This window comes from Cupriavidus sp. YAF13 (genome assembly GCF_052113425.1).
Taxonomy (GTDB): domain Bacteria; phylum Pseudomonadota; class Gammaproteobacteria; order Burkholderiales; family Burkholderiaceae; genus Cupriavidus.
This window is the reverse complement of the sequence record NZ_JBFRDD010000034.1, coordinates 57,672-115,342: the sequence shown is the minus strand read 5'-3', so window position 1 is coordinate 115,342 and position 57,671 is coordinate 57,672. Positions and strand designations below refer to the sequence as shown.

Sequence of the window (57,671 nt, the reverse complement as noted above, 5' to 3'; positions counted from 1 at the left end):
CGCAGCATCATCGGCGCGCAGACGCTGCGCAACCTTGGCCTGCCCAATCCCGTGCTGGCGCTGGAAAACGGCACGCAGGGCTGGTACCTGGCCGGCCACGTGCTTGAGCACGGCAGCCAGCGCCGCTACCCGGCGGCCCCGCCGGCCAGCGAGCTGGCCGAGGCGCGCGCTCGCTCGGCCCGGCTGCTGCAGCGTGCCGGCTTGCCCGCGCTGTCGGCCACGCAGGCGCAGCAGTGGCTGGACGACAACAGCCGCACCACCTACCTGCTGGACATCCGCACCGCCGAGGAATTCGCGCAAGGCTCGATCGACGGCGCGCGGCACGCGCCCGGCGGCCAGCTGGTGCAGGCCACCGACCAATACATCGGCGTGCGCGGCAGCCGCGTGATCGTGTTCGACGACGACGGCGTGCGCGCACCTGTGGTGGCCAGCTGGCTTTACCAGCTGGGCTATGAGAGCGCCGTGCTCGCGCACGGCGTCAACGCCGCCATCAAGGCGAGCGCGCCGCCGCGCACCCTGCCCGCCCACGCCCTGCCGGTGCTCGACGCCAACCTGCTGCGCGCGCTGCACGCGGAGGCGCCCGACGCGCTGCGCATCGACCTGCGAGACAGCGCTGAATATGCCCGCGGCCATGCCGAAGGCGCGGCCTGGTCGATCCGCCCGCGCCTGCCCGCCACGCTGGACCGCCTCGGCGCCACCCATGACCAGCCGGTCATCCTGATCGCAAGCGAGCCGCACGTCGCCAACCTAGCCGGGCGGGATCTGCTGGCCGCCGGCTACCGCCATGTGTACCGGCTGGCGGAGGGCTACCGCACCTGGCAGGCCGCGGGGCTGCCCGAAGCGGCCGAGCCGGTGGGGCTGCCGCCCGAAGCACGTATCGATTACCTGTTTTTCGTGCACGACCGGCACGAGGGCAACAAGGACGCCGCGCGCGCCTACCTCGCCTGGGAAACCGGGTTGATTGCCCAGTGCGCGCCGGATGAGCTGGGGCGCTTCCGCATTCTGGCGTCCGCAGGGCAAGCGGCAGACCAGAGCAAGGCGGCCTGATCGCACAAGCTCATGTTATGACATATTAATTTGATATATTTTATGCAATAACATAAAAAACACCGTCATGTGCTATGCTATTTCATATCTTTTGATATGAAAATATGCCATGGCATCATTCTACGATCAGCTCCAGGCACGCCGAGCCACACGCAAATCCTCGCTGGGGGAAGTGGCCCGGCTGATCGGCATGGCGCCGTCCAACCTGACCACGGCGCTGAGCGGCCGCAGCGATGTGCGCGCCTCCACACTCGAAGCCGTGGGTGCCGCGCTCGATGCGGAATGGGTCCTGGTGCCACGCGAGCACCTGCTCGCCGTGAAGCGCCTGGTCGAGGGCAAGGACAGCGGGCCGGACCGCGAGGCCAAGACCTCGGTGGAAATGTTCCTGGAGCAGGAATCATGAGCCCCGGGCTGCGCCCCCGCTATCTGGAAGTGCACCTGCACGGCGTGCTGTGCGGCCATCTGTGCGAGGTCGAGCGCACCTGCCGCTTCGTGCCGGCAGAGGCCTTCCGTGGCGACCCGCTGCGGCCCACGCTCAGCCTTTCGCTGACCTTCCCCGGCAACGACACGCTGACCGCCTCGGTGCTGGCCAACCCCTTCCATCGCGCGCTGTACAACACCAACGCGGCGCTGCCGCCCTACTTCGCCGGGCTGTTGCCCGAGAGCGAGCTGCGCAAGCGCCTGGAGGCCACGCGCCACCATCCCGAAGACCGTGACGATTTCGGCATCCTGGCCGCCGCCGGCGACGACCTGCCGGGCGCGGTAGTGGTGCGCCCCGCGCCCATCGACGCCCTGCCCGAGCACGTGCGCACCGTCGGCGTGACGGGTGGCGCGGACAACCTGGAAATTGCCGTGATCGAAGGCGCCACCGAAGGCGCGGCATCGGTCTCGGGCGTGCAGAACAAGCTAGCACTGTCCACCGCGCATGCCGGCAAGCGCTACTCCATGCCCACCCATGGGCACCTCTCCGACCTGATCGCCAAGCTGCCCGCGCGCAATGACGACAGCCAGGTCTTCAACGAATACGTGTCGATGCAACTGGCGCAGGCTGCCGGCGTGGCGGTGGCACCGTGCCGGCCCGTGCCGCTTGCCGCCATCGAGGTCGAGGGGCTGGCCGAGGCCCTTGGCACCGGCCTGCACTTCCTCGCCGTGGACCGCTTCGACCGCGAGCCCGGCGGGCGCGTGCATGCCGAAGACGGCTGCCAGTTGCTGACCCGCATGCCCAACCGCAAGTATGGCGGCCATGACGCCTACGCCGCCCTGGTGCAACTGCTGGAGCGCCTCAGCGTGCGCGGCATCGAAGACGTGCGGCAGTTCTTTATCCGCCAGGCCGTCGATACGCTGCTGGGCAACAGCGACGCCCACCTGAAGAACTTCTCGTTCCTGTACCGCAACGGCGTCGCGCCCGAACTCTCGCCCGCTTATGACATCGTCAGTGTGGCTGCCCTGCCGGGCTTTGCCGGCTTCGGCCAGAACGTAGCCATCGACCGGCAGCAGCGCGAGCAAACCCTGCAGACCTACCGCGAATTCGCGCGCAAGGCCCGGATCGCCGAGCGCATCGCCACCGCCGCCGTGAAAGACGCGGTGGCGATGGCGCACGAGCGCTGGCCGGCATTGCTGGAGCAGCTGCCGGCGCCGGCGGGCATGCGTGCCATCGTGCTGGAGCGGCTGGCGACATTACCCCTGGCACGGCGCAAGGCTTAGTTCAGCGCCCCCCTCAGCTCAGCCCATCCAGCACCACGTGCTGCCCATGGATCGCCTGCGCCGCGTCCGAGGCCAGGAAGGCAATGGCGCGCGCCGCCGCCGCGGTCGAGACCCAGTTGGTGGGATCGGCGGTGGGCATGGCCTGGCGGTTGGCATGGGTGTCGAGCGTGCCCGGCGCGACGCTATTGACGTTGACGCCAGCTCGGCGCACCTCATGCGACAAGCTCTCCACCAGACGCTGCAACGCGCTCTTTGACGCGCAGTAGGCGCCCATCGCGGCGGCGCCGCTAGCGGCGCCGCGCGCGGTCACAGCCACGACCTTGCCGGCACCCTGCGCAAGCATGGCGGGCACCAGGTGCTGCGTGACGGCCACCAGCGACCAGGCGTTCAGATCCATCATCCGCATCCAGGATTCGCGGCTGAGCGCATGCACGGGCTCGCCCATCTCGAAGCCGCCTGCCACGTGCACCAGCACATCCACGCCACCGAACGCGTCGAGGATGCTGCGCGCCGCCATGGCCATGCTGTCCGTCGAGGTCACGTCCGCCGCTAGCAACAGGTGCCAGTCCGCGGCCTCGGGCACCGGCGCGTGCGCACGCAGCACCTCCACGTCGCGGTCGATCAGGGCCAGCCGCGCCCCCTCGTCCGCGAACGCCTGGGTAACGGCGCGGCCAAGCGCGCCACCGGCGCCAGTAATCACGATGCGGCGGGGGGATGCTGACGATGCCATGGTGTTCTCCTGTTCGGGCTTCGGTCTCCTAGTCACCATAGTCTGCCGCGCTTGAGGTGGAAAGCGCGTTGGAGGGCGAGGGGCAAAGCCGGCGAGTGCATTCGGCCTCGCCGGGGCCGGCAAAGCACAGCCCGATGCCATTGCAGAATCTTACAAACGATAATCATTATCATTTACAATCTGGCGCTTTCCGCACTCTCGCAGCACATGCTCACTCGCCAACTGATTGCCCCGGCCGCCCTGGGTTGCCTGCTCTCCCCCGCCATGGCCCTGGCCGCCCCGGACGCCGAGACCACCTTGCCGGCCGTCACGGTTAGCGCCGCCGAAGATCCCCGCGCCGACACCGGCTTTGCCACGCGCCGGGCAGCGGGCGTGACCAAGTCCGGCACGTCCGCGGCGGACAACGCGCAGTCCATCACCGTGATCACGCGCGATCTGATGGACAGCCAGCAAGCGCAAACCCTGGGTGACGCGCTGGCCAATTCGGCCGGCGTGGTCACCAATGTCTACGGCCGGCGCGGCTGGGACGACTTCATCATCCGCGGCCAGCGCGCATCCGAATCCGTCTTTGTCGATGGCCTGCTGGTCGAGTCGAACAACCGCGTGGCGCAGGAGCTGTTCGGCGCGCAGCGCGTGGAAGTGCTCAAAGGCCCGGCCTCGGTATTGTTCGGCAAGGTGCAGCCGGGCGGCATGGTCAATATCGTCAGCAAGCGCCCCATGCCCGACCTGTTTGGCGAACTAGGGCTGACGGTAGGCAACTACGGCTTGCGGCAGGCCACGGCGGACGTGGGCACGCCATTGTCGGAAAACGGCAAGGCCGCGCTGCGCGTGAACGCCCTGGCGATGAACAGCAACGACGCGACCGACTACGTCTATTACCGCAACCGCTACATCGCGCCGTCGCTGTCGCTGGACCTGGGCGCGCGCACCGACCTGACCCTGCTAGCGAGCCACAACGAGCGGCAATATGTGCGCCAGCAAGGCCTGCCCGTGAATGGCACGCTCATCGCCAACCGCAACGGCACCCTGCCCAACAGCCGCTTTACCGGCGAGCCGGGCCTGGCGCCATACGACGGCGAGCAGAACCGGCTGGGCTATGCGCTGACCCACCGCTTTGATTCCGGCTGGACGTTGAACCAGAATTTCCGCTGGCAAACGCTGTCGCTGGCCGGCACGCTGATCGCGGGCGGCACCATGGCCGTCAACAGCCAACTGCTCAACCGCAGCGGCACGCAGCAGGATTTCTCCGGCACCACCCTCGGCGTGGATACCAACTTGCAGCGGCGCTTCGAGATTGCCGGGCAGCAGCATGAGATCACGCTCGGCGTGGACTACAACCGCAGCAACGAGAGCCGCCTGCAGCGTACCTGCCGCGTCGCGGCGCTGAACGTCTACAAGCCGGTGTATGGCGCGGCCGTGAACTGCCCCAGCGCCTACAGCCTGAACCAGGAAGACAACGTCAGCACGCTGGGCTTCTACGCGCGCGACCAGGTGCGCTTTGCCGAGCGCTGGCTGCTCACCGCCGGCCTGCGCCACGACACCGCCCGCACCAGCACCACGGACCGCCTGGCCGCCACGCGCCTGGACGACACCGCGCGGGCCGTCACCGGCAGCGCCGGGCTGATGCTCGACCTGACCAGCTGGGCACGGCCCTATGTCAGCTACGCGACCTCGTTCCTGCCCAATAGCGGCACGGACGTCAACGGCGGCACCTTCAAGCCCGAGACGGGACGCCAGGCCGAGGTGGGCATCAAGTTTGATTTGCCCGGCAAGCGCGGCCTGCTGACCCTGTCTGCCTTCGACCTGACCCGGCGCAACGTGCTGAGCTCGGACCCGGTCAATACCGGCTTCAGCATTGCCACGGGCGAGCAGCGCACGCGCGGGCTGGAGGCAGAGCTGACGGCGGATCTTGGCGGCGGCTGGAGCCTGGCCGGCGCCTATGCCTACATCGCCAGCGAGGTCACGGAAGACACCGTTGCCGCCAATGTGGGCAAGCCGCTCAACAACGTGCCCCGGCACAGCGTCTCGCTATGGGGCACCAAGCATTTCCGCGGGCCGCTGGCAGGCTGGTACGCCGGCGCCGGCATGCGCGCGGAGAGCGCCAAGCGCGGCTACACCTTCAACTACACCGTGCCCGGCTACGCGGTGGCGGACCTTGGCGTGGGCTATGTGGCATCGCACTGGAAGGCCGCGCTCAACGTCAAGAACGTGTTCGACAAGGCGTACTATGCCGGCGGCCTGAGCAACAACATCGTGCCGGTGGGCAATCCCCGTACGGTCATGCTCAACGTGGCGCTCAACTACTAAAACCAAACTACGCTACGCCGCCAGCAGGCCTTCGATCAGGCCCGCCACATGCCGCACGGCCACGTCGTCGTCGCGGCGCACATGCCAGGCCAGGTGGAGGGAAAAACCCTCCACCGCCACCGGCGGCGCGAACGTCGCCAGGGCCTGTGCCGGGTCCTCCGGCAGGCAGCGGCTGGGCAGCATGGCGATCAGGTCGGAATCGGCCAGCAGCGGCGGCACCATCATGAAGCTCGGCACCACCATGCCGATGCGCCGCGCCAGGCCCAGCCCGGCCAGTGCATCGTCCAGCGGCCCATGGATGTCGCCACGGCCGGATACCAGCACATGCGGGTAGTCCAGCCAGCGCTCCAGGCCAAAGCCGGTGGCGGCCGGATGGCCCTGCCGCATGGCCACCACGTAGTGCTCGCGCAATAACGGCCGACGGCGAAAATCCGCGCCCACGGCGGGAAACACGGATACGGCGAGATCGCTATCCCCGCGCGCCAGGGACTCGAGCGCAGCATCGGCGCCCTGCCACGGCTGCAGCACGAGATTGACACACGGCGCGCTGCACGCCAGTTGCCGATGCAGTTGCCGCGCCACCAGCACGGCGGGATGGTCCGCCATGCGCATGCGCACCGTTTGCGACAAGCTCGCCAGATCCACCTCGGGCTCGCCGATCACCGCCGCCACCGAGGCCAGCGCCTGCTTCAGCGGCCCGCGCAGAGCCTGCGCCTTTGGCGTGAGCTGCATGCCGCCAAGCGCACGCTCCAGCAGGCGATCCTTGAACAGATGGCGGCACCGCTCCAGCGCGCTGGAGGCCGCTGGCTGGGACAGCCCGACACGCTGCGCGGCACGCGACACATGGGCTTCGTCGAGCAAGGCGTCCAGCACGGTCAGCAGATTGAGGTCGATCGCACGTAAATTCATGAAACAGATAATAGAACATACAAACCATCCATTGGAATGATTTAGTGTGAAGCGGCATCCTTGAGACATCGCCACGGCACGCACCACGGCACACACCGCGGTACTACCAACCGGAGCCCCTCATGTCCAAGACCCTGATCCTGCTGTTCCACCCCCGGTTCGGCCAATCCAAGGCCAATCGCGCCCTGTGCAATGCGGCCAGCACGCTGCCCGGCGTGGAGATCGCCGACCTCTACGCCCTCTACCCGGACGGCGCCATCGATGTGGATGCCGAAGTCCGCCGGCTGCTTGGCGCGGACCACATCGTGTTTCAGTTCCCGCTCCAGTGGTATGCCACGCCCGCCCTGCTCAAGGCCTGGCTGGACGCCGTGCTGACACGCATGTTCTATATCGCCTATGAGACGGAGGGCCGCGCGCTGGCAGGCAAGCCCATGCTGGTAGCCGCCACTGCGGGCAACGTGCGGCAGGCCTACGGGCCAGGCGGCGTCAATCTGTTTCCGCTTGCCGAGTTGCTGCGCCCCTTGCAAGCCACCGCCAACCGCTGCGGCCTGCCGTGGTCCGAGCCGTTCGTGCTTTATGAGGCTGGCAAGCTGGATGACCACGCGCTGGCTGCCGCGGGCGAACGCTACGCTGTGCGCTTGCAGCACATCGCGGCCTAGCCAGCCACGCCAGGATCGTTCAAGATTCGGGCTCGCAGAAACGCCTGAGAGTCGCAATTGCCGCTGAATCGCCTGAAACAAAGCGCCACCCTGATCGCCGTGCTGGCATTGATCGGATCGATGGCCTCGCTCTGCGTCGGAACATCGTTTGCCAAGAGCCTGTTTGCCGAGGTTGGCGCCCAAGGCACCACGGCGCTGCGGGTGAGCTTCTCGGCGTTGATCCTGCTATGCGTGTGGCGGCCCTGGCGGATGCCGCTCAGCCTGGCCAACGCCCGCGTGATCGCGCTGTACGGCGCGGCGCTGGGTGCCACCAACCTGCTGTTCTATATGTCGCTGCGCACCGTCCCGCTCGGGCTGGCGATTGCCATCGAGTTCACCGGGCCGCTGGCAGTAGCCGTGTCGTCGTCGCGGCGGGCCATCGACTTTCTCTGGATTGCCTTTGCGGTGGCAGGCTTGCTGTTGCTGTTGCCGCTTGGGGAGAACGTTGCCACGCTCGATCCCGTGGGCATCGGCTACGCGCTGGCGGCTGGCGTGGGCTGGGCGCTATACATCATCTTCGGGCAGATGGCAGGCAACGCGCACGGCGGGCAAGCCACCTCGCTCGGGCTGACCATGGCATCGCTGGTCGTGCTGCCTTTCGGGCTGGCGCATGCCGGCGCGGCCATGTTCAGCCCGTCGCTGCTGGTAGCAGGGCTGGCGGTTGGCCTGCTCTCCAGCGCCATTCCCTATTCGCTGGAAATGGTGGCGCTCAAGCGGCTGCCGCGCCGCACCTTCGGCATCCTGCTCAGCATGGAACCCGCCATGGGCGCGCTGGCAGGGCTCGCCTTCCTGCACGAGACGCTGAATACACAGCAATGGCTGGCGATTGCCAGCATCATCACGGCGTCGGTGGGATGCACCGTGACGGCCGGATCGCGCAAGCGCGCAAGCGCAGAGGCTTAGGCCGCCGGGAGCCGCGCGACGCCCTGCGGCGCGCTGTTGCCGGCCAACTCGCCCAGCACCAGTTTCACCTCATACAGCAGGCTGTCTTCCGGATTGCGCCGGGTGGAGAAACCGAACTCCCGCATCAGCGCCAGCATGCGGCGGTTCTCGCTCAGCACATCCCCGCGCAGCAGATGCAGGCCGGCGCCCAGCGCCGCGTCGCGCAGGCGCTGGATCAGCCGGCGGCCGATACCCTTGCCTTGCCAGTCGTCGGCCACCGCCACGGCGAACTCCCCAACGTCGCCCTCTTCGCCACGCGTCACCACGTAGTTGCCGTTGGCGACGATCATCGGCAGTCCCTGCACTTCCGCCGTGACCACCAGCGCCAGGCCGGCGTTGCTCTCGATGAACAGGTCGATCACCTCGTCGGACACGCGTCCGCCGGTCAGGAAGCGGTAATAGCGGCTCTCGCGCGACAGGGCCTGGACGAAAGCCCGCTCTCTCTCGGCATCGGCGGCACGAACAGCGCGCACCACCACGCGCTCGCCACCGCTCAACTTCCAGGTCTCGGCACATTCCGGGCAGCCGGCATGCCAGCCGCCGCCGGTCAGGCGGGATTGGCCCGAGAGACTTGGGGGATTCGAGGGTTGCATGTCCGGCTCCTGACTTCATATTTCATAGTCAGGAGTATAGGCAATACCCTGACTTTTGCAAATGAAGTTAGCCTGCTATGCTCAATGGATGGATCTCACCGCCCAAGAACTCCGCAACTGCTCGATTGCCGCGACCCTCTCGCTGATCGGAGAGAAGTGGACAATCCTGATCCTGCGCGACGTTTTCCACGGCATCAGGCGCTTCGACGAGTTCCTGGAGCGCCTGCAGTGCTCCCCCGCCGTGCTGTCGGCCAGGCTCAAGACACTGACCGAGGCAGGCATCCTGCGCAAGGTGAGCTATCGGGAGCCGGGCGAGCGGGAACGGTTCGAGTACCGGCCGACGCGCGCCGCGGTGGAGTTGCTGCCGGTGATCATCGGCCTGATGCAATGGGGTGATCGCCACCTGGCCGCCAGCGGCCAAGGGCCGGTGACGCTGCTTACCGCACCGGAGGGGCGCCGCGTGCGCGCGGCGCTGGTGGATGATGCGGATCAGTTAGTGCGGCCCAACGATATCGAGATTTACCACGCGAGCCAGCGGCCAGCGCCGGCGGCCGAAGGCGAATCCCCGCAAGCGCCTGCCACGCAGGCGTGAGCCTGGGTGGCAGGCGACCCAAAGCAGCTTGGTCATGCATCCCGGCGATCAGTCGTCAATCCTTCAGCCACCAGTCCAGCAGTGTTTCGTCATCGGGATCGTCCAGATTCCGGTAGATGTTCGCGTAGTACCACTGAATCCCGGTCTGCTCGCGAAACCTATCAAAGACCTCGCGGATCCGGTCCATCCCGTTGTTGGATGGGATGGTCAACGACAGGTTTCCGCCGTTGATCCCATCCAGGGAACCGCCCAGTTCGGCTTGCACTTGCTTCTCCAGCCGTGCCAGGCATGCCTGTGGGATATCTTCATCCTCGTAGATCTGAATGCAGAAATTGCCACCCCTCGACAGGACTTCGGCATGCGCGTTTCTGTTCTTGATAGAGACGATGTCGCCTCTTGCCAGATTCAGGGCGAGACCGGGCGAGGCGAGTAGCTCATAGGTGTCTTCATCGATCTTGCGGGCGGGCAGTTCCTCGAACATTGGCTCCGCGTCGTCTTCTCCGGCGTAGACGTGGATCAGGACGTTTGGGGGGATGTTTTCCATGGGGTAATTCGTCGCTCTTGAATTTGATGCTGATGCGCAATCGCCTAGTTTACATAGCAAGCGTGTTGTGAGACATCTTCAACGTTCGACGTTCGACGCTTTAACCCATGCCCCGCGCAAGAACAACAGCCCAGGAACCAGCTAGAGCCAAACCCAATGCGACTTCTCGATCATGTTTCAATCGGCGTGCCCAACCTCGACGCAGCGCGCCCCTTCTATGACGCGATCATGCAGACCTTGGGCGCAACGAAGGTCTATGACCGCCCCGATGCGCTTGGCTATGGCGAGCGCTGCACGTCCAGCGATACGATGTCCACGTGCCTGGCGGTCTATCTCGACCCGAGCAGGATCGAAGCAAACAAGCGGCATTGGTGCTTCAAGGCGTCGTCCCGCAAACAGGTGGACGCGTTCTTCGCCGCGGGCCTCGACGCCGGGGGATCGTCGGATGGGGATCCCGGCCTGCGGCCTGCCTACCATGCCGGATACTACGCAGCGTTCCTCGTCGATCCGGCGGGCAATCGCGTGGAGGCGGTGTGTCATTCGGATTCGGCCTCGATCTGACTCGGTCCGCCTAAAACCAGCCGCTGCCTGCACCACCACGCGCACCGCCCCGATCCATTGCACTGCACCATGACCGTGCCACCCCGCCCCACCTCGGCGCATCGCCTCCCGGCCTGACGCGCCTGCGCAGCGCAAAAACCCCGCCATCCATCACAAACAGCCCTGGCACACCGCTTGCGTAATAAGACGCGAGCGGACCAACGGCGGCCCGCTCACCTCACACAGGGTGGTAGCGGTCTTCACCGCTGCCACCAGGACAACGGCGTCCCCTGATCTGGTCTTCACGACCGGATTGCGGGACGCCATTTGTTTTTATGGAGCCATGATGACCGGCAAAGCCACCCGCATCGAACTGCTAAGCCTGCGCACCCCGCAGATGCGCGCCTTCCACCTGACGTGGATGGCCTTCTTCGTGTGCTTCTTCGCGTGGTTCGCTTGCGCGCCGTTGATGCCGGTGCTCAAGGGTGAATTCGGCCTGACTCCCGACCAGATCGCCAATATCAATATCGCGGCAGTGGCGGTGACCATTCTCGTGCGGCTGGCCATCGGCCCGCTGTGCGACCGCTTTGGTCCGCGCCGCGCCTACACCGGCTTGCTCGCGCTGGGTGCGATCCCCGTGCTGGGCGTGGCGATGGCGCAGAGCTACGAAGCCTTCCTGTTCTTCCGCCTGTTGATTGGCGCGGTTGGCGCGAGCTTCGTGATCACGCAATACCACACCTCGGTGATGTTCGCGCCCAACGTGGTGGGCACCGCCAACGCGGCAGCCGCCGGCTGGGGCAATGCCGGCGGTGGCGCGGCGCAAGCGCTGATGCCGCTGCTGCTGGGTGGCGTGCTGATGCTGGGCGTGAGTCACACCATGGGCTGGCGCCTGGCGCTGCTGGTGCCGGGCGTGCTGATGCTGATCATGGCAGTGCTGTACTGGCGCTATACGCAGGACTGCCCGCAAGGCGACTTCAAGGATCTGCGCGCGCGCGGCATCGCCATCGACAGCGGCAAGAAAGGCGGCTGGGCCAGCTTTGTCGCCGCTGCCGGCAACTACCGCGTGTGGATGCTGTTTATCACCTACGGCGCCTGCTTCGGCGTGGAGATCTTCATCCACAACGTGGCTGCTACCTATTACGTGGATCGCTTCGGCCTGTCGCTGGGCAGCGCCGGCCTGGCCGCCGCCAGCTTTGGCCTGCTCGCCCTGTTCGCCCGTGCCCTGGGCGGCTGGCTGTCGGACAAGGCTGCGCTGCGCCGTGGCCTGGATGCGCGTTCCATGCTGCTGTTCGTGCTGATCCTGGGTGAAGGCCTGGGCCTGTTGTGGTTCGCCCAGGCGCATAGCGTCGTGGCTGCGGTGGCCGCCATGCTGGGCTTCGGCCTGTTCACCCATATGGCCTGCGGCGCCACCTATGCGCTGGTGCCCTTTATCGACCGCAAGGCGCTGGGCGGCGTGGCCGGCATCATCGGCGCCGGCGGCAATGTGGGCGCCGTGGCGGCGGGCTTCCTGATGAAGGGCCTGGGCGGCAACCTGCAGCAAACGCTGACCGTGCTGGGCGCGGCGGCCATCGTCTCCGCCTTGTGCGCCATCGCCGTGCGTTTCTCGGCCGAGCATAAGGCCAGCGAGCAGGCGCTGTTCGACAACGCGCTGGCCGGCTCGGGCTCCTGAGCCCGCCCGACGCAACGACGCCACCAAAGCACACGCACCAGCGGCCCCACAGAACAAGGAAACCATCATGAAACTGATCATCATCGGCCACGGCATGGTCGGCCACAAATTCCTGGAATGCCTGGCCGAGGCCGGTTCGCAAGATCTCGAAGTCACGGTGCTGTGCGAGGAGCCGCGTCCGGCCTACGATCGCGTGCACCTGTCCGAGTTCTTCGCTGGCAAGTCCGCCGAGGATCTCTCGCTGGTCGAAACCGGCTTCTTCGAGCGCAGCAACATGCTGCTGCGCCTGAACGCGCGCGCCACCGGCATCGACCGCGCGGCCAAGACGGTGACGGTTTCCACCGGCGAGACGCTGTCCTACGACAAGCTGATCATGGCCACCGGCTCCTACCCCTTCGTGCCGCCGCTGCCCGGCAAGGACCGCAAGGATTGCTTTGTCTACCGTACCATCGAAGACCTGGAAGCCATGCAGGAATGCGGCGCCCGCTCCAAGACCGGCGTGGTGATCGGCGGCGGCCTGCTGGGCCTGGAATGTGCCAAGGCGCTGCGCGACATGGGCCTGCAAACCCATGTGGTGGAATTTGCCCCCCGCCTGATGGCGGTGCAGGTGGACGACGGCGGCGGCGCCATGCTGCGCCGGAAGATCGAAGCGCTTGGCGTCACCGCGCATACCCGCAAGAACACCGTTGAGATCGTCGACGGCGAAGACGGCACCCATCGCATGAACTTTGCCGATGGCAGCCATCTGGACACCGACATGATCGTGTTCTCGGCCGGCATCCGCCCGCGCGACGAACTGGCCCGCGCCAGCGGCCTGGCCATTGGCGAGCGCGGCGGCATCACGGTGGACAACCAGTGCCTGAGCTCCGACCCCGACGTGTACGCCATCGGCGAATGCGCGCTGTGGGACGGCAAGATCTACGGCCTGGTCGCTCCGGGCTATGAAATGGCCCGCGTGGCCGCCAAGCACCTGCTCGGCCACCAGGCCGAGTTCGCCGGCGCCGACATGAGCACCAAGCTCAAGCTGATGGGCGTGGACGTGGCCAGCCTGGGCGACCCGCACGGCAATGCGCCCGGCAGCCGCTCGTTCCAGTTCACCGACGAGCGCAAGCAGGTCTACAAGAAGCTGGTGGTGTCCGAGTGCGGCAAGTACCTGCTGGGCGGCGTGCTGGTAGGCGATGCCGAGGAATACGGCACCCTGCTGCAGATGATGCTCAACAAGATCGAGCTGCCCGAGTCGCCGGAATTCCTGATCTTGCCGTCCTCCGACGGCCAGGCCAAGCCGGGGCTGGGCGCCGACGCGTTGCCCGATGCCGCGCAGATCTGCTCCTGCAACAACGTGACCAAGGGCGATATCTGCGCCGCCGTCTGCAACGGCACCACCACCATCGGTGCGATGAAGAGCTGCACCAAGGCCGGCAGCACCTGCGGCGGCTGCGTGCCGCTGGTCACGCAGGTCATGAAGGCCGAGATGAAGAAGCAAGGCCTGGCGGTGAACAACCACCTGTGCGAGCACTTTGCCTACTCCCGCCAGGAGCTTTACCACCTGGTGCGCGTGGGCGGCTTCAAGACCTTCGACGCACTGCTGGCAGCGCACGGCAAGGGCCTGGGCTGCGACGTCTGCAAGCCCACCGTGGCGAGCATCCTGGCCTCGTGCTGGAATGAGTTCGTGCTCAAGAAAGAGCACGCCAGCCTGCAGGACTCGAACGACTACTTCCTGGGCAACATCCAGAAGGACGGCACCTACTCGGTCGTGCCCCGCATGCCGGGCGGCGAAGTCACCCCCGACGGCCTGATCGCCGTGGGCCAGGTGGCCAAGAAGTATGGCCTGTACACCAAGATCACCGGCGGGGCGCGGGTCGACATGTTCGGCGCGCGCGTGGAAGAGTTGCCGATGATCTGGGAAGAACTGATCGCGGCCGGTTTCGAATCGGGCCATGCCTATGGCAAGTCCCTGCGCACCGTGAAGTCCTGCGTAGGTTCCACGTGGTGCCGCTACGGCGTGGACGACTCGGTTGGCCTGGCCATCGAGATCGAAAACCGCTACAAGGGCCTGCGCGCGCCGCACAAGATCAAGTTTGGCGTCTCCGGCTGCACCCGCGAATGCGCGGAAGCACAGGGCAAGGACGTGGGCATCATCGCCACCGAACGCGGCTGGAACCTGTACGTGTGCGGCAACGGCGGCATGAAGCCCCGCCACGCCGAACTGCTGGCCAGCGACCTGGACCGCGAAACGCTGCTGCGCTACGTGGACCGCTTCCTGATGTTCTATGTGCGCACCGCGGACCGCCTGCAACGCACCAGCGTCTGGCGCGACAACATGGAAGGCGGGCTGGACTACCTCAAGGCCGTGGTGCTGGAAGACAGCCTGGGCGTCGGCGCCGAACTGGAAGCGCAGATGCAGCACGTGGTGGACACCTACGAAGACGAATGGAAGGCCGCCGTGACCAACCCGGAAACCCGCAAGCGCTTCCGCCACTTCGTCAACAGCGACCTGCGCGACGACAACCTGGTCTTCATGGAGGAGCGCGGCCAGATCCGCCCGGCCACGCCGGAGGAACGGAACTTGCATAAATCCCGGCTTGAGCAGATCCCCGTGATCGTCAAGGCAGCCTGAACCGCCCCGACCCATCATCCCGCGCCAACGCCCAAGGAGAACATCATGAGCCCCACCCACCAAACCGAAGCCTGGACCGCCGTTTGCAGCCTGCGCGACATCGTGCCCAATACCGGTGTGTGCGCACTGGTGGACAAGGCACAGATCGCCGTGTTCCGGGTGGGCGCCGGCTACAGCGACGATCAGGGCGGCAATGGCGACCAGGTGTTCGCCATCTCCAACTACGATCCCAACTCCAACGCCGCCGTGCTGTCGCGCGGCCTGGTCGGCAGCCTGGGCGAACGCATCGTGGTGGCGTCGCCGATCTACAAGCATCACTTCGATCTGCAGACCGGCGAATGCCTGGAAGCGCCCGAGCACTCGATCGCGGCGTATCCGGCCCGCGTCTATGACGGCAAAGTCTGGGTGGCCGCATGACCACGCCCCCCAAACCCCGCCTGGTAGTGGTCGGCAACGGCATGGCCGGCATGCGCACGGTCGAGGAACTGCTGAAGCTCGCGCCCGACCTCTATGACATCACCGTGTTCGGCGCCGAGCCGCACGGCAACTACAACCGCATCCTGCTCTCGCCGGTGCTGGCGGGCGAGAAGACGGTTGCGGACATCATGCTCAACACCCGCGACTGGTACGATCAGAACGGCATCGAACTGCTGGCCGGCGATCCGGTGGTGGCGATCGACCGCCGCCGCCGGCTGGTGCGCTCGCAATCCGGGCGCGAGGTGGGCTATGACCGCCTGCTGCTGGCGACCGGCTCCAAGCCGTTCATCATCCCCGTGCCGGGCCACCAGCTCGATGGCGTCATCGCCTTTCGCGACATCCAGGACGTGGAAACCATGCTGGCGGCGGCCCGCAACCATCGCCACGCCGTGGTGATCGGCGGCGGCCTGCTCGGCCTGGAAGCCGCCAACGGCCTGATGCGCCAGGGCATGGAGGTCAGCGTCGTGCACGTGGCCGACAGCCTGATGGAGCGCCAGCTCGACAAGCCCGCCGCCGCGCTGCTCAAGCAGGCGCTGGAGCGCAAGGGACTGCGTTTTTTGCTGAACGCCAATACCAGCGGCATCCTTGGGGAAGACCGCGTCACCGGCGTATGCTTTAAAGACGGTACCCAGATCCGCGCCGACCTCGTGGTAATGACCGCCGGCGTGCGCCCCAATATCGAACTGGCCCAGCAGGCCGGGCTGCGCTGCGAGCGCGCCATCGTGGTGGACGACACCTTGCAGAGCTACGATCCGCGCGTGTATGCCGTAGGCGAATGCGTGCAGCACCGCCAAGCCACCTTCGGGCTGGTCGCGCCGATCTGGGAACAGGCGCGCGTGGCCGCCGCGCACCTGGCCGGCGCCGGGCATCGTCGCTATGTGCAGCAGGCCACCGCCACCAAGCTCAAAGTGACTGGCGTGGATCTTTACTCCGCCGGCGACTTCATCGGCGGCGAAGGCAGCGAGGATCTCGTCATGCGCGATCCGCGCCGCGGCATGTACAAGCGGCTGGTGCTGCAAGGCGGTCGGCTGGTCGGGGCGGTGCTGTACGGCGACGTGCAGGACGGCCCCTGGTACTTCGACCTGATCCAGAGCGGCGCCCCGGTAGGCGCCATGCGCCAGCGGCTGCTGTTCGGCAAGGCACAGTGCGAGGCCATGGCAGCCTGAACGCGTGAACGCCTGAACGCTTGAACGACCTAATCCCCGATTGACCGCCAGCAGCGAGCGCAAACGTGAACCTGTCCGATATCCCCGTCATCCTCTCCACCGGTTCGCCCACCCTGCTGTCCGCCGACGCCTCAGTCACCGTCACCGATACCACCTGCCCGTATTGCGGCGTGGGCTGCGGCGTGCGCGCCACCCGCCATGCCAACGGCAGCGTGGAGGTGGCCGGCGACGCCAGCCACGGCTCCAACCAGGGCCGCCTGTGCGTGAAAGGCTCGGCGCTGGCGGAAACCGTCGGCCTGGAAGGCCGCCTGCTGCACCCGCAGGTACGCGGTGCCGACGGCGCCTTGCAGCCAGTGTCCTGGGACCACGCGCTGGACAAGGTCGCCCAGGGCTTCAAGGACATCATCGCGGAGCACGGCCCCGATGCCGTGGCGCTCTACGTCTCCGGCCAGTTGTTGACCGAGGACTACTACGTTGCCAACAAGCTGATGAAGGGCTTTATCGGCAGCGCCAATATCGACACCAACTCGCGGCTGTGCATGTCGTCGGCGGTGGCCGGGCACAAGCGCGCCTTTGGCGAGGACCTGGTGCCCGGCAACTACGAAGACCTGGAACTGGCGGACCTGGTGGTGCTGGTCGGCTCCAACACCGCGTGGTGCCACCCGATCCTGTTCCAGCGGCTGTTGAAAGCCAAGGAAGCCCGGCCGGAAATGAAGCTGGTGGTGATCGACCCGCGCCGCACCGCCACCTGCGAGCTGGCCGACCTGCACCTGCCGGTCAAGCCCGGCACCGATGTGTGGCTCTTCAACGGCTTGCTGCACTACCTGGCACAGCACGGTGCGGTGGACCAGTCATTCGTCGACGCCCACACCAGCGGCCTGGACGCCGCGCTGGCGGCAGCCGGCCCGGACTGCGCCGACATCGCCAAGGTAGCCAAGGCATGCAAGCTCGACCCTGAAGCCCTGCGCGGCTTCTATGCATTGTTCGCCGCCACGCGCAAGGTGGTGACCGGCTTCTCGCAAGGCGTGAACCAGTCGTCGGCTGGCACCGACAAGGTCAACAGCATCATCAACTGCCACCTGGCCACCGGCCGCGTGGGCCAGCCCGGCATGGGCCCCTTCTCGCTGACCGGCCAGCCCAACGCCATGGGCGGGCGCGAGGTCGGTGGGCTGGCCAATATGCTGGCGGCCCATATGGAGCTGGCCGATCCGCTGCACCGGGAAATCGTGCAATCGTTCTGGGGCTCGCCCGCCATCGCGGACAAGCCGGGCCTGAAGGCGGTGGAACTGTTCGAGGCCATCGAGCAAGGCCGGGTCAAGGCGGTGTGGGTGATCGCCACCAACCCGGTGGTCAGCCTGCCGGATGCCGACCAGGCCCGCCGCGCGCTGGCCAAGTGCGAGCTGGTGGTCAGTTCCGACATCATGCTGCGCACCGACACCAACGACGCCGCGCACGTCCTGCTGCCCGCGCTTGGCTGGGGCGAGAAGGACGGCACCGTCACCAGTTCCGAGCGCCGCATCTCGCGCCAGCGCGCCTTCCTGCCCGCGCCCGGCGAGGCCCGCGCCGACTGGCGGATCCTGTGCGACGTCGCCACGCGCATGGGCTTTGATGGATTCCGCTTTGCCGGACCGCACGAGATCTTCGACGAGCACGCGCGGCTGAGCACGTACCGCAACGCGGGCAGCAGCGATCAGGCCCACGCGCCACGCATGTTCGACCTCGCCGGGCTGGCAGGCATGAGCCAGAAGCAATTCGACGCGCTCTCACCGGTGCAATGGCCGGTGATGGCCATGCTCCCCGGGGGCTTCGCCAACGCGTCCGGCGGCACTGCCCGCCTGTTTGCCGACGGCCGTTTCGCCCACCCCGATGGCCGCGCCCGCTTTATCGCCACCGCGCCGCGCGCGCCGTTCCACGCCCCCGACGACGAGTTCCCGCTGGTGCTCAACACCGGGCGCGTACGCGACCAGTGGCACACCATGACCCGCACCGGCAAATCGCCCAAGCTGGCCGACCACATCGCCGAGCCCTTCGTCGACATGCACCCGCAGGACGCCCTGCTATCCGGTGTCAGCGAAGGCAAGCTGGCTCGCGTGACCACGCGCTGGGGCGCCATGGTGGCACGGGTGCAGCACAGCGGTGGCATCCCGCGCGGCAGCGTATTCGTGCCGATCCACTGGAACAGCCAGTTCAGCTCCGATGCGCGCGTGGGTGCGCTGGTCAACCCGGTGGTGGACCCGGTCTCCGGCGAGCCCGAGTTCAAGCACACGCCGGTGCGCGTGGAGGAGTTCCGCGTGTCGTGGCATGGCTTCGTGTTGAGCCGCGAGGACCTCCAGGCGGACGAGCTGACCTACTGGACGCGCGTCCAGGGCCGCCAGTTCCAGCGCTACGAGTTCGCCGGCCGCGAGAATATCGCCGAGCGCGCCGCGTGGGCCCGCCAGTTGCTCGGCATCGACGACCCCAATGCGGACTGGATCGAGTATGAAGACCGCACCGCCGGCATCTACCACGCCGGCCACGTGGTCGACGACCGCCTCCAGGCCTGCATCTATGTGTGCACGCGCCCCGAACTGCCCTCGCGCGCGTGGCTGTCCACGCTGTTCGCCAAGGACCGCCTGGAAGACGCCGATCGCGTCGGCCTGCTGCTAGGCCAGCCGATGGAAAAGGGCGCCGACGCCGGCCCCACCGTGTGCTCCTGCTTTGGCGTGGGGCGCAACACCATCTGCGACGCGGTGCGCAAGCATGATCTGAAGACGCCGGCCGAAGTCACCGCCTGCGTGAAGGCGGGCGGCAACTGCGGCTCTTGCGTGCCGGAGTTGAAGAAGCTGCTGGCGGAGATACGGGTGGCGGAAGCGGCTTGATCCCTGGCAGGACCGGGTGGCTACTGCGGTGGGCGATTACTCAGCGACATCACGGCCTCGACGCCCCGGCGCTGCCAGCAGGCATCGTCGCAGTCAGTCGACGCGGCATCCACCGCCAGCCGGACATCCGTCGTGGCAGCCGATGCGCGTTCGTTCGCGCCGTCCTCCCTGGCGGGTGGCGACGCCGTGATCAGACCGGCGGCAAAACCTACCGCCAGCACTGCGCCGGCGCCCAACAAGCATGTGATGCGATTTCCGGCTTTCACGACAGTCTCCTCCTGGCTTGTATCTTTTCCCTCTGCCATGCTCCTGCATCGCTGCGCCGGCACGGTCTAATGACTCAAAGGTAGCCAATGGAATGAAAAACGTCCTCGTCCAAGCAGACTAGGGGCGATCCCGTATGCCCGTGCACGCGCCGGGAAGCCGGTGAAGCGCCAAGGCAGGCGCCAGCTAGTCACCATAGAGTCGCAGCAGCGGCCCGACGCACCCGACCAGGTCCACCGGCGCCAGCCGCAGCGAACAGGCGCTCAGCAGGCCCCATAGATGCGCCGCCAGCAGCGCGCCCTTGCCCTGCTCGCCCAGCACCCTGCCAAGGCCATCGCACAACGTCCTGCCGCGGGCACGGATGCGGACCGTGAGGTGGCAAAGCTCGCACTCGGGCGTGCAAGCGTGGTGCAGCAAGCCGAGGACGATACCCGCATAGCGCAGCACAGCCTCATCCTGCAACATCGTCGCCAGCGCGCGCTCCAGATCCGGGCGGGCCAGGCCCCCGCCGCTACCGGCGAAGGCTGCGAGCCGGCTGGCCAGATGCGCCTCCGCCCGCGCCATGACGGCGGCCAGCAACTCGGCGCGGCTACGGAAGTGTCCGTAGATCGCGCCGCGTGTCATGGCGATGGCGCTCGCTACCTGCTCCAGCGTGACGCATTGCACGCCCTGGCGCTCGAACAGCAGCTCCGCGCTCGCAAGGATGCGCTCGCGCGTAGCGGCCGCATCACGCGGGCAACGTCTTACCATGCCCGCACGGCACGCGCCTTACTGCGGATGCACGTCATCCGGCCCCCAGAAGGCGCGCATGCCGGTAATGCGCCCGTCGGCATCGAAGGTCATCACATCGGTCACGTCGATGCGTACCGGCTGCCCCTGCATCCGCACATACACGGCGAAACACAAGGCTGCGGCATTGCCGTGCGAACCCCGGGGCGCCGCCACCACTTCCAGGCGCGCGCCGAGCGACGTCACGTGCCGGTAGAAGGCGACGATACGCTCCCGCCCGGCTATCACCGGGCCGCCAACGGGGTCCTCGACGGTCGCGTCGTCGGCAAACAGCGCCGCCACGCGCCCGGCGTCCGCCGCATTGAAAGCGGACACGTAATCGAGCAAGGTAGCCTTCATGCCGGCGCTCTTGTTCGCGGCCATGGTCATGTCGATGGTCATTCCATTCCTCGCTGGAACAGGTTGAACGGGTCTTCCATGCTATCTCCTGCGTTTATCTACCTTGCGCTGCCGGCACGCCGGCCGGACGGCCAGGCTAAACGGCGGCCTCGGCCGTATCCGCGAGGAAGCCTAGGCATTCGCGGTTGAAGTAATCGCTGTGCTCGACCATCACCCAGTGGCCGCAGCGATTGATCAGCACGAAGCGCGCATCGCGGCAACCCTGCAGGAACTTGAGGGCGCCGCCGGCCGGGTTGAAGCGGTCTTCCGTGCCCCAGAAGCCGAGCACCGGGCACGCGATCTCGCCCAGGCGTTCGGTCAGGTTGGGCACCTTCATGGTGGCCAGCACCTCGCGCGGCTGCTCCTTGCACACGGCCATGCGCTCGTCCACCAGCGCATCGGTGACCAGCGTGGCGTCATGCACCAGCAGCTTCAGCAGTTCGCGCATGGTGTCATGGTTCATCTGCCCGCCGGTGAACAGCGACACCATCTTCTCGATGCCTTCCATGCGGAAATAGGTTTCCCGGTCCTCTACGCCACCTGGCGCCATCATCACCAGGCGGCTGACATGCTCCGGGTAGTCCAGCGCGTATTTCAGCGCAATGGCGCCGCCCAGCGAGTTGCCCACGAGCACGCAGCGCGGCAGTTCCAGTGCCAGCAATTGCGCGCGCAGCGCGGCGACGAAGAAGTCCAGCGTGTACTCCACATCCGCCGGCTTCGATGACTGGCCGTATCCCGGCAGGTCGACCACCACGGTGCGAAAGCCCGCCGCGGCAAAAGCCGGTGCGTTGTGCTTGAAGTTGCTGTGCCCGCTGGCGCCTGGGCCACTGCCATGGATGAACACCACGGGTTCGCCGGCGCCGGCATCGAGGTAGTGCAGGCGCAGGCCGTCTGGCGTGGCGATGGTTTGGCCGGCTGGAAATGCGGCAGGCGACGTACTGGACATGTCGGTGTCTCCCCTGTAGTCATGACGAACCCGGTCAATCATGCGCATGCGCAACGTGGCAGGCATCGTCCTTTCAGACTACGAAGCGGCCCGTGGATTTCCCTAAGATCGCACTGACCAGCAAGGCAACGGGACCAAGGGAAAACAGAGATGACGGGATTCGACTTCAGCGGCAAGACGGTGTTGGTGACAGGTGGCGCGCGCGGCATTGGCCGCGCCATTGCCGAGCGCTTCCTGGCAGCAGGTGCCCACGTGTTCACCTGCGGGCGCACGCCACCGGAGACTGACGAGAAGCAGCCGCGTGAGGCGGAGTTCATCACGGCCGACATCCGCGACGCCGAGCAGGTGGAGGCCATGCTGTCCCGGATCGTAGACAGTGCCGGCTCGCTCGATATCGTGATCCACAATGCCGGCGGCGCGCCCTTCGCGCTCGCTGCGGATGCCTCGCCGCGCCTGCTGGAGTCGATCATCCGCCTGAACCTGGTGGCGCCGCTGCAGCTGGCGCAGCGCGCCAACGCGCGCATGCAAACCCAGGCCAGTGGCGGCACGCAGATCTTCATCGGCAGCGTCAGCGCGCTGCGGCCCTCCCCCGGCACCGCCGCCTACGGCGCAGCCAAAGCGGGTATCCTGAACGCAGTCCGCTCGCTAGCGGTGGAATGGGCCCCGCGCGTGCGGGTCACGGCCGTGAGTCCAGGCCTGGTGCTGACCGAAGCCGCGCAGCAGCAACACTACGGCGATGCGGCCACGCTCCAGCGGGTGGCCGATACCGTGCCGCTCGGCCGCCTTGCCGCCCCGCGCGACATCGCTGACGCCTGCCTGTTCCTGGCCTCGCCGCATGCTGCATACGTCTCGGGCGCCAACCTGGTCATCGACGGCGGCGGCGAGCGTCCGGCCTTCCTCGACGCGGCAGTCCACCAGGCCGGCTGACCCGCCCAGCGCACGCCTGCCCGACCCTACTCGACCTTGGCGGGATGCGCCTGCACCGGCCCGCCCAGCACCGAGCGGTAGGACACGGGCGCCTTGCCGTCGATATCGCGTATGCCGTACTCCTGCGCGACCTCGGCGCTGATCAGCACCTGGCCGGATTTCTCCATGACGGCGGCGTCGCCATGCAAGGCGAGTATGACCTTGCCGGTGAACTCGGGGCTCTCCGCGCTCGGCGCAAAAGCGGCGTATTTGTCGGGCTCGCGCTCCCAGACCCGCATGGTGCGCTCGGTGCGCAGCGGGCCCATCCAGACCGATACCGCGGCCACGCCGTACGGCCGCAGGTCCACCGCCATGTCCTTGGCGAACTTGTCCACGCCGGACTTCTGCGCGCCGTAGGCCGGGCCGTGCATATAGCAGCTTGCGCCGAAGGACGACGTAAACGCCATCAATCCGCGCGCGCCAGCCACCATCAAGGGCGCCGCATGCCAGCTCGCCACATAGGCCGAGCGCAGGCCCACGTCGAGGATGTCCACCAGGGCCAGCGGCTTCTCCCAGAAGCTGCCCGGCTCGATCAGTTCGTCGTGCAGGAAGGTAGCGTTGTTTACCAGGATGTCCAGCCGGCCCGCTTCGTCGCCCACCTGCTCGAACAGCCTGCGTACCTGCGCATCGTCGCGATGGTCACAGGCCACCGCGGTGCCTTTGCCGCCGCGCGCATCGATCTCGCGCGCGGTCTCGTGGATGGTGCCGGGCAACGGCGCCTCGCCGCTGCGCTCGGTGCGCCCGGTGACGTACACCGTCGCGCCGGCTTGCGCCAACGCCAGCGCGATGCCCTTGCCCGCGCCACGCGAGCCGCCCGTCACTACCGCAACGATGGATTCCTTTGCACTGCGCATCGCATTCCTCCCCAGTGATTCCCGCGCCGCGATCTCACCGCGCAGGGCGATGCCCGACGCTATCGCGCATGCCGCCGCGCCTCATCCTCCGTTCGGACTAGCTGATCGTGCACGCGCTGGACCGCGCGGCCCTAGGGGAAACCGTCTAGTCCGTTCTGACGATTCCGCGCCCTCCCTCGCTCATTACGCTTCCCATCAAAGAAGAAGCCACGGGACATGCCAGTCGACGCATCACCGCGCATCACCAAAACCATAGGAGGAGACAAATGCAGACTTCAAGAACCGGTTCACCGCATCGCACACGCAGGCTACGGCCAGCCGCCATCGTTTCGGCCATCGCCGCGGCGATCACGCCGTCCGCCTGGGCCGGCAACACCATCGATCTCGGCAACGAGACGTCGCTGAACTACTCCGTTACCGCCACCTACGGCGCCGCGTTCCGCACTGGCGGGCAAAGCGGCGCGCTGCTGTCGCCGGCCAACATCAATGGCGACGACGGCGACCGCAACTTCAAGCGCGGCGACATGATCGCCAACCGCGCCACCGTGCTTGGCGAGGCCAATCTCCAGCGCGGCGACTTTGGTGCGTTCTTTCGCGGCAGTGTGTTCTACGACCAGGCCTATCGCACCTCCAATTCCAACAACGCACCCGCCACCGTCAACCATTCCGGCCCTTTCAACGAGTTTACGGATTCCGCACGCTACTACAACGGCCAGCGGGCTCAGTTGCTGGATGCCTACGCCTATGGCGCCTTCAACATCGACACCACGCGTTTGAACGTCAAGCTGGGCAACCAGGTAGTGGCATGGGGCGAGAGCCTGTTCTTCCCCAACATCGCTGGCGCGCAGGGGCCGGCAGACGCCACCAAGTCGTTTGTGCCGGGGGCCGAGGTCAAGGACATCCTGCTGCCGGTGCCGCAAGCCTCATTGCAATGGGAGGTGAATCCGAACTTCAGCCTGCTTGGCTATTACCAGTTCACCTACAAGCCCAACCAACTCAACCCCGCTGGCGCGTACTTCAGCACCACCGATGTGGTTGGACCGGGTGCCCAGTTCATCATCGGCCCGGGTGGCAGACAGATCCCGCGCGGTTCGGATATCAACCCTCCAGACTCCGGCCAATGGGGCGTAGGTACTCGCTTTCGCGTGTTCGATGCCGAGTTTGGTTTGTACCAATTGCACTACCACGACAAGAATCCGAATGTCGTGACAACCCTGTTTCCGACCCTGCAGTACCAGCAGAAGTTTTTCAGTGGCATCAATCTGACCGGGGCAAGCTTCTCGACGCAATTTCTCGGCGCCAACGTGGCGGGCGAAGTCAGCTACAAGGACGGCGTGCCAATCCTGGTGAATGTCAACGGCGCTGCCACCGCAACGCGCGGCCAGGCAGTCCAGGGCCAGATGTCGGCCATTTACGCCATCGGACCGACCTTCCTCGCCAGCTCCCAGAGCCTGGTGGGCGAAATCGCCTACCTGCATGTGCTTGGCGTCACGCCGGTCAATGGCTTCAGCACACTCACCAACACCAGGAACTCGGCAGCCCTGCAGCTCGGGTGGTCGCTCTCCTATCTCAATATCTTTAACGGCTGGGACATGACAGTGCCGCTGACGTATGCGCATGAATTCAGCGGAAAGTCGGCCGTGGCCGGCGCCTTCGGTTCGCTGACCGGATATGGTGACCGCCGCGCGAGCGTCGGCGTGACCTTCAAGTATTTGAACAACCTCGAACTGAACCTGACATACGCGATGTTCCTGAGCACGGCGAACATTGTTAATCGACCGTTGGCCGACCGCAGCTATGCGGCATTCAATGCGAAATATTCGTTTTGACCTGGCGGCGATAACGCACACAACGCCAGATTTCTCTAAAGGAGTGAGACCGTGATACGACAGCATAGAAATCTTTGGATCCGCAGCACATTGCTGGCCAGCAGCATGCTGCTGGCGGCAGCCTCGTACGCCGCGGTAACGCCGGACGAACTCAAGCAACTCGATGGAAACCTGACCCCGATGGGCGCCGAGCGCGCCGCCAGCAAGGATGGGCAGATCCCCGCCTGGGGCGGGAAATGGCTGGGCGCCCCCCCCGGAGTGCAGTGGAAGCGGGGAGAGCGCTACCCCGATCCTTACGCCAGCGAAAAGCCGGTCGTGGTGATCACCGCGCAGAACATGGCGAAGTACGCCGATCACTTGACCGACGGCGAGAAGGCTCTGTTCAAGAAGTATCCGGACACCTTCAAGATGCCGGTATATCCGACCCATCGTGACTTCCGCTACGACGATACGATCTACAAGAACATCCGCACCTACGCGCCCGGCACCAAAATGACGGCCGACGGTAACGGATTGAAGGACGCGCCCCCTATCGTCCCCTTCCCGATCCCGAAGAGCGGCCTCGAACTGATGTGGAACCTGCGCTACTCCCCATCGATGAATACCGAATCCGCCACCTACGACCAGGCAGCCGTATACAGCGACGGCAACATCGCCTGGGGCCGTGTCCGTTATTCGATCCTTTCGCCGCGAAATGGCGCCAACTTCGACCTCAAGAGCGACACCAGGGGCTTTTTCCGCACGGCGACCGACCTGCCCCTGCGCGACCGGGGCATGCTGTCTGTCGGCCACGAATTCTATGACAAGGAAGGCTCCGATACCCGCCGCGCGTGGCAGTACAACCCCGGTACGCGGCGCGTACGGCAGGCCCCGGAATTTGGCTTCGATCAGCCCAACGGCGCAGGCGGAATCCGCACCCTCGACGACGACCGCCTGTTCAACGGCTCGGGCGAACGCTACAACTGGAAGATTGTCGGCAAGAAGCAAATCTATGTGCCGTACAACAACTACAAGCTGATGAGCCCGGCCAAGTACCAGGACATCCTGGGCAAAGGCCACCTCAACCCGGACTATATGCGCTATGAAATGCATCGCGTATGGATCCTGGAAGCCACCCTCAAGGAGGGCTTCCGGCATCAGTACGCCAAGCGGGTGCTTTACCTGGACGAGGACACCTGGACCGCCCTCGCCGCGGACAATTATGATGCGCGCGGCCAGCTGTGGCGAGCCAACCTGGCGGCAACCGTCTATGCCTATGACGCACGAAACCTCTACCCGACCACAACGACATATCATGACTTGATTTCGGGTGCGTATCTCGCCGACCGCCTGACCAACGAGGGGCCGATGCCGGTACTCAACAACAGCCCCGAATTCAACGAGACTTATTTCTCGCCCGACGCGGCGCGAGGTGCCGGTCACTGACCGCACGCCTTCCATCGCCCCCTTCCCGCTACGGCCAAGGGGGGCGAATTTCATCGCATTGCCCCGCCTGACATCGAGTCTGACCATGGATCCCGAACTGATCGCCGCATTCGGCGATGACCTTCATCGAGCCCTGACCGCCCGCGTACCAGTCGCCCCACTGAGCGGACGTGGCCACCCGCTCACGGTGCGCGACGCCTATCACATCCAGCAGCATTTCGTTGCACGGCGGCTGGCGCAAGGCGACCGCGTCACCGGCAAGAAAATCGGCGTCACCAGTTTGCCCGTGCAGCAGATGCTGGACGTGCACCAGCCCGACTTCGGCATGCTGCTGGCCAGCATGGAATACCCAGACGGCAAGGCCATTGCCGCAAGCACGCTGATCCAGCCACGCGCCGAAGGCGAGATTGCCTTCTTCCTCAAACGAGACCTGCGCGGCCCCGGCGTGACCCGCGCAGATGTGCTAGCTGCCACCGAGGCGGTCTCGGCTTGCTTCGAGATCGTAGACTCACGCATCACCGACTGGCGCATCCGTATTCAGGACACGGTGGCCGACAACGCCTCTTGTGGGGTCTACGTGCTTGGCGAGGAGCGCGTGAGCCCGGCCGGCCTCGACCTTGCCGCCTGCACCATGGCGCTTGAAAAGAACGGCGCCGTTGTTGCTACAGGCCAGGGCAGCGCCGCCCTCGGTCATCCCGCCGAAGCGGTGGCCTGGCTGGCCAACACGCTCGGCGAACTCGGCATTCCACTGCTTGCCGGCGAGACCATTCTTTCCGGTTCCCTTGCGGCGCTGATTCCGGTCGCTGCCGGAGACCGCCTGCGACTGCGCATCGACGGGATCGGCACGTGCAGCACCGAATTCGTCTGAACTCACCCACAACCCCAAACCAGGCAAGAAGCCCCATGGCAAAAATCAAGTGCGCCCTGATCGGCCCCGGCAATATTGGCACTGATCTGCTTTACAAGCTGCGCCGCAGCACCGTCCTGGAACCCGTCTGGATGGTTGGCGTCGACCCGAATTCGGATGGCCTCGCCCGGGCCCGCGAACTGGGCCTGAAGACAACCGACCGGGGCCTCGACGGCCTGCTGCCGCACTTGGCCGCAGACGACATCCGCATCGCATTCGATGCGACCTCGGCCTACGTGCACCGCCAGCACTCCGACCAGCTCACCGCGCGCGGCGTGCGCGTGATCGACCTCACGCCGGCGGCCATCGGGCCCTTCTGCGTGCCGCCGGTCAACCTGGACGAACATCTCGGCAGCAATGCGATGAACGTCAATATGGTCACCTGCGGCGGGCAGGCCACCATTCCCGTGGTGTACGCCGTGTCGCGCGTGCAGGCGGTGGCCTATGGCGAGATCGTCGCCACCGTTTCCTCGCGCTCGGTCGGGCCCGGCACGCGCCGGAATATCGACGAGTTCACCCGCACCACCGCAGGCGCCATCGAACAGGTGGGCGGCGCGCGGCAGGGCAAGGCGATCATCGTCATCAACCCGGCCGAGCCTCCGCTCATCATGCGCGACACCATCCACTGCCTGACCGAGGACGAGCCGGACGTGGAAGCGATCACGGCGTCGGTCCACGACATGATTGCCGAGGTGCGGCAATACGTGCCCGGCTACACGCTCAAGAACGGCCCTGTCTTCGACGGCAAGCGCGTCTCCATCTTCATGGAAGTCGAGGGCCTGGGCGACTACCTGCCCAAGTACGCCGGCAATCTCGACATCATGACCGCCGCCGCCGCGCGCACCGCCGAGCGCATCGGCGCCGCCATGCTGCGTGGCGCGCTGCCCGCCGTGGCCACTACCGCATAAGGAGCCCGATATGAACCAACGCATTACCGTGCACGACATGACCCTGCGCGACGGCATGCACCCGAAGCGTCACCAGATCTCGCTCGACCAGATGAAGACGATCGCCCGCGGGCTGGACGACGCCGGCGTGCCGCTGATCGAAGTGACCCATGGCGACGGCCTGGGCGGCGCCTCGGTCAACTACGGCTTTCCCGCGCATAGCGACGAGGAATACCTGCAAGCCGTGCTGGGCGAACTGAAGCAAGCCAAGGTCTCCGCCCTGCTGCTGCCCGGCATCGGCACCATCGACCACCTGCGCATGGCGCACGAACTGGGCGTGCACACCATCCGCGTGGCCACCCACTGCACCGAGGCCGATGTCTCCGAGCAGCATATCGGCATGGCGCGCAAGCTTGGCATGGACACCGTGGGCTTCCTGATGATGGCGCACATGGCGCCGGAAGCGACGCTGGTGGAACAGGCGCTGCTGATGGAGTCCTATGGCGCAAACTGCCTCTACATCACCGATTCGGCGGGGCATATGCTGCCGCACGACGTCACCGCCAAGCTGACGGCCGTGCGCCAGGCGCTCAAGCCGGAAACCGAGCTGGGCTTCCACGGCCACCACAACCTGGCCATGGGGATTGCCAACTCGCTGGCGGCCGTGGCCTGCGGCGCCACCCGCATCGACGCGGCAGCCGCCGGCCTGGGCGCCGGCGCCGGCAATACGCCGATGGAAGTCTTCGTGGCGGTCTGCGAGCGCATGGGCATCGAGACCGGCGTGGACGTGTTCCGCATCGCCGACGTGGCCGAAGACCTGGTGGTGCCCATCATGGACCAGCCGATCCGCATCGACCGCGATGCGCTCACGCTGGGCTACGCCGGCGTGTACTCATCCTTCCTGCTGTTCGCCAAGCGCGCCCAGGCCAAGTACGGCATTCCGGCGCGCGAGATCCTGGTCGAGCTGGGACGACAACGGCTGGTCGGAGGTCAGGAAGACATGATTGAAGACACCGCGATGACCTTGGCGCGCTCGCGCGGCCTGCTATTGAGCTGACTAGCCTGAAGCGCGTTCCCTTGGCGGCGGCACACTCGCATACGCTCCTACCGTATTTGATCGCCGCCGCCATTGACTGCCATGTCGGGCAGAACCCGATGTGTCGGCTTAACGCGTGAGGCAGGACACCGTTGCGTTGCCTACGCTTTCACCTGGTCACTGAACCAACCACAATCCTGGCGTCGCAAAAAGGCTATCGCACACTTCGCCCGTTCGATGTCTCGCAGTCGCTGAATTGACCGTGCAAGCTGGTTGGCGCCCCCAGCCCGCCACAAAGAAACTCGATCAGAATCTCCACGTGGTTCCACAAAAGCTGATCCCGCGGCGGCTTGCCTGGAGATATCGGCGATTGGGGACGAGCAGAGATTTCGGCGAGACTATGGAGCATCGCATGGGAACAGACAATCAGGCGCGACCTGAGCACTTCCACAGGGATTTCGGGCAGGATGCGCTGGAGCATTGCAACCAAGGCGGAGGCGTTCCCCCCAAACGACTGCTCGAATATCTCGGCGATCTTCGGGTTACGGTCCGTATGGAGGCGCGCCAAAAACTGAACATAGCGCGCACCCGCACTACCTTCTTCAATGATTTTCCTGGCAAGCGGAATGACGAGTATTTCCACAACGCCGCGGAGCGTGACCTGTGGCTGCGCCTGCAGTGAAGCGTACATTTCACGGCGTTGTGCCATCAACGGCATCATATGGCGTTCCAGCAGCGCGTCCACCACCTTATCCAGTCCACCGAAGTGATAGTGGAGAATACCGGCGCTAACGCCAGCCGCTGCGTTGATGCTGCGGGCCGATACGCCGTCCACGCCATACCTGGCCATCAGCTCTTCGGCCGCCAGCAGGATGCGTTCCCGGGCCTCGCCTTTTACAGTAGGAGATGTCATCGATTACAGATAGTACGAGTGCCACCCGCCCCACCGGGGGCAATTGGCCAATGACGCCAATACCCCCAACACGCTGTGCGGTCTTTGGAACAGCGCGGCAGGGCACGACTCAATGAATGTGGCGCCCGATTATACGTTCAGCACTACTGCCGGCTCACATACGCTGCGATGAGATGTTGCCGCCATCCACCACGATCTCCGCCGCAGTGATGTAGCTCGCCTCGTCCGACAACAGGAAGCGCGCAACGCGGCCAATCTCCTCCGGCTGTCCCAGTCGGCTGAGGAGAATACGGCGCTCGAAGGTTCCTGGCGGCAAACTGTCTACAGCGGGCTGGAGCATTGGCGTCAGGATCTGCCCCGGGGAAATCGCGTTGATGCGGATGTTATCGCGCCCAAGGCCGTCCGCCAGCGAGCGGATCAGTGACAACATGCCGCCTTTCGCCGCGCTGTAGATGGGGTTGATGTGATTGCCCAAGGTGGCATTGATTGACGCGATGCCGACCACCGCAGACCCCGGATTGGCGCGCAGATCCGGCAACAACGCCTGCACCAGCAGTGCAAATGCGCGGAGGTGAACATGGATGCCAGCATCCCATTTTTCCGGCGTGATGCCTTCGAGCGACCCGGTATCGACCGTGCCCGCCGCGTGCAGCAATCCACCGATCCGGGGCAATGCCGCGCGGGTTGCGTTCAGCGCAACCCGCAGCGCGTTGGGGTCGCACAGGTCGACGCCAACACCAACCGCCGCAACGCCATATTCCTTGGCAATCTCCGATGCTCGGTTTTGCGCCTTTTCTGCCTGAATGTCCCACAGCGCAACGTCGCGGCCGACGGCGGCTAATGCGCGTGCCGAGGCAAGCCCGAGCCCGGATGCTCCACCGGTGACGATCACGGCTGTATTGGGTGACGCGAGTAACGTTTTCATTGAGGGTCTCCTGTCAAGATGGTTTGAGTGATCGAATGAATCTGGCAACGAAGACTGACGTGTCAAAGACGCCAGGCAGCGCGCAATCGACGACCGTAGCGGGTGAAATTTTGTCTTGACGACGGTCCACGGCACTTGCTAAATTCCATTCGAACATTTGATTCAATCGAGTGCTCAGAAATTTTGGCACACGCCCACGCGAAAGCGCAATAGGCATCGACGAGAACGAAAAAAACAGGAGACACGAGAGACCATCATGAACAGACTACGCAAGCGTTTGGCCACGGCGTTGTGCCTGGCCCTGAGTTGCGCCGCGACCAGCTTCGGCTGGGCGGCCAGCCACGAGGTGCAGCCTGGCGATACACCGCCCGCAGTGCCGCTACTGCACGCGCCGGTCGGCGCGCCAAATGTGGTAGTGGTCTTGCTTGACGACGTAGGCTTCGGCGCGGCCTCCACCTTCGGCGGACCGGTCAAGACGCCCGCGATGGATGGCCTGGCCAGTGGGGGCTTGAGCTATAACCGATTTCATACGACTGCAGTGTGTTCGCCGACACGCGCCTCGCTACTCACAGGCCGCAATCCGCACGCAGCCGGTGTCGGCGCAGTGCTGAACTCGCCAAGCAGTTATCCGGGTTACCGGGGGGTGCTGCAAAAGGACTCCGCCACAATTGCCGAACTGTTGCGTCAACAGGGCTATAGCACTGCAGCCTTTGGCAAGTGGCATTTGACACCCGATTGGGAAGCCTCACCGGTCGGTCCCTTTGACCGTTGGCCGACCGGCCAAGGTTTCGAAAAATTCTACGGGTTTATCGGCGCCGAAACCGATCAGTTCAATCCTTCGCTATACGATGGCACCACGCCAGTCCTAAGGACAGCCTCGAAGGACTACACCCTGAACGAAGACCTGTCGACACGCGCCGTCAACTGGATGCGCACGCAACACTCGATCGCACCCGACAAGCCGTTCTTCGTCTATTTCGCCCCAGGTGGCACCCATGCTCCGCTCCAGGCACCCAGGGCATGGATCGAGAAATACCGTGGCAGGTTTGACAAGGGCTGGGACGATATGCGGCTGGAGATTCTGGCCCGGCAAAAGTCCCTTGGCGTCGTACCGCAGGATACAAAGCTGACACCGCGGCCGGATGAACTCCCCGCCTGGGAAAGCCTCACCACAGACCAGAAGCGGGTCGCCGCGCGGTTAATGGAAGTCTACGCAGGGTATCTCGCGCATACCGACGCGCAAATTGGCCGCCTGGTGCAATCGTTGAAGGAGAGCGGCCAATTCGACAACACGCTGTTCATCTACGTGATGGGCGACAACGGTGGGAGCCTTGAAGGCGGCATCCACGGCGCGGATAGCTACATGGGTAATTTGCAGGGCATGCCTGAGACACCGGCGGCCGATCTGGTGAAGCGCCTCGACAGGCTGGGCGGCCCGGACAGCTATGTGCAGTATCCAGCCGGCTGGGCCTGGGCCATGAGTTCTCCCCTGCCATGGGCCAAGACGGTTGCTTCGCACCTGGGCGGAATTCGCAACGGCATGGTGGTTTCCTGGCCTGCGCGCATCCAGGATCATGGTGGTCTGCGCAGGCAGTTCTCTCATGTAAACGATCTCGCGCCAACCATTCTTGAGGCGGCGGGACTGAAGGCCCCGGCAGATGTCAATGGCGTCAAGCAACGTCCAATGGATGGCACAAGTCTGATCTATAGCTTCGCTGACAAAGATGCGCCGGAGAAGCACACCACGCAGTACTTCGAAGTGTTCGGCAACCGCTCGCTCTATCACGATGGGTGGCTGGCCTCGGCCCGGCACAAGGACCGAGACCCGTGGGTAAGCACATGCCGGGGCAAGCGGCTCGCCGACGACACCTGGGCCCTCTTCAACCTGAACGAGGACTTCAGTCAGTCCACCGATTTGGCGAGCAAATTGCCGGAAAAACTCAAGGAGATGCAGGCGTTGTTTCTGGCAGAGGCAGCAAAGAATCAAGTATTACCGTTGCAGGATACGGCCTGCTCCCGCACGCCTCTCCCCAACTTGACTGGCAAGCGCACAGAGTTCAGCTACTTCGCGGGAGCGGTGGGTATCCCTGAAGCTGAAGCGCCAGCGATCAAGAACCGCTCGTACAGCATCGTGGCCACGGTGGATATTCCCAAGGGCGGCGCCCATGGTGTCATTGCCGCCATGGGTGGCACTACCGCGGGTTGGTCCCTTTACCTTAACGATGAGGGCAAGCCGGTCTACGTGCAGAAAGTGTTCGATGTGGCACGCATGGAGATTACGGGTAGCAAGCCGCTGCAGCCGGGGAGGAACGTGGTGCAGTTTGACTTCGCTTACGAGGGGACAGGTTATGCCAAGGGCGGCACCGGCACGCTTCAAGTGAACGGCACGCCGGTAGGCAGTGGCCATCTGCCGGTCACCACGCCAGGATTTTTCTCTGCTGATGAGACCTTTGACGTTGGCATGGATACCGGCTCACCGGCCGGACGTTACACCGTCGGCTATCCGTTTAACGGCGCCATCGAACGAGTGGATATCCGCCTGCGTTGAGCATCCCCTGGCCGCCCGGTCTCGCCGAGCCCGCCATGGGTAAGGCGAGACCCGCCAGCTATTGTCGATGGCTGTGTCCGGGCCGCATGTCTCGGCCGCATGAGCGTCTGCATTGCCTTGCCCGCCCTACCAGTAATCATTCTCCTTTCCTCCTAATGCCTCGACGGCGGGAGAGATGCCCATGCAATCCGCACTACAGATACCATTCATCATCCGCGGTGAACTGATTGACAACTGCACACTGGAATTTGGCGGGCGTGGCGGAAATGTCGCATTCTCCACGCCGAATCTACTGAATTACCTGGATAGACTCACACTAAGCACGCCATCGAGGATGGCAGACCTCTATGCGTTGACGTTCGACGATATCGTGGACTTCCTGGCACAGTTGGGAAAGAAACTGGTTCTTTCGGAAAACCCTCACCTACAGGCCGCCTACAATCTTTCCTGTCAAACATCGGGCATTTCCGATTCCATTCTGCGGTACCTCTATGAGGCAATACCCGAGATGTTCTCGCCCGCCGTTGTGCGCGAAACGGCGGAACGCCTGGTAGGCATTGATTATCTTGAAAAATGGGTCGAGCAGCCCTCCCGTGTACATACGGGAAGACCCAGCCGCATTCGCGCCTTCGGTGCTCGCTGCGTCCATGTCATTGCAGGCAATGTACCGATGGTAGGCGTCGGCACGGTTATCCGCAACGCCTTTACGCGCTCAGATGCCGTCATAAAGACCCCCTCGAACGACCCTCTTACCGCTACGGCCATCGCCCGCACCATGCTCGAACTGGACCCCGACCACCCCCTGACAAAGCACCTGAGCGTCGTGTATTGGAAAGGTGGCGACGAGTCTATCGAAAGACATATCTATGACCCACGCCTGGTGGAAAAGGTCGTCGCCTGGGGTGGTTTCGCCAGCATCCGGCACATCACCCAATACTTGCAGCCAGGCTTGGATCTGATCACCCTCGACCCGAAGCACAGTGCCACCATCATCGGCCCGGAAGCCTTTGTGGATACAGATACCACGCGCTCAGTCGCGCGCAGGCTCGCACTCGACATCGGCGTGATGAATCAGGAAGGCTGCGTGAACGCGAGGGTTGTCTATGTTGCGTGCGGCACTGACGAGACCGGTCTTAAGAATGCCAATCACCTGGGTATGCTGACCTTCGATGCCTTGCAGAAACTGCCGACGACATTGAGTACACCTCACAAATCCTTCAGCAGCGAGCTCAAGGATGAAATCGACGGGCTGCGACTTGCCGGTGACGAATACCGAGTGTACGGCGGTAAATCCAATGAGGGCGCAATCATTGTTTCGCAAAACGACACACCTGTGGATTTCGCCCGCCAGCTCGCCTGCCGGGTCGCCAATATCGTGCCAATCGATTCCATGGATACCGCAGTGATGTCCGTCAACGCCTATACCCAGACGATTGGCCTCTACCCGGAATCACTTAAGGATAGCCTGCGCGACCGCCTCGCGTATCAAGGTGGACAACGTCTCGTTTCGCTCGGCGCCGCGGCACTCTTCGAGGATGCGGCAATTCCACAGGACGGCATCGAGCCGGTACGTCGGATGTGCAAGTGGATTGTGGACCAGACTTCGGATGGTGACGCCCTGGAAGCGCTGGCTGCAGGCGCATCGCATTAATCGTGATCTTCAAGGGGTAGTTCGATGTCCCACATCTATGAACAGTTACTCGACGATGCCTCGATCTATGTTAACGCTCGCTACGACGAAGGATATTTCCTGTCGCGAGAACAACTCGAACAGATTCACCTGCGTGGCGTGCAGCAGAGGTTTGACGCCATGCGCAATGAGATACCAGTGCTCAGAAAGCTGGCGGACGAACAGGGCATAGCGAAGATCGAACGGTTGAATGATGTTGTGCCCCTGCTCTTTCCCCATACAACCTACAAATCCTACCCGCTTTCGCTACTGGAGCGCGGTCAGTTCGACCGGCTGACGCGTTGGCTGAACGGATTAACAAGACAGGATCTCAGCGAACTGGATACCCAGGACATCCATACCATTGATGCATGGGTGAAACGGCTTGATGACTGCAGCGAATTGCGGATACTGCATACGTTTGGTACGAGCGGCAAGCTTTCGTTCGTGCCGCGCACGGCGAGAGAGTGGACAATATCGAATACACTCACCGCGCACTGCGTGCGTGACTGGCACGGCGCCGGCAGCGGGCCAGACTTGTTGAGCGCACGAATGCCAATGGTGCAACCGGGTTATCGTTTCGGCGCCGGCGCAACGTACCGGGGCGTGGAAGAGATGGTCAAGCGTTGGGCTGGAGGCGATGAGAATGCGCTGTTTCTCTATCCGAACGACTATTTCAGTGCTGATATTGCCTCCCTGGCAGGTCGCTTGCGGGCAGCCGAATCGCGCGGCGAACAGGGCAGGCTGGAGATATCACCAGCCCTCCTATCCCGCCGTGAGGAGTTCGCCGCACGGGAGCAGCAGCGCCCGGAACTGATGAAGCGGTTTTTGGAAACGGCAGTCCAGCGATTCGGAAAACAGGATATTTGTCTGTTCGCGGTATGGCCAATCCTCTATGAATGGGCCGAAGAAGCCCTGGCCAATGGTACGCGCAATGCCTTCGGCGCCGGCAGCGTGCTGATGAGTGGCGGGGGCAACAAAGGGCGTGCACTGGCGGACAACTATCGCGAGAGAATATTCGAATTTCTAGGCTTTGACCGGGTATTCGAGTTCTACGGCATGAGCGAATTGATGGTGAGTCTTCCTCGCTGCAGCCACGGGCACTTTCATGTGCCCCCGGTGTTGGTACCTTTTGTCCTCGACCCCGAGAACGGTCACCCCTTGCCGCGAGAAGGGACTCAGACGGGCCGATTCGCCTTTGTGGATCTGCTGCCGGATTCATACTGGGGGGGCTTGATCACCGGCGACGAAGTCACCTTGAGCGGCTGGGATGCTCCTTGCGAATGTGGGCGCTGCGGTCCCTACGTGCACGCTACCATCCAGCGCTATAGCGAAAAGCAAGGTGGGGATGACAAGATAAATTGTGCCGGCGCGCCGGAGGCCCATGACAAGGCGGTGGAATTTCTGTTGTCTGCGGTGCGATGAGTGACTTCGGCTTGCCGAGTGCGCCGTCATCACGCCGCGGATAAGCTGTGCCACCCGCTAACTCGACTGACTTTTCCGACTACCGGCCGGGCCGCCTCCCCCAACTTGGATGCCGGCCCGGCGCGACCGTGCGGATCAGAACTCCAGTGGCCTTTGCACAGCGTCGACGCCACCGTCGATGAACACGACATTGCCGTGTAGATATGCCGCCTCGGGCCGGCATAGGAACGCGATCAGCGCGGCCACCTCATCGGGCTGCGCGCGCCGCCCAATGGGGGGYAGGAAGTCGCGGATGGCATCGCCATAGCGCGGATCCCGCAGGCCGGCCTGCAGCAGCGGCGTTTCCACCGCGCCGGGCGCCACCACATTCAGGCGCACCCCGGCCCGCCCCCAGCTGGCGGCGCGTTGCCGTGCCGCTACTGCGACGGCGTACTTCGCGCTCGCATACGCCAGATAGCCCGCTTGGGCGGCCTGCTGACCACCCGCCTCCTCCTCCGCGCGCACCAGGGCGTGCACGCCGTCCTCATCGCCTGCCAGGTAGGCGTCGCGCAGCGGGCTGCCTGCCCAGGACTGCAGCGTGGCCGAGTTCGACGACACCACCACGGCGCACGGATCCGTGCCTTGCCGCAATGCCGCGAACAAGCCGTCCAGCAGAGGTACCACGCCGAAGTAGTTGACTGAAGCGACCAGCGTCGCAGGATCGACATGCGGGCCCACGCCAGCGCAACAGATCAGCCTGTCGATCCTGCCGCCGGACTGCGACAGCGCGCCATCGATAGCGGTCTCGCGGCCGTGCCGGGTGGAGAGGTCGGCGTGGATCTCGGCATCGCGCAGGTCAATGCCGATGACCCTGTCGCCGTCGGCTAGCAGGCGCCGGCGTACGGCCGCGCCCATGCCGGAGGCCGAGCCGGTGATGATGGTAGTTGTCATGGTGTTCGGTTTCGTGAGTGAAAAAGAGGAAAAAAGAAAAAGGCGAAAAGCGGAAAGAAGAAAGCGGAAAGAAGAGAATCGAGACAAGCCAGGCGGCGTCAGGGCGACTGCCGCTGGCTGAGCGWCATCAGCGCCGCCGCACCGCGGCGGCGCTGCCCGTTGCCAGGGCCGGCCATCACACCCGCGCCGGCCAGTCCCGTCGCCCACAACCACCGAGTCCGCGTCAACACTGTCTCCCGACCGCTTTTTGGCCTCTTGCTTGATACTAGTCACCGGCCCGGCAAGCCGCTTCGTCTGAGCAGACTAAGGGGAATCCCGCAACACCCAGCCGGGCCACCTCTCTGAAGCCGGGAGTCATATTTGCGAGATTTCCCTCGCCGCTCTCGCCGCACCGCGCATAGCACCTTCGATATAGCCGATGCCAGTGCAATCGCCGACTTCATAGACCCGATAGCCTTCGGCCTCCAACTGCCTGGCAAGCCTCTGGTCACCTGCCGCACCTTTGGCGACGATGACAGTATTCGCATCGACTGCCTGCGCATTACCTGCTTGGTCAGTGAAGCAAACCCTGTCAGGTTCGATCCGGATGTCCGAGGCACCCGGAAACAGGCCAAGGCCGTGCTCTTTAAGCTCCGCAAGCAGCCGCATCCGGCGGACTATGGTCAATCCTGCGCCAAACCGCGGCACCGCATCAACGACTGTCACCGATCGCCCGCGCTCGGACAGGAACTCAGCCAGTTCGAGGCCGACCAGTTCGCCACCGATGATCACGACGCGCTTGCCCAACGGCATCCACTGACGGGTCGCCTGGCGAACGAAATCGAGATTCGAGGTCAGGCCGCTCGCCGCACCAATCTTCGATGCCATGCGTGTCGCCCACCCGACCTTGCGCGCCAGTTCCTGTGAGCCTTCACCAAGCATCAAGCGACGCATGTCGTCTCCGCTCATGACGTGCTGCAGGTCGTTGCCTGGTATTGGCGGCAAGCCGCGCACCGCGCCGGTTGCAACGACAACGGCGTCAGGGGATAGCGTGCGCAACAGTTCAGGTGTCGCCTGAGTGCGCAGGCGCACATCGATTCGTGACGATTCAACCTGGTGCCGGAGCCAGTCGAGCAGTGGCTCGTTGGCCTGATAGGCGAGCGCGGCAATGCGCAACGTCCCGCCCAGTTGGCTGCCCTGCTCCAGCAACGTCACTTGATGCCCGTCCGCCCGCAGCCGTCGCGCTGATTCCATGCCACCGGGGCCTGCGCCGATAACCACGACCCGCTTGCCACCCTTCGGCGATTGACGATGCAAATACTCGAAACCGGTTTCGGGGTTGACCGCGCAGCGCAGCGGCTTGCCAACGTAGATCGCACTAATGCACGTGTAGCAGTAAATGCAGGGCAGTACGTCATCGGGTCGCCCCTCGGTAAGCTTTCGCGGCAGATGCGGGTCGGCTAGCAGCTTTCTCCCCATTGAGACGAAATCGATCGCGCCTTCGGCAATCTTTTCGTCACCCAGCGCGGGCTCGATCCGGCCCGAGGCAATGACCGGAATGCTGACCGCTGCCTTGATCCGCGCCGCAAACGGAAGATTGAGCCCAGGCTCATGCGGGGTATGCGACGCCGAATGCAACTTCGGTTTTCCCGCGTCATGATAAGCGCTCACGGTAATCGCATCGGCCCCCGCCTCCTCGACGATCTGTGCGGTGCGCACGGCCTCGTCAATCGTGATGCCGTCCGGCACGCCTTCCTCGCGCGAGTCGAGTTTGCACCACACTGGAAAATCGGGGCCAACCGCGGTCCGCACGGCCCGAATCACCTCGACCAGGAGACGGACGCGATTTTCCAGCGGGCCACCATATTCATCGGTACGCCGGTTGGTCGTGGGCGAGATGAACGACGACAGGAGATAGCCGTGCCCGCCATGGACCTCGACGCCGTCAAAGCCGGCCCGCCGCGCCCGGCTCGCAGCGGCGGAAAAATGCGCGATCAACGTGTCGATGTCGGCCTTCGTCATGACCTGAATCGTCACGCCGGTGATGCGGCCGAACGGCGCCTCGGCCAACTCTTCGAGCAAGAACGCCTCGGTGAAATCGCCAGTGGGGGGTTCAGGCAGCGAGGGCGCCCACACCGGCCGCCCTGCAAGCATATCCTCCACGCCGATCAACCCGCCATGGTGCAGCTGCGCGGCGATTTTAGCGCCGTGCGCGTGGACGGCTTCGGTCAGTGCGGTCAGGCCGGGAAGGAAGCGATCGTCCGAAATGGCGATCTGGTTCACCTGATTGGCGCCGGCCGGCCAAGCCACGCCGGCGACGCCGGTGATGATCAGCCCCGCCCCCCCTTTGGCCTGCGATTCGTGATAGCGCACGATGCGCTCACCGCAATGACCATCTGGCTCCGCAAGGCTTGCACCCATCGCCGTGACGACAATGCGGTTGCGTAGGGTCATCGTGCCGATTCGGCCAGGTGCCAGCAGGTGGCGATACGATGTGCGGCTCATTGAATGTCTCCTGTGGTTGCGTCTTGATAGACATGCCGGCGCCACGGCGGCGCAAGGCGTGCCATTTATCGCTCCGCATCGATCATCCGATCGGCGCCAGTGGCGCACTGACAAGCGGGCAGTGGGGGAAAGCTTCTTTCGTTCACATGGGAATCTGTCGTGCGGGCGCAATGCCGCGCGACGTCACGCGGTCGTACCATGCCGGACACCGCGGAGAATTCGCATCTGCCGGCGAATCGCACCCTCGTCTGCAGGAACCAGGCTATAGGCAAGTCCAATGCGGCTAGCCAGCGCAATGATGTCGTCCAGCGACGCGGGCGCCGTGCCTGACTTCTCTGCGTAATCGCGGTAGCGTTCAGCCAGCACCTTGTGCCACATCGGCTTGATGTTCTCGAGGATGTAGGGAAACACCTCCGCCGTAACGCTTCTGGCCAGGTAGTCCTGACGAAGCCCGGCGAGGCGTTGCCGGTACTTCACGGCGAAACACACGCATTCTTCGAGATACCCCTCGAAATCGCCCTCGTAGCCCGACAAGCTGCGCTGCATTTCCTCGAAAAATACGCCATTTTCCACGCCAATCGCGGCCTGGATCAGTTCATTCCGGGTGCCGTAGTAACGGTAAAGGGTTCTGCGCGAAATGTTGGCGCGCTTGGCCACATCATCCACGGTGAAACCCTCGATACCCATCTCTGCCATGCAGTCGAGCGTGGACCTCAGAATCAAGGCGCGCCCCTGTTCGGGACAGTCGATTCGGCTGGCGTCGCCCCAGCGAAGTTGTCTATTCATTCGGAACTTTGCCTCTCGCAACGTGATGCGCTTTTGATCGGGGTGTGATCCCGGCATTGCCGTGGCGGCTTCACCCAGTATTGCACAAATTCTATTTTTTGTGCCATTGTCGTGACTCATTTTTGTATTTATGTGCCATAGTGACCGGACCCGATGCGGTTGTGCCGCGCTCGGCAACGGGCAGCTTGTTGGCCTTTGACCCGGCGTACTTCGGCCCGGCTCACCACTGACTGGTACAGGTCGCCTGGAAAACACTTAACGTTGGAGACAAGCCAATGAACAACAGCAATCCGGCCGTGAATTGGGATACAACGTACGACGTGGTCGTCGTCGGTTCCGGGGCAGGCGCGATGACGGCAGCGCTGCGCGCATACGATCTCGGCCTGACCGTGCTCCTCGTCGAGAAAAGCCCGCACTATGGGGGCACGACGGCTATTTCCGGTGGCGGAATCTGGATCCCTTGCAATGACCAGATCCAATCTCTCGGCGGCAACGACTCCTATGAGGAAGCGGTGGCGTATCTCCGGGATGTCGTAGGGGAAGATTTCGATCTGGACAGAATCAATGCCTATCTCAAAAACGGGCCGGAGATGGTCCAGTATCTCGCCACGCAGGCGCAGACGCATTTCCACGCGGTGCCCCGCTATCCCGACTACTACCCGGACCGCACGGGAGGAAAGCCCGGTTACCGAACCATGGAGCCAGCGGCATTCGATGCGCAACGTCTCGGCGATGCCTTTGACGAACTCCGGGCTCCGTCGCCCGCCACCCTGGTGGGCGGGCGCATTTCGCTGACGCAGATCGAAGCCCACACCATTGTCGCGAAGGAGTCCGGCTGGCTCGGCTTGTTGGCACGTCTCGCGTTCCGGTACGCAACGGATTTGCGCTGGCGCCGTCGAACGCGCAGGGACCGCCGGCTGACGCTTGGCAACGCCTTGGTCACGAGCCTGCGCGCGGCACTCGCGCATCGGTCCATACCGCTGTGGCTCGACACCCCGATGCGCACGCTCCATGCGCACGATGCCCGCGTGAGCGGCGTAGCGGTGGAGCGACAGGGACGCGAATACAACCTTCGCGCGCGATGCGCGGTGGTGCTCGCCTGCGGCGGCTTTGAGTCCAGCCAGGAAATGCGCGACCAATATCTGCCGAAGCCCACGCAGGCCGAATGGACAGCCGCCCCGCCGATCAATACCGGGGACGGAATTCGCGCCGGCCTGAAGATCGGCGCGAGCGTTTCGCTGATGGGATACACATGGGGCGTGCCGACGGTACGGGTTCCAGGAGAGGAGAAACAACGCGGGCTTTTCGTGGAGCGTGCGTTGCCGCGATGCGTGCTGGTCAATCGGCTCGGTCGGCGATTCGTCAACGAAGCAGCGCCGTACCCGGACATCATCCACGCCATGTATGCCGACAACGCGCAAACAAAGGCGAATGTGCCAGCATGGCTGGTGTTCGATGCAGAGTATAGAAAACGCTATCCGTGCGGCGTGCTGCTTCCCGGCAGCATACAGCCTGACTCCAGGATTCCGCATGGCTGGCTGGACAGTGTCATCTATCGTGCCGGGACGCTGGCCGAACTGGCCCAGAAAATCGGCGTCGAACCACGCGGCCTTGCCACGACGGTGAATCAAATGAACGCCTATGCGTCAATGGGTACCGACCATGAGTTCGGCAAGGGCGGCAATCTCTTCGATCGCTACTATGGCGACAGCTCCTCCAAGCCGAACCCGTGCCTGGGCCCGATCGACCGTGCACCTTTCTACGCGCTGCGGATCGATCCCGGTGAGATCGGCACCAAGGGCGGATTGAGCACCGATGCCTGCGCCCGCGTCCTCCGCCCCGATGGCAGCGTCATTGAGGGATGCTATGCGATCGGCAATACCTCGGCCGCGGTCATGGGAAAAACCTATCCCGGACCAGGTTCGACTATCGGGCCGGCCATGACCTTTGGCTACATCGCTGCGAATCATATCGCGGCAGAGAAAAGCAACGGAAGCAATCCACGCCCTTGGGTCGACTGACGCAGGCTGGAAACCGTGAAATCCGACGTTACCCGGAACTTGACGACTGGTGGGAAAGTGGAACGCTTACCCCACGGGATGCACATGCAATCTGGCTAACTCTCCTCTCGCTGCCGCAGAAACATGTCGAAGCCGCGGTTGGCCGAACGGCTTTGCAGGACCTCCTTAAAGCTACACATGATCTACATGTAGTGTGTAGTCCGATCAGACGATGTTGATTCCAGATTCCGCAAATATGCTTAGACCAAGAGACTGGCCCTGACGGCACAACAGGAGTCGGCATCTGCCCATGGTGGGCAGCGGCAAGCGGAGACGGCGATGAGAACATGGTTGCGGGCGGTTTGTCTGTTTGTGGCCGGGGCCGGTGCTGCCGTGGCCCTGATCTTTGCCTTTGCAGGGGGCCTGCCATCTGCCCGGCTTGGTTTTGATCCGCAGAGCGCGATCAGACATGACGGAGACTCGACCGGCGAAGAAACCAATGGCTCGGCGATCATGCAGGCGTCTTGCGATGACATCTGCCGGCAAAGCATTGGGGTTGCCGCAGTTGCTCTGCTGAATCACCGCAGCGCCCCATAGTGTGCGTTCCATGCCAAGTCCTGGTCTGGCCCGTGCCGTCATGTCGGCAAGATGCTGCCCCCTAGTGTCCCCGTCACTCTCAGATTGGCGTCGATGGCCGAAGCAAGCCGCAACTGGATCCAGCCATTCGCGCTATTGAAGTAAGCCGAGACTATTCGTCTTCGCTCAACGCCGGTTCCACCTTCGGTTGTCCCATTGGCAAATTGGCAAATTGGCAAACTGGCAGCCCCCGCAGCGAGCCAGCCGGCACGCCCACGTGCGCGCATCGTGCATTCCGTCGATCGAATTGCTCCGCCGAACAACCTCAAATCGTAGTCAGATTCTTCTCGCAACGACACCCATACTTATCCACGGAGTGACCCATGAGAGCATTAGTCTTCGCATCGACCGCGGTTGCGCTTGCGACAGCAAGCCTTACGTGCGCGCAAGCCGCAGGGCAGGAGAACGGCACCTTCCCGGGCCGCAACCCCTGGCTGACCGACAGCGTCTATCCCATTTCGCACGACAATCCGGCCGCGACCGATTCCGTCCCGCACGCCGGCCCAACCAAGGGCCGCAGGCTGTCGGCAAGCGATGTGAAAACCGTGCCAACCGTCTTCACCTCGAATCCTACAGTGAAGAAGATCGGTGACAAGACGATCATTTTCGCGGCCGGCGTCGAGGGCATCAGCAAGATCGACGCGACCGGCGAAGCCTATGACCTGGTCTCGCTCCTGCCCTACCCTGGAATGGAGACGCTGGCCACGAACGGCAATCGCGAGAAGATCCGGGCAGCACTGGAGGAAGTCGACGCCGCCCGCCGCGCGAACGATGACACGAAGCTGCTGGCACTGTCGGGGAAGATGGAGGAACTGGGCTTCAAGCGTCAGATGCTGGCCAACGGTGCCTACAACATGATCGACAAGGACGGCGTTCACTATGCCGCCTTTGGTGGCCTGAAGATCCTGAAGTCCACCGACGACAATGATCCGAAGAAGCCGCTGCGCGTCGTCAAATTCCGGGACTTCTCGCAGGCATTGCCTGAAGACATGCGCAAATCTGCCATCATCGGCATGGGCATGACCTATGCCGGCGATGTCGTTGCCGCCGCGCATGGCGCAGTGCTCCTGCTGGACCGCGATCTCGATCTCAAGGGCACGCTGCTGCTGCCGGGCGAGGCGATCGAAAACAGCATCTGCATTGACGAGAACAGTGGCATCTATGTGGTCACCTCCAAGCGCATGCTGAAGATCGTCTGGACCGGCACCAGGCTGTCCTATGATGAAGCAGATGGTGGCTGGCAGGCCGACTACAACACCATGAGCAGTGCGCAGGCCATCGCTGCCGGCGCTCTGACGACTTCCGGCGGATCCGGCACCACGCCAACGCTGATGGGCTTCGGCAACGACCCCGACAAGCTGGTTGTGATTGCCGACGGCGATGCAAAGGGAGCCAACCTCGTGGCTTTCTGGCGCGACCAGATTCCGCCCGGATTCAAGCAGAAGCCGGGCACCAAGTCCGCACGCATCGCCGATCAGATTCCGCTGGAAATCTCCAAGGCCACGGTCGAGCCGTCGCCCGAGGTGCTGGGCTATGGCGTCGCCCTGCTGAATAACTCCTACCCGAAGCCCGCGCCCGATATATGGGGCAACGCGGTAACGCCCGGCGTGACCCGGCCCGCCCCGCGTGGGGTAGTCAAGTTCAACTGGAACACTCGGACGAAGTCGTTCGAGAAGGCCTGGGTGAACAAGGTGATCGACAACACGGATGTGATGGTCCCCGTCATTTCTGCCAAGAGCAACATGATCTACCTCGCCAACAAGGAAAACGGCAACTACGAATATGTAGGCCTTGACTGGGATACCGGCGCCATCAAGGCCCGCTGGCCGTTCCCGGACGACAGCCGCAAATGGAACGCCTGGGGCGGCATTACCGCATTGCTCGAGGATGGGGATCTGCTGATCGGCGGCATCTTTGCCACGAAGCGGGTAAACGTTGGAGACGGGAAGTAGCTGCGACGTGGGCTGGTTCGCTCCTCTCTCCCATGCATTCCATGAAGTGGGAAGAGGAGCGACATCCTGATCTTAAGTCATCGTAAGTCATCGGCTTTCGCCATATGCCTTGATGCAACGCCCGGCATCCGGAAATCCGCTACCGCCTCCGGGCCGGAGACGGTAGCGCCCCCCCTTCTGCCTACTCTTCAAATACATGATGCAGTTTTGGCGCATCAACTCCCGCTATATTCATCTCGATCACCTTGCGCCCGACACTGGCTGGCCGTACCTCCTCGGCGTCTACATAGAACTGGCTATACCAGTCCCGCATCTGGTAGATGGGCCCATCGCCCTCGCATAAAAGCGGATTGTCGGTGCGGATCTTGGAATCCCAGATTGCCACATCCTCGTAGAAGGCATTGCGCGCCTGTTCCACGTAGGCTTGCGCAATCGCCTCATTCTGCGCGTCGGAAAGGCCGGGGACCTTCTTTACCAAGACACCATAGCGCAGTTCGAAGCTGTGCATGTCGATGGGCACATGGCAGTTGAGCAGAATCGAATGGATCGGCTGACCCTCCATCTGGCCACGCATTTCCGTAATGTGGTACGCCGGACCGAAGTAGGTGGATAGCGCAGTCAGGCAATCTCCAGCGGAGAGTCGGGCGCTGCGGCCGACCAGCACCTGCGTGGCCTTGTGGCCCTCGAACAGATTGGCGAAGTAGTCGATCGGCGCCCCGTGCACGGTGTCGAAGTGAGCCATATCGGAAATATTATCGACCAATTCCCGGCAATTCGTCTGAATCACCATCTTGTCGATCGACCATGCCGACCATTGCTCCGAGAAGCATGCCTCGATGCGTGGGATCGCCACCTCAGGTGGGGGTGCTTTGCCCTGGGGATCGTGCCAGATGAAGAGCAGATTGTTCTGCTCACAAGTATCCCAGCTGCCAATGCGCGCCTTCGGAGGCACTCGCTTGCAGTAAGGAATCGACTTGCAGACGCCATCACCGCCCCACTGCCAACCATGGAAGGGGCACACCAACTGGTCGCCATGCACGGTACCTGTACTAAGGTCCGCGCCCATATGCGGGCAATAGCTGTCAATGATGCGAATGGTGCCGACGGAGTCGGCGAAAGCCGCAAGGCGTTGGCCGAAAATGTTCAGCGTGTGCGGCTTCCCGTCCCGGTAATCCGCGGCCGGCCCGAGGCAATGCCAGCCACGCGCATACCGCGATTCCAGCGGTCGGGATTCAATTTTGTAGCCTGGTGCAGGCATGTCTCCTCCTTTTGATTTGGCTCGTTCCACAATACATAGCCCAGGGCCGTGCTTCATCGTCTCTTCAGACTAGACAGCGAAGGACGCGCGCAGTGGCCGTGGCCGATCAAAGCGGGGTCCTGAGATGGCACACATAGATGCCGCAGTAGTCCGGGAAGACGATGCCAAGCAGCTGTATTATCACCACCATCGGATAGTCGGCGGCTCATCCTCTACCGTTTAAGGTGGACGACATCGCCGAGCCAGGCCGGGAATCAACACCGTGAATGCATCGTACGCCGCAAACAGATTGCGGGACGCTGCGACGAAAATTAGGAAATACCATGAAACGCCGAGCGCTTATCTCGGGATTACTGGCAACTGGAGTTGCCGGCGCGGCAGGGCTGCTGAGCGCGAAATACTTCAGGGATTCTTCCAAGACAAGCCAGTTCAAGGGACCCGTGATAGGCGATGGGGTGACAGGCCCCAAAGGCATGGTCTGGGTCCCAGGGGGGGCGTTCTTGATGGGCAGTTCATCCAAGCAGGCACTGCCCAGCGAAGGACCGGCTCACCGCGTTCAGGTCAGCGGGTTCTGGATGGACCGTTTCGATGTGACAAACGCCGATTTCAGGCGCTTCACTGAAGCCACCCGGTACGTCACAACAGCTGAGCGGAAACCAAGGTGGGAGGACATACGCCCGCAACTGCCGGCCGGCACGCCAGCGCCAGATCCCGGGACGCTTGTCCCCGGCAGCATGGTATTTGTCGGCACGAGCGAACCCGTTGAACTGGGCGATTGGTCGCGCTGGTGGAGGTATGTGCCTGGGGCTGATTGGCAGCATCCGCTCGGCCCCCAAAGCACGCTGGCCGATAAGGAAAATCATCCTGTGGTGCAGGTGTCATACGTTGATGCGCTGAACTACGCCCGTTGGGCTGGAAAGCGCCTGCCGACCGAAGTGCAGTGGGAGTTCGCCGCACGCGGCGGCCTCGAGCAAGCGGACTATGCCTGGGGAGACGAACTCACTCCCAATGGCAAGAAGATGGCCAATACGTGGGATGACCGGGCGCGTCAATTTCCGGTTGTCAGCCGCAATGAAAAGATCCAGGTTGGCACATTGCCGGTTGGCAACTTCGCGCCGAACGGCTATGGCATCTACGATATGGCCGGCAATGTCTGGCAATGGACGGCTGACTGGTATCGCTCCGACGCGTTCGCCATCGAGGCCCGTCAAGGACAGGTGTCCGATCCCCAAGGCCCCGTCGACTCCTATGACCCTGACGATGCAGGGGCTCCCGTCGACGCCCCCAAGCGCGTCATACGGGGTGGCTCCTTTTTGTGCAGCGAGACGTATTGCACCAGCTACCGGGTCAGCGCAAGGAGAGGATCAGACCCGTTTAGCGCCATGTCGCATCTTGGCTTCCGCACGATCGTGACCCAACAGGACTGGCTTGCCAGGAAATCAACTACCGGCTGACAGCGCGTCGGTCCGGGCGTGGCGTCAGGAAGCCGGGCGAAATCGGCCCGGCATCGGTGGTCGGAAGTCACGCAAATCTCAATCAGACTACCCGGCCGCCAGTATCGTGGTCAGCCTGGGATCGGCCGGTGGCCCGTAAATGCAGGAAACCCCGGCCGGATCATAGATCTTTGCAACGCAAGCATTACAGCTGTCGCATGCCGAACGTGTCACTGCGCCGGTTCGCCAGTGATCGGCCAGGGCCGGATCATGGATCAGCGCCCGCGCCAGGGCAACGCAGTCGAAGCCCTCGCCCAACAGTTGCCGCACATTGTCCAGCGACTTCACGCCGCCGATATAGGCCAGCGGCATCCGCACCGCCTGGCGGATCACCCGGGAGGCCTCGAGGAAATACAGTTCACGGAACTTCAGCTCGCGCGGGGTACGCTTCTCCAGAATCGAGATGCCGAACCTGGCCAGCGCGTGCGGCGCCGTGGCTTTCATCTGCGCCGTCGGCATCGCACTGCCAAACAGGACCCACGGGCTTTCGACATTACGTCCGCCACTCAGCGTCAGCAGGTCAGCCCCCTCCCTTTCCAGGATGCGCGCCGTGATGGCGGAATCCGCCGCCACGTTGCCGCCGGGCACACCGTCAACCACACTCAATTTGCAGCACACCGCCAGTTCCGCCCCGACGGCGTCCTTGACGTGGCGCAGCACCATCGCCGGGAAGCGCGTGCGGTTTTCCACGTCACCGCCAAAACGGTCGCGCCGCCGGTTGCTGAGCGGAGACAGGAACTGATTGAGCAAATAGCCGTGCCCCATGTGGATCTCGACAGCGTCGAAACCCGCCTCCCGCGCAAGGCGCGCAGCATCGGCGAACTGCGTGGCAACCCGGAACATATCGCTCTCGCGCATGGCGCGCTGGAAATACACGCCATACATCATGCCGAAGGCATTCGGGCCAGCCGATGCGGTCAGCGGCGCACGGCTCCCGCCATGCCGCATCATCGTAAACGAGCCGGCATGCGTAATCTGCAGGCAAGCCGCAGCGCCCTCTTGATGCACTGCGTCGGTCAGCACCCGCAGATGCGGTATGGCCTCGCGGGTCAGGACGAGCTGATGCGAGAAGGTCAGCCCCTCCTGCGCGACGGCGGCATACGCGACCACCGTCATGCCGATACCACCGGCAGCGATATCCCGGTGATGCTTGACCAGCGCCTGTGTCGGCAATCCTTGCGGTGTCATGCCCTCGTTCGCACCTGCCTTGATCAGGCGGTTGCGCAACGCAAGGGGGCCGATCCGGAGCGTTGAGAACGGCGATCCATCAGTGGGGGGCTGCTGCGACATCTTATTCTCCTTCCTGCGCGATTCTATGTCGCGCCTGGCATGCCACGCCCTGCCTCATGCGGCAGGGCAGCCGGCTACTATCGTTTGATGACTGTCCCACGGCCCGGCCCGGCCATCCGCGGGACGCTATGTCGAATCGCGAGGAATGCGCTATGCATTGTAATGCGTCCGGCGCGTTCGATTTTTTGCAAAGTCCCTGGGGGATGATGGATCTGGCCGACGCGGCGGTTCAGGCCACGTCCGACTTGAGCGGTCGCCCTTCGCCACCGACCATGTTGCCCACGCGGGCGTCCGCGCCGCGGGCTTTGTTGCCGGCCAGCCGGCGTTCCTCCTCTTCCACGCTCAGCCAGCTCGCCAGCGCCGGCAACAGGAAGACGGCGCCGAACAGGTTGACCATAAACATGAAGGCCAGCAGGATGCCCATGTCCGCCTGGAACTTGAGCGCCGCGAAGGCCCACGTACCCACCCCGATGCACATCGTCATGGCGGTGAACAAGGCGGCGTTGCCACGCTGGCGCATGGCCTCGGCGAACGCCTGCGGCAGGCTCTGCCCCTCATGGCGCAGCTGGTGCTGCATGCGCTCATAGAGATAGATGCCGTAGTCCACGCCAACCCCTACGCCCAACGTGATCACCGGCAGCGTCGAGACCTTCAGGCCGATCCCCAGCCGCGACATCAGCGCGCTGCAAAGGACGGACACCAGCGTCAGCGGCACGATGATGCACAGCACGGCCCGCCAGGAACGGAAGGTCAGCAGGCACAGCAGCGTGATGGCGCCAAAGATCGCCAGCAGCATGGTTACCTCGGCTTCGTCCACCGCTTCGTTGGTGGCTGCCATCACGCCGATATTGCCGCCGGCGAGGCGGAACGCCACGTTCGGCGTCTTGTCCGCGGCAATAAGGTGCTGAATCTCCTTGACGATATGGGCAATGGTGGCGCCTTCGTGATTGGCTGTGTAGATCAGCACCTGGATGGCCTGGCAGTTCGCGGTGTTCATGCCATTCTCCGGATCGAAGGCTTTGGCGCCCTGGGTCAGGCCATCGCTATTGCGCGGCAGCGCCTCCCAGCGCGGATTGCCTTCGTTGAAGGCGCCGATCATCACCTTGGCAAGCGACGGCACGCTCACCACCGATTGCACATCCGCCACACCGCGCAGGTTCATCTCGAAGCGCTCCACCGCGCTCATCACCGGATAGTGCAGGCAGGCGTCGTCAAAGCCTTTGGGTTCCACCACCACCGTGAGCACGTCCACGCCGATGTTGTACTGGCCGACGATCTGCGCGTTATCGCGGTTATAGCGCGAGTCGGCGCGCAGTTCCGGGGCACCGTTGCCGATATCGCCGACCCTTAGTCCCCGTGACTGCACCGCACCGAACGCCAACAGCGCCAGCGACACGCCGAACACCACCAGTGCCGGCCCCGGGCGGGCAAAGCGGCCGAACCGGTTCCAGAAAGTGCCATGCCGCCCGGCACGCGCCCTGGCGGCCGCCACCACGCGCGGCTCCAGGCGCGTGTATGACAGCAGCAGCGGCAGGAACACCTTGTTGGTGACGATCATCAGCAATACGCCGAGGCATGCGGTAATGCCCAGCTCACGCACGATCTCGATCTCGATGCGCATGATGACCATGAAACCCAGTGCATTGGTCAGCAAGGCCACCGTGCCGGGGATGAACAGCTTGCAAAAGGCCGCGCGCGCGCTCTCGACCGGGTCATTGCCCAACACAACTTCCTGTTTCCAGGCATTGGTCATCTGCACCGCATGCGAGACGCCGATGGAAAAGATCAGGAACGGCACCAGAATGGACATTGGGTCGATGCCGTAGCCCAGCAGCGGCAGCAAGCCGAGCAGCCAGCCCACCGGCAGCAGCGCCACCACCAGCGCCAGCACGGTAATGCTCAGCGAACGCGTGTAGAAGAACAGCATCAGCGCCGTCACCGCAAAGGCCAGCGCGAAGAACACCATGACCCCGGCAATGCCGTCTTCCACATCGCCGACAAGCTTGGCGAAGCCGATAATGCTCACTTCCACATCCGTGCCGCCCAGGCCGGTGCGGATTTGCTCCAACTGGCGTGCCACCTTGCCATAGTCGAGCGCCTTGCCCGTAACGGGATCCACATCGCTCAGATCGGCGCGGATCAGCGCGGACTTCAGGTCATTGCTTACCAGCCGGCCGATCTGGCCTGAGCGAGCCGCGTTGCGGCGTACCTGGTCGAGCTGCTCCGGGGTACCGGAGTATCGGCCCGGTACCACCACATCCCCCCGGAATCCCACCTCGGTCACCTCGGTGTAGCGCACATTCGGGGTAAACAGCGAGAACACATGTGAGCGGCGCACGCCTGGAATGAAGAACACATCGTCGGTAGCACGACGCAGCTTGTCCATGAAGGCCGGGTTGTAGATATCGCCTTCGCCCTTCCAGCGCAAGCTGATCAGCACGGTATTGGCCCCGGAGAACGTGCCGGCATACTTGGTGAACACCTGCATATAGGGATGCTGCAGCGGGATCATCTTGTTGAATCCCGGATCGAGCCGCAAGCGCGTGGCGGACATGCCCATCGCCACGGTCATCGCCAAGCACAGCACCAGCAACAGGCGGCGGCGCCGGATCAACAGGTCCGCGCAATGCGCGACGAAGCGGCTCAGGCGGGAGGTGGTGGCCCGGGGGCCGGGGAGTTCGGGGCGGGTCATGGCGTTCTCGCTTCTATGCAATGCGGTGAGGTGCTGAGAGCTGCGGCAGGAGGAAGATCAGGGCGCGGCATGCGGGGCCAGGTTGAAGCGGGCAATCCCCGCGTTGCCGGCCAGCGTCAGGGCATTCCCCCTTGTGGCAGGAATGAGCGCAGCCAGCGTCTGCGCGCTGCCGCCCGCCACCGGCTTGAAATGGCGCCCGCCGTCCGCCGAGACGGCCAGCATGCCGCCCTGGCCGGCCACCGCGATGCGGCCGTCGGCCAGTTGCACGCCACCGAAGAACGAGGTCTTGAGCCCCACCTCGGCAGCCTCCCAGCTCGCGCCGAAGTCGGCGCTGCGCAGCACGTTGCCGCGCATGCCATAGACCAGCCAGGCGCCGTCGCGCAGCGGCAGCACGCCATAGAGCGAGCCCTCGTAGGGCATCTTGACCGCTTCCCAGGTGCTGCCGCCATCGGCGGAGCGCAGCACCAGGCCGCTCTCGCCTACCAGCATCAGGCGGCCCTGATGATCACCGGCAATGCCGTTCAGGTGCTTGTCCTGCATCAGCGGCGTGGCTGCGGACTGCCAGTGCCCGCCCTGGTCGTGCGACACCAGGAAGCGCCCGAAGCTGCCGATGGCGAACCACGGGCCGGTCGCCTGGCCCCAGACCCCCAACAGGGGGTCCGACTGCGCCGCATCGAAGGCCACCTGTTGCCAATGCTCACCGCCGTCGGTGGTGCGCAGGATCCAGCCGCTGTGGCCGACCGCCACGCCGACCTTGTCGTCCTTGCCGCCGGCAAAGACAAGCTGCGTGAGCGCGGCGCCGTGCTCCGGCATCACGCTGGCGAGCCGCCAGTGCGCCCCTTCGTCGTCGCTGAGCAATATCGTGCCGCGCTCGCCGACCGCCACCAGGCGGTTGCCGGACCGGGCGATGCCATTGAGCTGCAGCCGATCCGCCCGCAGCACGGTGGCGGCGAAGGCAGGCAAGGGCCGCGGCGAGAAGGACCATGCCGCGGCAGCCAATACCGTCAGCGACATGGCGATGCCAATCACTTTTTTCATTGTCGTCTCCTCCGTGCCGGGGGGCATGGCCGGCCTTGTGCTGGCCGTTCGCACTGCCACCGGCAATGGCCGCTACAGCACGTCGAACAGCGCGGCAGCGCCCATGCCGCCGCCGATGCACATTGTCACCACCGCATGCGCGGCGCCGCGCCGGCGCGCTTCGAGCAAGGCGTGCGCGGTCATGCGCGCGCCTGACATGCCGAAGGGATGGCCGATCGCGATGGCGCCGCCATTGACGTTCAGGCGCGCGTCCGGAATGCCCAGCATGTCCCGGCAGTACAGCACCTGGCAGGCAAAGGCTTCATTCAGTTCCCACAGGCCAACGTCCTTGACCGTCAGACCGTGGCGCGCCAGCAGCCTGGGCACGGCGAACACCGGGCCGATGCCCATCTCGTCCGCCGCGCAGCCGGCCACGGCCATGCCGCGATAGCGGCCCAGCGGGCGCAAGCCGCGGCGCTCGGCCTGCTCGCGGCTCATCAGCAGCACGGCGGCGGCACCGTCCGACAGTTGCGAGGCATTGCCCGCGGTGATGTGGAGCCCTTGCGGCACCGCGCGCCCGCCGCTCCATACCGGCTTGAGCGCGGCCAGGCTGTCGGCGCTGGTATCGGGCCGATTGCATTCGTCCTGCGCGAGGCGCACGGTTTCGTGCCCGGCGAGTGCGCCCGTCTTGTCGAACAGCGCGCGGCGCGTCTCCAGTGGCACGATCTCGTCGTCGAACAAGCCCTGCCGCTGCGCCTCCGCGGTGCGCTGCTGGCTGCGCAGCGCGTAGTCATCCTGCGCCGCCCGGGCAATGCCATAGCGTTGCGCCACCACTTCGGCGGTCTCGATCATTGCCATATAGGCGTCCGGCTGCCGGGCCAGCACCGCCTCGGATTGCGCGCGATAGGCGTTCTTGTGCTTGTTCTGCGTCAGCGAGATCGACTCGGCGCCGCCGGCCACCACGATGTCGGCCTCGCCGCAGATGATGCTTTTCGCGGCCGTGGCGATGGTCATCAGCCCCGACGAACACATGCGGTCCATGGTCATGCCCGGCACGCTGTCTGGCAGGCCCGCCGCCACCGCGCACAACCGGCCCAGGTTGTAGCCCTGCGTGCCCTGCTGCGCTGCGGCGCCGATCAGTACATCGTCGACCTCGGCCGGGTCGATCCCCGCCCGCTCGACCACGGCGCGCACCACGTGCCCGCCCAGCGCCGGCGCCTCGGTATCGTTGAAGGCGCCGCGGAATGCCTTACCGATGGGCGTACGCGCCACGGCGACAATGACTGCTTCTCTCATGCTGCTTTCCTTGGAAGGATCAAAAGCAATAGCGGCTGATGGTGTCGGCCACGCAAGCGGGCTTATCCTCGCCCTCGATTTCCACGCTGACGCGCACCACCGACTGCACACCGCCGGGCAGCGCCTGCGCACGCACCAGCTCGCCCACGCCGCGCAGGCGCTTGCCGACCCGCACCGGCGCCGGGAAGCGCACCTTGTCGCAGCCGTAGTTGACACCCCAGCGCAGGTTTTCGACCGTCAGGATCTCCGGCAGGAACTGGTTGACCAGCGACAGGGTGAGATAGCCGTGCGCAATGCAGGCGCCAAAGGGGCCTTGCGCAGCGCGCTCGGGATCCACATGCAGCCATTGGTGGTCGCCCGTGGCCTCGGCGAAGCCGTCGATGCGCTCCTGCGTGATGACGGTCCAGGCGCTGTGGCCCAGGTGCTCGCCGACGGCGCTCATCAGCGCCTCGGCGGAATTGAATATTCGTGTCATGGCTCTCCTTGCCTCGCTTCTTGCCTGTTGCGGGGTTCCTGCTCCGCACCGGCCACTGGTTATCTCCCGTGCCAGTCGCCGATCTCCATCGCCGGTTTGCTCCCCTCTCCCCAACCCTCTCCCCATGAGGGGAGAGGGAGCGACAGCCGTCGTCATGCCAGACGGCTTTGGCGCATCCTGCCGGCTTCGGCTAATGCCTCTGGTTTTCTCCCCAACCGCCGCTACGCCCGCTGACTGCTGACAGGCAACACTTCGCCCGTCATATACGACGCATAGTCGCTAGCCAGGAACACCATCACATTCGCCACCTCCCACACCTCGGCCGCCCGCCCGAACGCCTCGCGCGAGGCCAGGTCCCGCAGCAGGTCCGCCGGCGCTGATTTCCGCAGGAAATCGTGCAAGGCGATACTCGGCGCCACCGCATTGATGCGCACGCCAAACTCCGCAGCCTCCACCGCGCTGCAGCGTGTCAGCGCCATCACGCCAGCCTTGGCTGCGGCATAGTGGGCCTGCTCCTTCTGCGCCCGCCAGCCCAGCACCGAAGCGTTGTTGACGATGACCCCGCGCCGGCGCGCCTGCATATGCGGCAGCATGGCCCGCGTCATGCGGAAGGTGCCGGTAAGCGTAATGTCGAGCACCCGCGACCATTCGGCATCGTCCATCTCGACTATGCGGCGCGACCCGCCCAGCCCGGCGTTGTTGATCAGCACATCGGTGCCGCCCAGGGCCTCCTCGGCCACCGCCACCAGGGACCGCACCTGGGCCTGGTCGGAGACGTCGCAAAGCTGGCCATGGATCGCCTGCAAGCCGGTCTCGGCGCGCAGGGTTGCCACTGCCTCGCTGAGCCGCTTCTCGTGGATGTCGGAGATCATCAGCGCGCGGCAGCCCTCCTCCGCGCAGCGGCGGGCGGCGGCAAAACCGATGCCCGCGCCGGCGGCGGCGGTGATCAGCACGCTCTTGCCGGCCAGCAGCTGGTGGCCCGCCACATAGGCCGGCGGGGGGAGCGGGGTGCCGGCCGCGGCCGGTTGCTTGTCTGCCATTTCAGTCATGACTGTCCTCTGGCCTCGCGGGGCATGCACAGCCCGCGCTCGGCGATGATGTTGAGCTGGATTTCGTTGGTACCGGCGTAGATGGTGTCGGCGCGCGAGAACAGCGCCATTTGCTGCAGGCGCGTGCGGCGCACGTCCGCTTCGTCGATCCGGTTGGCGTCGGGGCCGAGCACGTCGAGCGCGAGCTGGCCCAGGTCGCGATGCCAGTTCGACCAGTAGTACTTGTAGATCAGGGTCTCGCGCTGCAGCGCCGCGCTGGCATCGCCGGCACCGCCCTCGCCGCCTTCCAGCATGCGCAGCGCGTTGTAGCGCATCACCCGCAGGCCGGCCCAGGCGCGCGCCATGCGCTGGCGCAGCGGCGCGTCCTGCCAGGCGCCGTTCGCGCGCGCGGCCTCGGTGATCCAGCCCAGCTCGTGGGTGAACTGCATTTGCTGGCCCAGGGTGGAGATGCCGCGCTCGAAGCCCAGCAGCGCCATGGCGATGCGCCAGCCGTCGCCCGGCGCGCCCAGCACATCGCCGGCGGCGGCGCGCGCGCCATCGAAGAACACCTCGTTGAACTCCACGCCGCCACCCATCTGGCGGATCGGGCGGATCTCCACACCCGGCTGCGCCAGCGGCATCAGCAGGAAGACCAGGCCCTTGTTGCCGCGCGACGCCGGATCGCAGCGCGCCAGCACGAAGATCCAGTCCGACTCGTGGGCCAGCGAGGTCCACACCTTCTGCCCGCTCACGCGCCAGTCCCCGGTGACCGGATCGCGCTCGGCGCGGGTGCGCACATTGGCGAGATCCGAGCCAGCGCCCGGCTCCGAGTAGCCCTGGCACCAGAACTCGGTGCCGTTGCGGATGCCTGGCAGGAAGCGGGCCTTCTGCGCCTCGCTGCCGAAGGCGATCAGCGTGGGACCGATCAGCCCTTCGCCAATATGGCCCATGCGGCCGGGGCCGCCGGCACGCGCGTACTCCTCCTGGAAGATCACCTGCGACATCACCGGCAAGCCGCGCCCGCCGTGCGCCTGCGGCCAGCCCACGCAGGTCCAGCCGCCTTCGGCCAGGCGGCGCTCCCAGGCTTTGCGCAGCCCGGGATGTGCCTCTTCGTCGCCGGGCCCGCCGCGATGCCTCAGGCAGTCGAATTCGCCGCGCAGGTTGGCGGACATCCAGTCCG

The 57,671-nt window shown here is 64.5% G+C and carries 48 protein-coding genes (2 of these 48 cut by a window edge); 26 read left to right on the top strand and 22 right to left on the bottom strand.

Features of this window, described 5'->3' with window-relative positions; translation table 11 throughout:
- The 3 genes from AB4061_RS25465 to AB4061_RS25455 form a co-directional block, all read left to right on the top strand.
- A protein-coding gene (locus AB4061_RS25465) for a rhodanese-like domain-containing protein (protein WP_441638706.1) crosses the window boundary here: on the top strand, positions 1 to 1,047 show its 3' portion. 579 nt of this gene lie to the left of the window's left edge; 1,047 of the gene's 1,626 nt are visible here — the last part of the coding sequence; its start codon lies off the left edge, out of view; the stop codon is at positions 1,045 to 1,047.
- 109 nt (positions 1,048 to 1,156) lie between these two features.
- Entirely contained in the window at positions 1,157 to 1,450 is a 294-nt protein-coding gene (locus tag AB4061_RS25460) for a helix-turn-helix domain-containing protein (RefSeq protein ID WP_174427630.1), read from the top strand.
- Positions 1,447 to 2,751: a type II toxin-antitoxin system HipA family toxin gene (locus tag AB4061_RS25455; protein ID WP_441638703.1), complete on the top strand. Its 1,305-nt coding sequence runs from the start codon at positions 1,447 to 1,449 to the stop codon at positions 2,749 to 2,751. The genes AB4061_RS25460 and AB4061_RS25455 overlap by 4 nt, the downstream gene beginning before the upstream one ends.
- Before the next feature lie 13 nt (positions 2,752 to 2,764).
- Here the strand turns inward: AB4061_RS25455 and AB4061_RS25450 are convergent, their stop codons facing one another.
- Positions 2,765 to 3,481 carry an SDR family NAD(P)-dependent oxidoreductase gene (locus tag AB4061_RS25450; protein WP_441638701.1) on the bottom strand — a complete coding sequence of 239 codons (717 nt, stop codon included), beginning with the start codon at positions 3,479 to 3,481 and terminating at the stop codon, positions 2,765 to 2,767.
- Between the two features lie 207 nt (positions 3,482 to 3,688).
- Here AB4061_RS25450 and AB4061_RS25445 point away from each other — a divergent pair, with 207 nt between their 5' ends.
- Entirely contained in the window at positions 3,689 to 5,788 is a 2,100-nt protein-coding gene (locus tag AB4061_RS25445; RefSeq protein WP_441638699.1) for a TonB-dependent siderophore receptor, read from the top strand.
- Positions 5,789 to 5,800: 12 nt separating this feature from the next.
- Here the strand turns inward: AB4061_RS25445 and AB4061_RS25440 are convergent, their stop codons facing one another.
- Positions 5,801 to 6,697 (bottom strand): LysR substrate-binding domain-containing protein, encoded by an 897-nt coding sequence (locus AB4061_RS25440; RefSeq protein ID WP_441638697.1) that lies wholly within the window; start codon positions 6,695 to 6,697, stop codon positions 5,801 to 5,803.
- 122 nt (positions 6,698 to 6,819) lie between these two features.
- On the opposite strand from AB4061_RS25440, the gene AB4061_RS25435 reads away from it, so the two are divergent.
- Together AB4061_RS25435 and AB4061_RS25430 are read left to right on the top strand one after the other, a co-directional pair.
- Entirely contained in the window at positions 6,820 to 7,356 is a 537-nt protein-coding gene (locus AB4061_RS25435) for an NAD(P)H-dependent oxidoreductase (protein ID WP_441638695.1), read from the top strand.
- A gap of 57 nt (positions 7,357 to 7,413) precedes the next feature.
- Positions 7,414 to 8,298: a DMT family transporter gene (locus tag AB4061_RS25430; RefSeq protein WP_309406623.1), complete on the top strand. Its 885-nt coding sequence runs from the start codon at positions 7,414 to 7,416 to the stop codon at positions 8,296 to 8,298.
- Here the strand turns inward: AB4061_RS25430 and AB4061_RS25425 are convergent.
- Positions 8,295 to 8,930 carry a GNAT family N-acetyltransferase gene (locus AB4061_RS25425; protein ID WP_441638692.1) on the bottom strand — a complete coding sequence of 212 codons (636 nt, stop codon included), beginning with the start codon at positions 8,928 to 8,930 and terminating at the stop codon, positions 8,295 to 8,297. The two genes, AB4061_RS25430 and AB4061_RS25425, sit on opposite strands and share 4 nt — an antisense overlap.
- Positions 8,931 to 9,018: 88 nt before the next feature.
- On the opposite strand from AB4061_RS25425, the gene AB4061_RS25420 reads away from it, so the two are divergent.
- Positions 9,019 to 9,522, top strand: a complete 504-nt coding sequence (locus AB4061_RS25420; protein ID WP_441638690.1) for a winged helix-turn-helix transcriptional regulator — start codon at positions 9,019 to 9,021, stop codon at positions 9,520 to 9,522.
- 55 nt (positions 9,523 to 9,577) lie between these two features.
- Here AB4061_RS25420 and AB4061_RS25415 read toward each other — a convergent pair whose 3' ends face one another.
- On the bottom strand, positions 9,578 to 10,066 hold the full coding sequence (locus tag AB4061_RS25415; protein ID WP_441638688.1) for a DUF4265 domain-containing protein: 489 nt from the start codon (positions 10,064 to 10,066) through the stop codon (positions 9,578 to 9,580).
- A 156-nt stretch (positions 10,067 to 10,222) separates the two neighbouring features.
- Here AB4061_RS25415 and AB4061_RS25410 point away from each other — a divergent pair, with 156 nt between their 5' ends.
- From AB4061_RS25410 to AB4061_RS25385, 6 genes are all read left to right on the top strand, one after another.
- On the top strand, positions 10,223 to 10,627 hold the full coding sequence (locus AB4061_RS25410) for a VOC family protein (protein WP_441638686.1): 405 nt from the start codon (positions 10,223 to 10,225) through the stop codon (positions 10,625 to 10,627).
- Between the two features lie 325 nt (positions 10,628 to 10,952).
- Entirely contained in the window at positions 10,953 to 12,275 is a 1,323-nt protein-coding gene (locus AB4061_RS25405; RefSeq protein ID WP_441638744.1) for an MFS transporter, read from the top strand.
- A gap of 67 nt (positions 12,276 to 12,342) precedes the next feature.
- Entirely contained in the window at positions 12,343 to 14,892 is a 2,550-nt protein-coding gene (nirB, locus tag AB4061_RS25400; protein WP_441638684.1) for a nitrite reductase large subunit NirB, read from the top strand.
- 45 nt (positions 14,893 to 14,937) lie between these two features.
- A complete protein-coding gene (gene nirD / locus AB4061_RS25395) occupies positions 14,938 to 15,309 on the top strand; it encodes a nitrite reductase small subunit NirD (protein ID WP_441638682.1) in 372 nt (123 codons plus the stop codon).
- Positions 15,306 to 16,535, top strand: coding sequence for an NAD(P)/FAD-dependent oxidoreductase (locus tag AB4061_RS25390; protein ID WP_441638680.1), 1,230 nt, complete (start codon positions 15,306 to 15,308; stop codon positions 16,533 to 16,535). Before nirD ends, AB4061_RS25390 begins: the two co-directional genes overlap by 4 nt.
- A gap of 65 nt (positions 16,536 to 16,600) precedes the next feature.
- Positions 16,601 to 19,393, top strand: coding sequence for a molybdopterin-dependent oxidoreductase (locus AB4061_RS25385; protein ID WP_441638678.1), 2,793 nt, complete (start codon positions 16,601 to 16,603; stop codon positions 19,391 to 19,393).
- A 20-nt stretch (positions 19,394 to 19,413) separates the two neighbouring features.
- Here the strand turns inward: AB4061_RS25385 and AB4061_RS25380 are convergent, their stop codons facing one another.
- From AB4061_RS25380 to AB4061_RS25365, 4 genes are all read right to left on the bottom strand, one after another.
- Positions 19,414 to 19,659 (bottom strand): hypothetical protein, encoded by a 246-nt coding sequence (locus AB4061_RS25380; protein WP_441638676.1) that lies wholly within the window; start codon positions 19,657 to 19,659, stop codon positions 19,414 to 19,416.
- Positions 19,660 to 19,843: 184 nt separating this feature from the next.
- Positions 19,844 to 20,407 carry a TetR family transcriptional regulator gene (locus AB4061_RS25375; protein WP_441638674.1) on the bottom strand — a complete coding sequence of 188 codons (564 nt, stop codon included), beginning with the start codon at positions 20,405 to 20,407 and terminating at the stop codon, positions 19,844 to 19,846.
- 18 nt (positions 20,408 to 20,425) lie between these two features.
- A complete protein-coding gene (locus tag AB4061_RS25370; RefSeq protein ID WP_441638672.1) occupies positions 20,426 to 20,827 on the bottom strand; it encodes a nuclear transport factor 2 family protein in 402 nt (133 codons plus the stop codon).
- Between the two features lie 94 nt (positions 20,828 to 20,921).
- Entirely contained in the window at positions 20,922 to 21,770 is an 849-nt protein-coding gene (locus AB4061_RS25365) for an alpha/beta fold hydrolase (protein WP_441638670.1), read from the bottom strand.
- A gap of 150 nt (positions 21,771 to 21,920) precedes the next feature.
- On the opposite strand from AB4061_RS25365, the gene AB4061_RS25360 reads away from it, so the two are divergent.
- Positions 21,921 to 22,697, top strand: a complete 777-nt coding sequence (locus tag AB4061_RS25360; protein ID WP_441638668.1) for an SDR family oxidoreductase — start codon at positions 21,921 to 21,923, stop codon at positions 22,695 to 22,697.
- Positions 22,698 to 22,723: 26 nt separating this feature from the next.
- Here the strand turns inward: AB4061_RS25360 and AB4061_RS25355 are convergent, their stop codons facing one another.
- A complete protein-coding gene (locus AB4061_RS25355; RefSeq protein WP_441638666.1) occupies positions 22,724 to 23,590 on the bottom strand; it encodes an SDR family NAD(P)-dependent oxidoreductase in 867 nt (288 codons plus the stop codon).
- A gap of 266 nt (positions 23,591 to 23,856) precedes the next feature.
- On the opposite strand from AB4061_RS25355, the gene AB4061_RS25350 reads away from it, so the two are divergent.
- From AB4061_RS25350 to dmpG, 5 genes are all read left to right on the top strand, one after another.
- On the top strand, positions 23,857 to 25,419 hold the full coding sequence (locus AB4061_RS25350; protein WP_441638664.1) for a DUF1302 domain-containing protein: 1,563 nt from the start codon (positions 23,857 to 23,859) through the stop codon (positions 25,417 to 25,419).
- A gap of 105 nt (positions 25,420 to 25,524) precedes the next feature.
- Complete coding sequence (locus tag AB4061_RS25345; protein ID WP_441638662.1) at positions 25,525 to 26,844, top strand: DUF1329 domain-containing protein; 1,320 nt, start codon at positions 25,525 to 25,527, stop codon at positions 26,842 to 26,844.
- Positions 26,845 to 26,929: 85 nt separating this feature from the next.
- Positions 26,930 to 27,712: a 2-oxopent-4-enoate hydratase gene (gene dmpE / locus AB4061_RS25340; RefSeq protein WP_441638660.1), complete on the top strand. Its 783-nt coding sequence runs from the start codon at positions 26,930 to 26,932 to the stop codon at positions 27,710 to 27,712.
- Positions 27,713 to 27,747: 35 nt separating this feature from the next.
- Positions 27,748 to 28,659, top strand: coding sequence for an acetaldehyde dehydrogenase (acetylating) (locus tag AB4061_RS25335; RefSeq protein ID WP_441638658.1), 912 nt, complete (start codon positions 27,748 to 27,750; stop codon positions 28,657 to 28,659).
- 10 nt (positions 28,660 to 28,669) lie between these two features.
- Entirely contained in the window at positions 28,670 to 29,695 is a 1,026-nt protein-coding gene (gene dmpG / locus AB4061_RS25330; RefSeq protein WP_441638656.1) for a 4-hydroxy-2-oxovalerate aldolase, read from the top strand.
- Positions 29,696 to 29,888: 193 nt separating this feature from the next.
- Here the strand turns inward: dmpG and AB4061_RS25325 are convergent, their stop codons facing one another.
- On the bottom strand, positions 29,889 to 30,587 hold the full coding sequence (locus tag AB4061_RS25325; protein WP_441638654.1) for a TetR/AcrR family transcriptional regulator: 699 nt from the start codon (positions 30,585 to 30,587) through the stop codon (positions 29,889 to 29,891).
- Between the two features lie 154 nt (positions 30,588 to 30,741).
- Positions 30,742 to 31,512 carry an SDR family NAD(P)-dependent oxidoreductase gene (locus AB4061_RS25320; RefSeq protein WP_441638652.1) on the bottom strand — a complete coding sequence of 257 codons (771 nt, stop codon included), beginning with the start codon at positions 31,510 to 31,512 and terminating at the stop codon, positions 30,742 to 30,744.
- A 256-nt stretch (positions 31,513 to 31,768) separates the two neighbouring features.
- On the opposite strand from AB4061_RS25320, the gene AB4061_RS25315 reads away from it, so the two are divergent.
- The 3 genes from AB4061_RS25315 to AB4061_RS25305 all read left to right on the top strand — a co-directional run bounded on the left by AB4061_RS25315 (position 31,769) and on the right by AB4061_RS25305 (position 37,154).
- On the top strand, positions 31,769 to 34,060 hold the full coding sequence (locus AB4061_RS25315) for a sulfatase-like hydrolase/transferase (RefSeq protein ID WP_441638650.1): 2,292 nt from the start codon (positions 31,769 to 31,771) through the stop codon (positions 34,058 to 34,060).
- 181 nt (positions 34,061 to 34,241) lie between these two features.
- Positions 34,242 to 35,711, top strand: a complete 1,470-nt coding sequence (locus AB4061_RS25310; RefSeq protein WP_441638648.1) for an acyl-CoA reductase — start codon at positions 34,242 to 34,244, stop codon at positions 35,709 to 35,711.
- 24 nt (positions 35,712 to 35,735) lie between these two features.
- Entirely contained in the window at positions 35,736 to 37,154 is a 1,419-nt protein-coding gene (locus tag AB4061_RS25305; RefSeq protein WP_441638646.1) for a hypothetical protein, read from the top strand.
- A 135-nt stretch (positions 37,155 to 37,289) separates the two neighbouring features.
- On the opposite strand, the gene AB4061_RS25300 is transcribed toward AB4061_RS25305, so the two are convergent.
- The 3 genes from AB4061_RS25300 to AB4061_RS25290 all read right to left on the bottom strand — a co-directional run bounded on the left by AB4061_RS25300 (position 37,290) and on the right by AB4061_RS25290 (position 41,354).
- Complete coding sequence (locus tag AB4061_RS25300; RefSeq protein ID WP_441638644.1) at positions 37,290 to 38,084, bottom strand: SDR family oxidoreductase; 795 nt, start codon at positions 38,082 to 38,084, stop codon at positions 37,290 to 37,292.
- A gap of 354 nt (positions 38,085 to 38,438) precedes the next feature.
- The gene (locus AB4061_RS25295; RefSeq protein ID WP_441638642.1) at positions 38,439 to 40,568 is read right to left on the bottom strand and encodes an oxidoreductase; all 2,130 of its coding nucleotides are present in this window, start codon (positions 40,566 to 40,568) and stop codon (positions 38,439 to 38,441) included.
- Positions 40,569 to 40,751: 183 nt separating this feature from the next.
- On the bottom strand, positions 40,752 to 41,354 hold the full coding sequence (locus AB4061_RS25290; protein ID WP_441638640.1) for a TetR/AcrR family transcriptional regulator: 603 nt from the start codon (positions 41,352 to 41,354) through the stop codon (positions 40,752 to 40,754).
- Between the two features lie 275 nt (positions 41,355 to 41,629).
- Here AB4061_RS25290 and AB4061_RS25285 point away from each other — a divergent pair, with 275 nt between their 5' ends.
- From AB4061_RS25285 to AB4061_RS25275, 3 genes are all read left to right on the top strand, one after another.
- On the top strand, positions 41,630 to 43,375 hold the full coding sequence (locus tag AB4061_RS25285) for an FAD-binding protein (protein WP_441638638.1): 1,746 nt from the start codon (positions 41,630 to 41,632) through the stop codon (positions 43,373 to 43,375).
- A 318-nt stretch (positions 43,376 to 43,693) separates the two neighbouring features.
- A complete protein-coding gene (locus tag AB4061_RS25280) occupies positions 43,694 to 43,951 on the top strand; it encodes a hypothetical protein (protein WP_441638636.1) in 258 nt (85 codons plus the stop codon).
- A gap of 362 nt (positions 43,952 to 44,313) precedes the next feature.
- A complete protein-coding gene (locus AB4061_RS25275) occupies positions 44,314 to 45,942 on the top strand; it encodes a hypothetical protein (RefSeq protein ID WP_441638634.1) in 1,629 nt (542 codons plus the stop codon).
- 181 nt (positions 45,943 to 46,123) lie between these two features.
- Here the strand turns inward: AB4061_RS25275 and AB4061_RS25270 are convergent, their stop codons facing one another.
- Positions 46,124 to 47,200: a Rieske 2Fe-2S domain-containing protein gene (locus tag AB4061_RS25270; RefSeq protein WP_441638632.1), complete on the bottom strand. Its 1,077-nt coding sequence runs from the start codon at positions 47,198 to 47,200 to the stop codon at positions 46,124 to 46,126.
- Between the two features lie 323 nt (positions 47,201 to 47,523).
- On the opposite strand from AB4061_RS25270, the gene AB4061_RS25265 reads away from it, so the two are divergent.
- Positions 47,524 to 48,654, top strand: a complete 1,131-nt coding sequence (locus AB4061_RS25265) for a formylglycine-generating enzyme family protein (protein ID WP_441638630.1) — start codon at positions 47,524 to 47,526, stop codon at positions 48,652 to 48,654.
- A gap of 87 nt (positions 48,655 to 48,741) precedes the next feature.
- On the opposite strand, the gene AB4061_RS25260 is transcribed toward AB4061_RS25265, so the two are convergent.
- The 7 genes from AB4061_RS25260 to AB4061_RS25230 all read right to left on the bottom strand — a co-directional run.
- On the bottom strand, positions 48,742 to 49,983 hold the full coding sequence (locus AB4061_RS25260; RefSeq protein WP_441638628.1) for an NADH:flavin oxidoreductase: 1,242 nt from the start codon (positions 49,981 to 49,983) through the stop codon (positions 48,742 to 48,744).
- A gap of 229 nt (positions 49,984 to 50,212) precedes the next feature.
- The gene (locus tag AB4061_RS25255) at positions 50,213 to 52,675 is read right to left on the bottom strand and encodes an efflux RND transporter permease subunit (protein ID WP_441638626.1); all 2,463 of its coding nucleotides are present in this window, start codon (positions 52,673 to 52,675) and stop codon (positions 50,213 to 50,215) included.
- Positions 52,676 to 52,732: 57 nt separating this feature from the next.
- Positions 52,733 to 53,713, bottom strand: a complete 981-nt coding sequence (locus tag AB4061_RS25250; RefSeq protein WP_441638624.1) for a WD40/YVTN/BNR-like repeat-containing protein — start codon at positions 53,711 to 53,713, stop codon at positions 52,733 to 52,735.
- A gap of 72 nt (positions 53,714 to 53,785) precedes the next feature.
- The gene (locus tag AB4061_RS25245) at positions 53,786 to 54,988 is read right to left on the bottom strand and encodes an acetyl-CoA C-acyltransferase (RefSeq protein WP_441638622.1); all 1,203 of its coding nucleotides are present in this window, start codon (positions 54,986 to 54,988) and stop codon (positions 53,786 to 53,788) included.
- A 19-nt stretch (positions 54,989 to 55,007) separates the two neighbouring features.
- Positions 55,008 to 55,463, bottom strand: coding sequence for a MaoC family dehydratase (locus AB4061_RS25240; protein WP_441638620.1), 456 nt, complete (start codon positions 55,461 to 55,463; stop codon positions 55,008 to 55,010).
- Between the two features lie 221 nt (positions 55,464 to 55,684).
- Positions 55,685 to 56,503, bottom strand: a complete 819-nt coding sequence (locus AB4061_RS25235; RefSeq protein ID WP_441638742.1) for an SDR family oxidoreductase — start codon at positions 56,501 to 56,503, stop codon at positions 55,685 to 55,687.
- Between the two features lie 5 nt (positions 56,504 to 56,508).
- Positions 56,509 to 57,671: the 3' portion of an acyl-CoA dehydrogenase family protein gene (locus AB4061_RS25230; protein WP_441638618.1), read on the bottom strand. It continues 52 nt past the right edge of the window; 1,163 of the gene's 1,215 nt are visible here — the last part of the coding sequence; its start codon lies off the right edge, out of view; it ends in the stop codon at positions 56,509 to 56,511.

Excerpts from the sequence above, each read along its gene's own strand:
- AB4061_RS25325 (WP_441638654.1), bottom strand. The coding sequence starts at position 30,587 with ATGACATCTCCTACTGTAAAAGGCGAGGCCCGGGAACGCATCCTGCTG.
- AB4061_RS25235 (WP_441638742.1), bottom strand. The coding sequence starts at position 56,503 with ATGGCAGACAAGCAACCGGCCGCGGCCGGCACCCCGCTCCCCCCGCCG.
- AB4061_RS25255 (WP_441638626.1), bottom strand. The coding sequence starts at position 52,675 with ATGACCCGCCCCGAACTCCCCGGCCCCCGGGCCACCACCTCCCGCCTG.
- AB4061_RS25375 (WP_441638674.1), bottom strand. The coding sequence starts at position 20,407 with ATGGTAAGACGTTGCCCGCGTGATGCGGCCGCTACGCGCGAGCGCATC.
- AB4061_RS25345 (WP_441638662.1), top strand. The coding sequence starts at position 25,525 with ATGCTGCTGGCGGCAGCCTCGTACGCCGCGGTAACGCCGGACGAACTC.
- AB4061_RS25435 (WP_441638695.1), top strand. The coding sequence starts at position 6,820 with ATGTCCAAGACCCTGATCCTGCTGTTCCACCCCCGGTTCGGCCAATCC.
- AB4061_RS25355 (WP_441638666.1), bottom strand. The coding sequence starts at position 23,590 with ATGCGCAGTGCAAAGGAATCCATCGTTGCGGTAGTGACGGGCGGCTCG.
- AB4061_RS25275 (WP_441638634.1), top strand. The coding sequence starts at position 44,314 with ATGAGAGCATTAGTCTTCGCATCGACCGCGGTTGCGCTTGCGACAGCA.
- AB4061_RS25365 (WP_441638670.1), bottom strand. The coding sequence starts at position 21,770 with ATGTCCAGTACGTCGCCTGCCGCATTTCCAGCCGGCCAAACCATCGCC.
- AB4061_RS25425 (WP_441638692.1), bottom strand. The coding sequence starts at position 8,930 with ATGCAACCCTCGAATCCCCCAAGTCTCTCGGGCCAATCCCGCCTGACC.
- AB4061_RS25245 (WP_441638622.1), bottom strand. The coding sequence starts at position 54,988 with ATGAGAGAAGCAGTCATTGTCGCCGTGGCGCGTACGCCCATCGGTAAG.
- AB4061_RS25390 (WP_441638680.1), top strand. The coding sequence starts at position 15,306 with ATGACCACGCCCCCCAAACCCCGCCTGGTAGTGGTCGGCAACGGCATG.
- AB4061_RS25240 (WP_441638620.1), bottom strand. The coding sequence starts at position 55,463 with ATGACACGAATATTCAATTCCGCCGAGGCGCTGATGAGCGCCGTCGGC.
- AB4061_RS25450 (WP_441638701.1), bottom strand. The coding sequence starts at position 3,481 with ATGGCATCGTCAGCATCCCCCCGCCGCATCGTGATTACTGGCGCCGGT.
- AB4061_RS25455 (WP_441638703.1), top strand. The coding sequence starts at position 1,447 with ATGAGCCCCGGGCTGCGCCCCCGCTATCTGGAAGTGCACCTGCACGGC.
- AB4061_RS25440 (WP_441638697.1), bottom strand. The coding sequence starts at position 6,697 with ATGAATTTACGTGCGATCGACCTCAATCTGCTGACCGTGCTGGACGCC.
- AB4061_RS25310 (WP_441638648.1), top strand. The coding sequence starts at position 34,242 with ATGCAATCCGCACTACAGATACCATTCATCATCCGCGGTGAACTGATT.
- AB4061_RS25410 (WP_441638686.1), top strand. The coding sequence starts at position 10,223 with ATGCGACTTCTCGATCATGTTTCAATCGGCGTGCCCAACCTCGACGCA.
- AB4061_RS25350 (WP_441638664.1), top strand. The coding sequence starts at position 23,857 with ATGCAGACTTCAAGAACCGGTTCACCGCATCGCACACGCAGGCTACGG.
- AB4061_RS25290 (WP_441638640.1), bottom strand. The coding sequence starts at position 41,354 with ATGAATAGACAACTTCGCTGGGGCGACGCCAGCCGAATCGACTGTCCC.
- AB4061_RS25320 (WP_441638652.1), bottom strand. The coding sequence starts at position 31,512 with ATGAAAACGTTACTCGCGTCACCCAATACAGCCGTGATCGTCACCGGT.
- AB4061_RS25305 (WP_441638646.1), top strand. The coding sequence starts at position 35,736 with ATGTCCCACATCTATGAACAGTTACTCGACGATGCCTCGATCTATGTT.
- AB4061_RS25265 (WP_441638630.1), top strand. The coding sequence starts at position 47,524 with ATGAAACGCCGAGCGCTTATCTCGGGATTACTGGCAACTGGAGTTGCC.
- AB4061_RS25445 (WP_441638699.1), top strand. The coding sequence starts at position 3,689 with ATGCTCACTCGCCAACTGATTGCCCCGGCCGCCCTGGGTTGCCTGCTC.
- AB4061_RS25260 (WP_441638628.1), bottom strand. The coding sequence starts at position 49,983 with ATGTCGCAGCAGCCCCCCACTGATGGATCGCCGTTCTCAACGCTCCGG.
- AB4061_RS25270 (WP_441638632.1), bottom strand. The coding sequence starts at position 47,200 with ATGCCTGCACCAGGCTACAAAATTGAATCCCGACCGCTGGAATCGCGG.
- AB4061_RS25280 (WP_441638636.1), top strand. The coding sequence starts at position 43,694 with ATGAGAACATGGTTGCGGGCGGTTTGTCTGTTTGTGGCCGGGGCCGGT.
- dmpE (WP_441638660.1), top strand. The coding sequence starts at position 26,930 with ATGGATCCCGAACTGATCGCCGCATTCGGCGATGACCTTCATCGAGCC.
- AB4061_RS25405 (WP_441638744.1), top strand. The coding sequence starts at position 10,953 with ATGACCGGCAAAGCCACCCGCATCGAACTGCTAAGCCTGCGCACCCCG.
- nirD (WP_441638682.1), top strand. The coding sequence starts at position 14,938 with ATGAGCCCCACCCACCAAACCGAAGCCTGGACCGCCGTTTGCAGCCTG.
- AB4061_RS25250 (WP_441638624.1), bottom strand. The coding sequence starts at position 53,713 with ATGAAAAAAGTGATTGGCATCGCCATGTCGCTGACGGTATTGGCTGCC.
- dmpG (WP_441638656.1), top strand. The coding sequence starts at position 28,670 with ATGAACCAACGCATTACCGTGCACGACATGACCCTGCGCGACGGCATG.
- AB4061_RS25360 (WP_441638668.1), top strand. The coding sequence starts at position 21,921 with ATGACGGGATTCGACTTCAGCGGCAAGACGGTGTTGGTGACAGGTGGC.
- AB4061_RS25415 (WP_441638688.1), bottom strand. The coding sequence starts at position 10,066 with ATGGAAAACATCCCCCCAAACGTCCTGATCCACGTCTACGCCGGAGAA.
- AB4061_RS25285 (WP_441638638.1), top strand. The coding sequence starts at position 41,630 with ATGAACAACAGCAATCCGGCCGTGAATTGGGATACAACGTACGACGTG.
- nirB (WP_441638684.1), top strand. The coding sequence starts at position 12,343 with ATGAAACTGATCATCATCGGCCACGGCATGGTCGGCCACAAATTCCTG.
- AB4061_RS25420 (WP_441638690.1), top strand. The coding sequence starts at position 9,019 with ATGGATCTCACCGCCCAAGAACTCCGCAACTGCTCGATTGCCGCGACC.
- AB4061_RS25295 (WP_441638642.1), bottom strand. The coding sequence starts at position 40,568 with ATGAGCCGCACATCGTATCGCCACCTGCTGGCACCTGGCCGAATCGGC.
- AB4061_RS25370 (WP_441638672.1), bottom strand. The coding sequence starts at position 20,827 with ATGACCATCGACATGACCATGGCCGCGAACAAGAGCGCCGGCATGAAG.
- AB4061_RS25315 (WP_441638650.1), top strand. The coding sequence starts at position 31,769 with ATGAACAGACTACGCAAGCGTTTGGCCACGGCGTTGTGCCTGGCCCTG.
- AB4061_RS25460 (WP_174427630.1), top strand. The coding sequence starts at position 1,157 with ATGGCATCATTCTACGATCAGCTCCAGGCACGCCGAGCCACACGCAAA.
- AB4061_RS25335 (WP_441638658.1), top strand. The coding sequence starts at position 27,748 with ATGGCAAAAATCAAGTGCGCCCTGATCGGCCCCGGCAATATTGGCACT.